The sequence below is a fragment of the Mesorhizobium sp. M0040 genome (assembly GCF_040323505.1).
Lineage (GTDB): Bacteria > Pseudomonadota > Alphaproteobacteria > Rhizobiales > Rhizobiaceae > Mesorhizobium.
Map to the genome: position 1 here is coordinate 1 of NZ_JAMYVA010000036.1, position 56,450 is coordinate 56,450.

The following is a 56,450-nucleotide window of genomic DNA, read 5'->3' on the forward strand; positions in this document are numbered from 1 at the left end:
CATCAGGCAAGCCATCCTCACCGCGCTCGCGCAGCCGCCCCCAATCCGTTGTCCCCACTGCCGCGGAACCCTCTCCGCTAAAAATCTGCCAAAGTAGTGCTAGACCCTCTACACATAACCTCACGCCTTACCTACGCCCGCTCACCCGTCACTGTCAGGATATGCTTGTCAGCGCCGTCCACGACGAGCGCGGTGAGGTTTCCCGACTGCCAGGCGAGGGTGTCGACATTGACGCGGTTGCCGGTGATCTCGGGCTTGGGCACCGGCGTATGACCGTGCACCACGATCTTCGGATGAAGACCGGTGTGGTCGTGGAAGACCTCGCGGATCCAGATCAGGTCCTGCCGGGTCTGGCTTTCCAGCGCAATGCCGGGCCGGATGCCGGCATGGCAGAAGAAGAAATCGCCGAACGTTACTGAAAAGGGCAGCGAGCGCAGGAACTCGACATGGTTCTGCGGCACGGCCTCGATCAGCGCGGCGTGTCCTTGCCGCAATGCCGCATCGGCGCGGCCAAACCAGGCGCTGCTCCCACCGAGCGACACGCCATAGGACAGCGCCGTCTGGATGCCGCCATAGCGCATGAACAGGCCGTCCGGGTCGGGGACATCGAGAAAATCGAGGAAGCCGAGATCATGATTTCCGGCCAGCATCAGGTGACGCGGATCGCGTCTTTGTGCGTCGATCAGGAAATCGATGACGCCCCTGGAGTCCGGGCCCCGGTCGACATAGTCGCCGAGATGGATCACGCGCCAATCGGCCGACGGTCTTTGACTGAGCTCCGCCTCGATCCGCCGGTGCATGGCGGTCAGCAAATCGAGCCGGCCGTGCACATCGCCGATCGCGTAAAGGCGCATGCCTTGCGGTCCGCGCGCCTCGTAGAAACTGATGCCGGGCTCCGTCAATGCCTGCGTCGCCTCCGTGGTCATGCCGTCACGGGACTTTAGCGCCGAAGCTGATCCTTGCCCATGTCGGTGACCAGACGCTTTCCGCACAGTGCCAGCGTTATGTCCATCTCCTTGCGGATGATTTCCAGCGCCTTGGTAACGCCTTCCTTGCCGAGCGCGCCGAGGCCGTACAGGAAAGGCCGGCCGATATAGGTGCCCTTGGCGCCAAGGCACAGTGCTTTGAGCACGTCCTGGCCGGAACGGATGCCGCCGTCCATATGCACCTCGATCGTGTCGCCGACGGCGTCGGCGATCTCTTCCAGCGCCATGATCGACGACGAGGCGCCGTCGAGCTGGCGGCCGCCATGGTTGGAAACGATGATCGCGTCGGCGCCCGTTCTGGCGGCCATCAGCGCATCTTCCTTGTCGAGTATGCCTTTCAGGATCAGCTTGCCGCCCCAGCGCTCCTTGATCCAGGCGACGTCCTTCCACGACAGATGTGGATCGAACTGCTCCTTCGTCCAGGACGACAGCGAGGCGAGGTCGCCGACGCCCTTGGCATGGCCGACGATGTTGCGGAAGCTCCGGCGCTTGGTGCCGGCCATGCCGACGCACCAGCGCGGCCTTGTCGCCATCTGCCAGAGGTGCTTCGGCGTCATTCGCGGCGGCGCCGAAAGCCCGTTGCGGATATCCTTGTGGCGCTGACCGAGGATCTGCAGGTCGAGCGTCAGCACCAGCGCCGAACATTTCGCCGCTTTTGCGCGATCGATCAAATCGAAGACGAAGTCCTTGTCGCGCAGCACATACAGCTGGAACCAGAACGGCTTCCTGGTCACCGACGCGACATCCTCGATCGAGCAGATGCTCATTGTCGACAGCGTGAACGGCACACCGAATTCTTCCGCAGCCTGCGCCGCCAGCATCTCGCCGTCCGGATGCTGCATGCCGGTCATGCCGGTCGGCGCCAGCGCCACCGGCATCATCACCTTCTCGCCGATCATGGTCGATTCCAGCGAGCGGTTGTCCATGTCGACAAGCACGCGCTGGCGGAACTTGATCTTCTGGAAATCTTCCTCGTTGGCCCGGTAGGTGCTTTCGGTCCAGGCGCCGGAATCGGCGTAGTCGAAGAACATCTTCGGCACGCGGCGGCGCGCTAGGTCCTTGAGGTCGGCGATGGTGAGAATGCTGCTCATGGATCTTTTTTTTCCGCTGGTTCTTCGCTGGTTCGTCGTTGAATTTTCTGGCCGGGGCCTACGGCTGTTTTCTTGCCGCCTCACCGTCACCGGGCTCGGAGCGTTGCCTGAGCCTCAGCCGCGACACGCGCTGCCAGTCGCCGCTGCGCTCGGCCTCGGCCATCGATCGTTCGACGTAGGAGATGTGGTCCATCGCCGCCTGCCGCGCCGCGGCTGCATCGCCGGCCTTGACCGCCGTGTAGATTGCCCGGTGCTGCGAAAGCAGCGTCTCGCGCGCGCCCGGCACGCTGAACACCAGCCGCCGGTTCTGGAACACGCCTTCCGACAGCAGCCGATAGCAGGAGCGCAGCGTGTGCAGCAGGATGATGTTGTGCGCGCATTCGCAGATCGCGTGGTGGAACTCGACGTCGATTTCCGCCTCGTCGTCGAAATTGCCGGTCCGGTGCGCCTCGTCCATACGTGCCATGATGCGGTCGAGCAGCGCCAGATCGTCCGATGTGGCACGCCGCGCCGCATATTCCGCCGCCACCGCCTCGATCTCGCGGCGGTACTCCAGATAGTCGGTCACCGCCTTGCGATGCATCGAGATCAGGTCGGTCACCGGCTTGGTGAACAGCTGGCCGATGACATCGGCGACATGGGTGCCGCCGCCTGGCCGTGTCGTCAACAGCCCGCGCCCTTCCAAGGCTTTCAAGGCATCGCGCAGGATCGGCCGCGACACCTCGAACTGGCGCGCCAGTTCGCGCTCGCCCGGCAGCCGGTCGCCGGTGCGCAGGACGCCTTCGAGGATCAGGCTCTCGATCTGCTGCACCACCTCGTCGGCGGTGCGCGAATGCTCGATCCGGGAGAAAATGTCGCTCAAACGGAATGCCTGGGGTTGAACCGATGTCGCGCACGATAAAGCCAGCGTCGCCAACTGGTCAAATTATTTATCCAATTCGCCCCGGGCGCCGGGTCGGTTTCACAGCCGCGGCTTCATATCACCTTCAGCTAAACTGGCTGTTTGCGTCCTCTGGAGATTGTCTCTAGAGCAATTCCAGGAAAAGTGTGAAACGGTTTTCCGTCCGGAATTGCGCAGAATAAAAGAGATAGAGCGGTTCGGCGTTTCCATGAAACAATGAGCCGCTCTAGAGGGACATCATTGCCAAAGGGCTCAGAGAAGCCTGGGGGACCAGCCGTGCCAGACGCCGACCCGTCCAGCCTCGAATTCCAGCTGCGCGCCAAAGCCGTGGGCGGCACCGTCATGGGCTTTCCGGCGCATGAAGGTCGGCCGGGCGCGCTCGGCGAGGTCCACGCCCGGCCGCAGCCGCTGGTCGAAAAGCCGCGCGTGCTGGTGCAGCTTTCCTTCATGACCGAAGCTGGATCCGGGATCGATCAGGCCGTGCTTTCCGAATTGTCGCGACGCCTCGGCATTGCCGCGCCCGACCCTCACGCCCGCCATCACGCGATGAAATGGGGCAAGGGCTCGCTGCGTTGGGAACGCCACACGGAATTCTCGACCTATCTCTGGGAAGGCCCGCTCGCCGAAAACGGCAGGGGGCAAGAAGACACACCCTTCGGCAACGGGTTTTCGCCGCCGGGCACGGTGATTTCCGGCATCAGGCTGGAGATCCGCAATTGGACGCCGGCGAACGAAAAACTGATCGCCGGCTTCGACCCGACCAGCCTGTGCTATTCGCTGGTCGAGCGCGGCAACGCGGCCATCGTCACCGATTTCCGTCAGGATGGCGACGGCTTGACCCGCATGCTGGTGCTCGACCGCGGCCTGACCCCGGCGCGCACCGGGGCACTGTCGCAGCGGCTGATCGACATCGAGACCTACCGCACGCTGGCCATGCTTGGGCTGCCGCTGGCCCTGACGCTGTCCGGTCGCGCCCGCCGCATCGAAGACAGGCTGGCCCAGACCACGTTGGAAATGAAGGTCGCCGAGACCCGCGACAGCCAGACGCTACTTGCCGACTTGACCGAACTGGCCGCCGAGCTGGAGGCCGATGCCGCCTCCAGCCTCTACCGCTTCGGCGCCAGCCGCGCCTATGACGGCATCGTGCGCGAACGGCTGGAGGCGCTCGACGAAGAGGCGGTGCCCGGCTACGACACCTGGGGCGGTTTTCTGCAGCGCCGCGTGGCGCCGGCGATGCGTACCTGCCGTTCGGTCGAGGAGCGTCAGGCCAACCTGTCAACGAAGCTCACCCGTGCCACCACACTGCTGCGCACCTGGGTCGACGTCGAGGTCGAGAAGCAGAACCGCGATCTTTTGGCATCGATGAACAATCGCGCCCGCCTGCAATTGCGGCTGCAGCAGACGGTGGAGGGGCTCTCGGTCGCCGCGGTTTCCTACTATGTCGTCGGCCTCATCGGCTACGTCGCCAAGGGCGCCTCGATCTTCGGCCATGCCTTCGCGCCGGAAATGGTCACCGCCGCCTCGGTGCCGCTCGCCATCGTGCTCGTCTGGTGGGGCGTGCGCCGCGTCCGCCGCATGCACTCCGAACCAGGCAAGCAGCCGGGCGAGTAGTGTGGGGCGCAGCGGCAGATTGCCGCTGCGGAAGGCTGTCTCGGCCATAGGCCTCTCATCCCGGCCAAAGCGGCATTTGCAAGCGACCACCGTCGCTGGTAAAAGATTTTTACCAGTCGATCGAAGGAGGCTGTCGATGTCCGGCCTTGCCATGCCGAAACCAGACGACGCCACGATGCGCCGGCGCGACGAGATCGTCGCCGATATGCGCATCATGGTGCCGGGCGAGGGCGTCGTCGACGCCGCCAATGCCATGCGCGCCTTCGAGAGCGACGGGCTCACCGCCTACCGGCAATTGCCGCTCGTCGTTGTACTGCCGCAAACCGTGCCCCAGGTCTCGCGGGTGCTGAAATATTGCAGCGACCGCAACATCCGCGTCGTGCCGCGCGGCTCCGGCACCTCGCTCTCCGGCGGTGCGCTGCCGCTCGAAGACGCGGTGCTGCTGGTGATGAGTCGCTTCAACCGCATCCTCGAGATCGATTTTCAGAACCGCGTCGTCGTCGCCCAGCCCGGCGTCACCAATCTCGGCATCACCACCGCCGTCGAGCAGGAGGGCTTCTATTACGCCCCCGATCCATCCTCCCAGATCGCCTGCTCGATCGGCGGCAATGTCGCGGAAAATTCCGGCGGCGTGCACTGCCTGAAATACGGTCTCACCGCCAACAATGTGCTCGGCATCGAGATGGTGCTGATGAATGGCGAGGTGGTGCGCCTCGGCGGCAGCCATCTCGACGCGGAAGGCTACGACCTGCTCGGCGTCATGACCGGCTCCGAAGGACTGCTCGGCGTCGTAACCGAGGTCACCGTACGCATCCTGAAGAAGCCGGAGACGGCGCGTGCCCTGCTGATCGGTTTCCCGACCAGCGAGCAGGCCGGCCAATGCGTTGCCGACATCATCGGCGCCGGCATCATTCCGGGCGGCATGGAGATGATGGACCGTCCGGCCATCCACGCCGCCGAGGATTTCGTCCAGGCCGGCTATCCCTTGGATGTCGAGGCGCTGCTGATCGTCGAGCTGGACGGGCCGGGTGTCGAGGTCGACCACCTGATCGGCCTGGTCGAAGCCATTGCTTTTAGGAACGGCTCGACCACATGCCGCACGTCGCAGTCGGAACAGGAGCGGCTGAGCTTCTGGGCCGGCCGCAAGGCGGCGTTCCCGGCGGTCGGCCGCATCTCGCCCGACTACTACTGCATGGACGGCACCATCCCGCGCAAGGAACTGCCGCGCGTGCTCGCCGGCATGCGCGAGCTGTCGGAGAAATACGGGCTCGGCGTCGCCAATGTCTTCCACGCCGGCGACGGCAATCTGCACCCGCTCATCCTCTATGACGCCAACGTGCCGGGCGAACTCGACAAGGCGGAGAGTTTCGGCGCTGACATATTGCGGCTCTGCGTCAAGGTCGGTGGCGTGCTGACCGGCGAGCACGGGGTCGGCGTCGAGAAGCGCGACCTGATGCCGGAAATGTTCAACCAGATCGACCTCGACCAGCAGATGCGCGTCAAATGCGCCTTCGACCCCAACCATCTTTTGAATCCCGGCAAGGTCTTCCCGCAATTGAGGCGATGCGCCGAGCTCGGGCGGATGCACGTGCATCGCGGGCAAGTGGCGTTTCCGGACATTCCGAGGTTTTGAGTGGGTATGTTGGCGCTTGAACACCCCCCTCTGTCCTGCCGGACATCTCCCCCTCAAGGGGGGAGATTGGCAGCTTGCACGCCTCAGCCTTCTTTCAATATTGACGATTGGCGAAGCCAGACGCGACGTCCGATCTCCCCCCTTGAGGGGGAGATGTCCGGCAGGACAGAGGGGGGCGCGAAGGAACGCGACGTCTTTGCATTTGCCATTGGCGCATCCGCCTCATGACCACCTTCGTCCCCACCACCGCAGCCGAAGTCCTCTCCACCGTCGCCTGGGCCGCGGCGGAAGACGCACCGCTGGAAATCCTCGGCCACGGCTCCAAGCGCGGTATCGGCCGGCCGCAGCAGAGCGAGCATACGTTCGACCTTTCCAAACTCTCCGGCGTCATGCTTTACGAGCCGGCCGAACTGGTGCTGTCGGCAAAAGCCGGCACGCCGCTGGCCGAAATCGAAAGCCTGCTTGCCGAAAACGGCCAGCAACTTGCCTTCGAACCGATGGATTACGGCCCGCTGCTCGGCGGTGAGCCAGCGCGAGGCACGATCGGCGGCGCACTCGCCGCGAACCTTTCCGGCCCGCGCCGGCTGAAGGTGGGTGCTGCGCGTGACCATATCCTCGGCATAGCGGCCGTTTCCGGGCGCGGCGAGGCCTTCAAGTCGGGCGGCCGCGTCGTCAAGAACGTCACCGGCTATGACCTGTCCAAGCTGATGGCCAACAGCTGGGGCACGCTGGCGGTGCTCACCGACGTCACCTTCAAGGTGCTGCCTGCTGCCGAGACCGAAGTCACGCTCGCCATCCGCGGCCTGCTCGACGATCACGCCGCCGCCGCCATGGCGCTGGCGCTGGGTTCCAGCGCCGAAGTGTCGAGTGCTGCCCATCTTCCCGAACGGGTCGCAGCTAGGGTCGCTGGCGGCAGTCTCGGCAGCGATGCCGCGACGCTGCTGCGCATCGAGGGCTTCGGCCCGTCGGTCGCTTACCGCATTGCCGCGCTGAAAGACCTGCTGAAAAACGCTGGGCCGCTGCAGGAGATTTCCGGTTCGGTCTCGTACTCGGTCTGGCGCGATGTCCGCGACTGCGCGCCGTTCGCCGATGGCAGCGAAAGGCCGGTGTGGCGCGTCTCGATGGCGCCGTCGCGGGGCCACCAGATGGTGCTGGCGCTGCGCATGCAGGCCCCGGTCGATGCCTTCTACGATTGGCAGGGCGGGCTGATCTGGCTGCGCATGCAGCAGGACGATCCCGAGGCCGGCCTGTTGCGCGGCCTGATCAGAAGACATGGCGGCGGCCATGCGACGCTGGTGCGTGCCGCCCCTGCGCACCGCGCCGCCGTGCCGGTGTTCGAACCGCAAGCGCCGCAACTGGCAGCACTGTCGGCGCGGCTGAAGGCCGAATTCGACCCGAAGAATATCCTCAATCCCGGCCGTATGGCGCCGGGCGCAAGCTCTGCTACTCTCGCGCCGGCAACCGAGGGAGGAGCACAATGAGCGATCCAGGCCAAAACGGTACGTCACGCCAGACCGACCGCTGGCTGGAGCCCGGCCCGACCAACGCGCTGGTCATCTACATCCTCTATCTCGCCGGCCTAGCCATCGGCGTCAGCGGCATTGTCGGCGTCGTCCTGGCCTATATCAATCGCGGCAAGGCCGGCGGCTTCGTCGAGAGCCATTACACATTCCTGATCCGCACCTTCTGGATCGGCCTGCTCTATGCACTGATCTCGGCGCTGTTGATGGTCGTGGTCATCGGTGTCGTGCTGATGGTTGCCGTCGCCGTCTGGTTCATCGCACGCTGCATTCTCGGCCTGCAGGCGCTGCAGCGCGGCGAGGCGGTCAAGAACCCGGAAAGCTGGTTTCTGGGATTATGAGCATGATCCCCAAAAGTGGGTAGCGGTTTTGGGAAAAGATCATGCTCAAACGGTAAGGATTCGTTTACGTGCAGACCAATTTCTCAGCTGCCCAGCTCGCCGATCCGCATGTCGCGGAATCGGAGAAGATCCTGCGCAAATGTGTGCATTGCGGCTTCTGCACCGCCACCTGCCCGACCTATGTGACGCTCGGCAACGAACTGGATTCGCCGCGCGGCCGGATTTATCTGATCAAGGACATGCTGGAAAACGGACGGCCGGCCGACAAGCAAATCGTCACCCATATCGACCGCTGCCTGTCCTGTCTCGCCTGCATGACCACCTGCCCATCGGGCGTCAACTACATGCATCTGGTCGACCACGCCCGCGTCCATATCGAGGAGACCTACAAGCGTCCGCTGGCCGATCGCCTGACACGCGCCATGCTGGCCTTCGTGCTGCCCTATCCCTCGCGTTTCCGCGCGGCGCTCAAGCTGGCGAAGCTCGGCCAGCCATTCGCCGGCCTGTTTGAGAAAATCCAGGCCTTGAAGCCTTTGGGCGCGATGTTGAAGCTGGCCCCGGCGTCGGTCCCGGCAGTCTCGCCGATGGCCTCGCCGGGCGTCCATGCCGGGCAGGGCGCGAAGAAAAATGGCCGCGTCGCCATCCTCACCGGCTGCGCGCAATCCGTGCTCGATCCCGGCATCAACGACACGACGATTTCGCTGCTGACCCGGCTTGGCGTTGAGGTCGTGGTGCCCGAGGGCGAGGGCTGCTGCGGCGCGCTGGTACATCATATGGGGCGCGAGGACGCTGCCTTGGCGTCGGCCCGACGGAACGTCGACGCCTGGACGCGCGCCATCGAGCAGGGTGGACTCGACGCCATCGTCATCACCGCATCCGGGTGCGGCACCACCATCAAGGATTACGGCTTCATGCTGCGCCTCGATCCGGCCTATGCCGACAAGGCCGCGCGCGTGTCGGCGCTGGCCAGGGACATCACCGAATATCTGGCAAGCCTCGACCTGCCCGAGCCGGTCCGCAAGCCGGGCACCATCGTCGCCTATCACTCAGCCTGCTCGATGCAGCACGGCCAGAAGATCACCCGCCAGCCGAAGGAGCTTCTGGTCCGTGCCGGCTTCGTCGTGCGCGAGCCGCGCGAAGGGCATCTGTGCTGCGGTTCGGCCGGCACCTACAACATCCTGCAGCCCGGGATTTCGGCAACGCTACGCGACCGCAAGGTCAGGAATATCGAGGCGACCGGTGCCGAAATCGTCGCCACCGGCAATATCGGCTGCATCACCCAGATCGCTTCTGCCGCGAAGCTGCCGGTGGTGCACACGATAAAGCTGCTCGACTGGGCCTATGGTGGGCCGAGGCCCGAAGGCGTTCGCGAAGAGAGGGCGGTTGTCGCGGCCGAGTGATGCGCCAGTCGCCTACTCCGCCGCCAGCCTGTCCGCTATGCCGTAGGTGGCCTGGTAGCGGGCGCGCTGGCGGCTGAGCGCTACCATCGTGTTGCGCAGCAGGATCGCCACCGTGATCGGGCCGACGCCGCCCGGCACCGGCGTGATCCACGACGCGACATGCCTGACGCTCTCGGCATCGACGTCGCCGACGATGCGGCTCTCGCCGTCCGGCCCGATTTCCGAATTGATGCCGATATCGATGACGGCGGCACCCGGCTTGACCATGTCGGCCTTGATCAGCCGCGGTTTGCCGACCGCGACGAACAGCGCGTCGGCGCGGCGTGCGTGTGCCGCCACCGAACGCGTCATGTGGTGACAGACGGTCACCGTCGCGCCTTCGCTCATCAAAAGGAACGCGATCGGCTTGCCGACGATCTCGGAATGGCCGACGACCACCACCTCGAGCCCCTTGAGGTCGAGGCCGGTTTCCCTGAGCAGTTCGACCGAAGCGGCGGCGGTGCAGGGCGCCAGGTCGAGCTGGTTGTAGACGATGTTGCCGATCGAGGCCGGATGCATGCCCTCGACATCCTTGAGCGGATGCACCGCCGCCTGCAGCGTCTTGATCGGAATGTGCACCGGCACCGGCCGCTGGATGATGATGCCGGTGACGCGCGGGTCGGCGTTAAGCCCGTGGATTGCCGCTTCCAGCTCGCCGGCGGTGATGTCGGCGCGAAAGCGCCTTTCCTCGAAGCCGATGCCGGCCAACCCGGCCTTGGCGCGCTGGTTGCGGACATAGACGTCGACCGCGGCGGTATCGCCGACGGTGACCGACACCAGCTTGGGCGGAAAGCCTTCGGCGGTGGCGATCGCCGCGTCCTCGCGCACGCCGGCGATGATGCGTTGGGCGACCGGGCCGCCTCTGAGATAGCGGCTGTCATCGGAAAGGGACATCTGGATGGGGCCTTTATCTGGATTTTAGCCGCCACATAGCAAAGCAACCGCGAAAAGGCAGCGCGAAAAGCGAACCGCCATGCCGGTCGCGCGACGTGCCGGCGAAATCTTCCCGTCAATTCTTGCTGGCGTTGGCGGAAACAAAAAGGGCAGCACGGCTTGCCGCGCTGCCCTTTCGTGACTGGCCGCATCCCCACACGGCCCGTCCCCCGTTATTCAATGCGCCCGAGGCTTCTGAGCAGAATCATCGGTGAGGTCAACCGCAGATTACATCACTACAACCGTCGTGCCAACATTGACCCGCTCGTAAAGGTCGACCACGTCCTCGTTGCGCATGCGGATGCAGCCCGACGACACCGCGCCGCCGATCGTCCAGGGCTGATTGGTGCCGTGGATACGGTACTCGGTCGAGCCGAGATAGAGCGCGCGTGCGCCGAGCGGGTTTTCCATGCCGCCGGCGAGATAGGTCGGCAGATAACGGCCCTTGGCGGCCTCGCGGGCGATCATCACCGCCGGCGGCCGCCAGTCCGGCCAGACGCGCTTGTTGGTGATCTTGTGGGTGCCGGACCATCCGAAGCCCGGCTTGCCGGTGCCGACGCCATAACGCCGCGCCTTACCGTTCTTCCCGACCAGATAGAGGAAATTCTCTCGCGTATCGATGACGATCGTGCCCGGCTTCTGCGGGCCGTCATAGGCGACTTCCTGCGGCAGATAGATCGGGTCGATCTGCGGCCGCATCACCATGCGCCTGGCCGGCGCCTGCACCGCTGCGGTGCGCAGCTGATCGGGTTCGGCCAGCCGCCGGTAGCGCCGTTGCGGCTGCGCCTCTTGCCGGCTCTGCCGCACGATGCCCGGCGCATGGCCGAGCTGCAGCACCCAGGGCGCCGAAAGATCTGGGCTGACCACCACCGGCGGCCTCTCGGCATAGCGGTCGTTGGCATTGGCGGCGCCGGCCGCAAGCACGGCCGCGGCGCCGAACAGTGGGAACAAAAATGTCTTCATCGCAACGCACCTTGATCGTCGAACATGCCGGGGTGCAAAGCCTCCCCGATTTCGCCGACATTGGGCGCGAAGCGGCAACCGAAACATGAATCGGAATGCGTAAAATGCCGATCTGTCAGTAAAGCTTTTGGTGTGGTTACCGCCCGGTTCAGGAATCTGGTAAAGCCGCGGTAAAGGCCGCGTCAAAACGCGTTAACGCCAAGACACGAACGGAATTCCGCCATGGATGAAAAGACAGGTCTGCTTGCCGGTCCCGACGGCATCGCCCGCTGCTTCTGGCACGGCAACCTGCCGGATTATCTGCACTACCACGACCACGAATGGGGCCGGCCGGTCGCCGACGACCGCCGCCTGTTCGAGAAGATCTGCCTCGAAGGTTTTCAGTCGGGCCTGTCCTGGCTGACCATATTGCGCAAGCGCGACAATTTCCGCGAGGCGTTTGCCGGCTTCGATGTCGACAAGATCGCCGCCTTCACCGACGCCGATGTCGAGCGCCTGCTCGGCAATGCCGGCATCATCCGTCACCGCGGCAAGATCGTTTCGACCATCAACAACGCCAAGCGCGCCCGCGAACTCATCGACGAGGCCGGCTCGCTGGCCGCCTGGTTCTGGAAGTTCGAACCCGGCCCGCACGAGCGGCCCGAGATCGTCGACCTCGCGCATTTGCGCGCCAATCCGACGACGGCCGTCTCGGTCCGCATTTCGAAAGAGCTGAAGAAGCGCGGCTGGAGCTTTGTCGGCCCGACCACCGTCTACGCCTTCATGCAGGCGATGGGGCTGGTCAACGACCATCTCGAGGGCTGCGTCTGCCGCGAGCCGGTCGAGGCGGAACGGAAAGCGTTCAAGCGGCCGAAGTGAGCGCCCCTTGCCTTCTCCCCTTGTGGGAGAAGGTGGATCGGCGCGTAGCGCCGAGACGGTTGAGGGGTGTTGGAAGGAATGAGGCGTTGGCGTTCCCTGGAACACCCCTCATCCGACCGAGCTTCGCTCGGCCACCTTCTCCCACAGGGGGAGAAGGAAGAGGCGCTGTCAGACGCCGCCGCCGCCGGCGAGGAAAAACCCGGCAAGGATGGCCGCCAGCGCGGCGAACACCGGATAGATCACCAGCAGGCCGGTCATCAGCACGTCGCGCATCGTCGGTCCGCTGCGCTGTTGCGCCGCGATCTCGAACGGTCCGGCGATTTGCTTCGTCTTCGGCGCATAACCATCGGCCGGCCGCAGCCGGACCGAGGCGTCGCGTGCGCCGCTATCGATGATGTCGAACTTCTGTAGCGTGGCCATGGCCCCGAGCCCCTTGTTTCGGCGCGCTTATCGGCCCGGATTGTGTCGGCACGATGCCGCGCGCATGGCGCAATTGTTTCAGCTTCTTTTTCGCCTTTCCTTCTCCCCTTGTGGGAGAAGGTGGATCGGCGCGCAGCGCCGAGCCGGATGAGGGGTGTTGGACGGAGTGCCGTCATAGCCAATCTGGAACACCCCTCATCCGACCGAGCTTCGCTCGGCCACCTTCTCCCACAAGGGGAGAAGGAGAGGCGCAAACCCTTGCCGCTCCCGGCTGCATCGGTTAGGACACCCGCGCCGTGGAAATCGGTCATTTAACCGATCCCCGGAAGCGCCACGAAACACCGAGTACCCATCCCATGGCCGACAAATCCGAAAAGATGAAAGCGCGGCTGCCGCGCGGCTTTGTCGACCGCGGCGCCGACGATCTCCGCGCCGTCGAGAAGATGATGGCGACGATCCGCTCGGTCTTTGAGCTCTACGGTTTCGAGCCGGTCGACCAGCCGCTGATCGAATACACCGATGCGCTCGGCAAATTCCTGCCCGACCAGGACCGGCCGAACGAGGGCGTGTTCTCGTTCCAGGACGATGACGACCAGTGGCTGTCGCTGCGCTACGACCTGACCGCGCCGATGGCGCGCTTTGTCGCCGAGAATTTCGAGCGCCTGCCGAAACCCTATCGCAGCTATCGCTCCGGCTGGGTGTTCCGCAACGAGAAGCCGGGCCCCGGCCGCTTCCGCCAGTTCATGCAGTTCGACGCCGACACGGTCGGCACGCCGGGTGTCGCGGCCGATGCCGAGATGGCGATGATGATGGCCGATGTGATGGAGGCGCTCGGCATCAAGCGTGGCGACTACGTCGTCCGCGTCAACAACCGCAAAGTGCTCGACGGCGTGCTGGAGGCGATCGGCCTCGGCGGCGACGAGAACGCTGGCCGCCGGCTGCAGGTGCTGCGGGCGATCGACAAGCTGGACAAGCTGGGCGTCGAGGGCGTGCGCCTGCTTTTGGGCGCCGGGCGCAAGGACGAGAGCGGTGATTTTACCAAGGGCGCCGGGCTGGGTAACGCGCAAATCGATGTTGTGATCAGCTATTTCACGGTCATGGCGCAGCATGATCCCGAACAAATTGTCCAGACACTGGGATCTATCACCCCAGGGCTCAGCAATCTTGTCGAGGAAAGGAAACTCGAACATCTGGGCATAACGAATGCCTCGTTTGTTGAGGGCCTTGCAGAGCTGGAGCAGATAAGAACCATGGTCGCACAAAGCGGCTACGGTGAGGATCGCATTCGCATCGATCCCTCCGTCGTGCGTGGCCTCGAATATTACACCGGCCCGGTCTACGAGGCCGAGCTGCTGGCCGAGATCCCCAACGAGGACGGCCAGATCGTGCGCTTCGGCTCGGTTGGCGGCGGCGGACGTTATGACGGCCTCGTCTCGCGCTTTCGTGGCGAGCCGGTGCCGGCGACCGGTTTTTCCATCGGCGTCTCGCGGCTGATGACGGCGCTGAAGAACCTCGGCAAGCTCGATATTTCGGATGTGATCGCGCCGGTCGTCGTGCTGACCATGGACAAGGATACGGAAAGCCTCGGCCGCTACCAGAAGATGGTGGCCGAGCTGCGCGCCGCCGGCATCCGCTCGGAAATGTATCTCGGCGGCGCCGGCATGAAGGCGCAGCTGAAATATGCCGACCGCCGCGGCAGCCCGGTCGCCGTCATTCAGGGCGGTGACGAGCGCGCCAAGGGCGAGGTGCAGATCAAGGACCTGATCGAAGGCGCGAAAATGTCGGCCGAGATCGCCGACAACGCCGAATGGCGCGCCGCACGACCGGCGCAGGTGACCGTGGCGGAGAGTGAGCTGGTTGCCGAAGTGAAGAAGATACTGGCGGCGCAGGCCGAGGAGCGGGCGCGTGGCAAGTAGGGCGCCGCTTCCTTCTCCCCTTGTGGGAGAAGGTGGCCGAGCGAAGCTCGGTCGGATGAGGGGTGTTCCAGGGAACGCCGACGCCTCATTTCTTCCGGCACCCCTCATCCGTCTTGGCGCGTCGCGCCAATCCACCTTCTCCCACAGGGGGAGAAGGGGAGGTGGCGTTTTATGACCTCCCGCCCCGCCATCGCATCCGACATCGCCAGCCTCTTCGCCGCGCGCAACACCCATGCGGTCGAAGTCGCCGTGTTGCAGCCGGCCGATCCGTTCCTCGACATGGCCGGCGAGGATTTGCGGCGCCGCATCTTTCTCACCGAGAGCGACACCGGGCAGACGCTTTGCCTACGGCCGGAATTCACCATTCCGGTCTGCCTCGACCACATCGCCAGCCAGGCCGGCACGCCGCGCCGCTATTCCTATCTCGGCGAGGTGTTTCGCCAGCGCCGGGAGGGCGGCAACGAATTTTTCCAGGCCGGCATCGAGGATCTCGGCGACCGCGACACGGCCGCGGCCGACGCCCGCTCGCTGGCCGATGCGCATGCGCTGCTGTCGCTGGTGCTGCCCGGCCGGGAGCTGGCGGTGACGCTCGGCGACCAGACCATCTTCGAAGCGGTGCTGGCAGCGCTTGGCCTGCCGCGCGGCTGGCGCATGCGGCTGGCCCGCGCCTTCGGCTCGGCGCCGATGCTGGAAGCAGCCCTTGCCGACCTCGCCAATCCACCGCGCAACAGCCAGCTTGCCGGCGCGGCCGCCGCCCTTGTCCTCGACGGCGATCTCGACGGTCTTTCGGCGCATGTCGCCGGCCGCATGGAAGAGGCTGGGCTGTCGGCAACGGCCGGGCGTTCGCCGTCCGAGATTGCGCGGCGCCTGATCGAGAAAGCCGAACTGCGCAGCGTACGGCTGTCGAACGAGGCATTCGCGGCACTAAAGAGTTTCCTGGCGATCGACGTGCCGCTCGACAACGCCGCCGGAGCGCTCGAACGTTTTGCAGCCGATGCCGGGCTTTCACTGGGGGCTGCGCTGGAGAATTTCGCAGCCCGCGCCGCGGCCATCGCAAGCCTCGGCCTGCCGATGTCTGAAATCAGCTACGACGCCGCCTTCGGCCGGCCGCTCGATTACTACACCGGCCTCGTCTTCGAGATCGCGGCGCCGGATGGCGACCGGCCGCTCGCCGGTGGTGGCCGCTACGACCGGCTGCTGACGCTGCTCGGCGCCAAAACGCCGATCCCCGGCGTCGGTTTTTCCGTCTGGCTCGACCGCATCGAGGCGCTGCGGGAGACGGCGCCATGATCACGCTGGCGATCCCGTCGAAAGGCCGGCTCAAGGAGCAGGCGCTGGAGGTGCTGGCCAAGGCCGGGCTTGCCGTCAGCCTGCCCGGCGACGAGCGCAAATACCGCGCCCGTATCGATGGCATGGACGGCGTCGAAATAGCGTTCCTGTCCGCCTCAGAGATATCAGGCGAAATCGGCCAGGGGTCCGTCGATCTCGGCATCACCGGCGAGGACCTTTTGCGCGAAAACCTCGCCGATTGCGAGGCGCGCGCCGAAATCATCGCCCGCCTCGGTTTCGGCAATGCCGATGTCGTCGTCGCCGTGCCCGACATCTGGCTCGATGTCGACACCATGGCCGACCTCGACGACGTCGCCGCCGATTTCCGCCAGCGCCACGGCCGCCGGCTCAGGATCGCCACCAAATACTGGCGCCTGACCCAGCAGTTCTTTTCGCAAAAGCACGGCATCCAGGTCTACCGCATCGTCGAAAGCCTGGGCGCCACCGAAGGCGCGCCGGCAGCCGGATTGGCCGATATCGTCGTCGACATCACCACGTCAGGCTCGACCTTGCGCGCCAACCATCTCAAGGTGCTGGCCGATGGGCTCATCCTGCGCTCGCAGGCCTGTCTCGTCGCGTCGAGGAAGCAGCGCGCTGTGGCCGACGAGGCGACTTTGCGCGATATTGCGGCCAGGATGGCATCGGTGAATTCAGGCTGACGTCGCCAATCTCCCCCCTTGAGGGGGAGATGTCGCCGAAGGCGACAGAGGGGGTCGGTACGTCTTGACGCGACTCTCCTAACGGACAGAACAGGCAGGTGCTCCACGCGAGACGACCCCCTCTGGCCTGCCGGCCATCTCCCCCTCAAGGAGGGAGATTGGCAGCTTGGCCGCTGGCACCGACCTGACGCGATTTTCTTGACGTACAGCAATTTTGTTCTTGCTTTGTGCCGGCAGCTATGCTACTAGTCTCGCTATGGTGCCAATTGGCCCCGAAGACCCGCCCGCCGTGGCGGGTTTTTTATTTTCGGCGCCATCCCTCACGTTCGAACCCCAACCGTACCATCGACGGGATTTCCACTACCCCGCCGGGCTGATAGGCTCGTTCTGTCTGCGGAGGACACGGCGATGCCGATCAATCTCGACGAGTTGAAGAATGCCAGCAATTTGCGCTCCAAGCGTGAGGGCGGTTCGTTCATTGCGCCGGTCGACGGCACGGCGCATGTCTCGGGCGACCGCAGCGTGCCGCTGCTCAACCTGACCATCCCGGCGCTGTTTGCCGATACGGTCGGCAAATACGGCACGCTCGATGCCGCCGTCTTCGTCGAGCAGGACAAGCGCTTTACCTGGGAGGAACTGTCGGAGACGGTCGATGCGCTGGCCGCCGGCTTCCTGGCGCTCGGCCTCGAGAAAGGCGATCGCGTCGGCATCTGGTCGCCGAACCGCTGGGAATGGCTGGTGACGCAATTCGCCACCGCCCGCATCGGCCTGATCCTGGTCAACATCAACCCGGCCTATCGGTTGGTCGAGCTGGAATATGCCTTGAACAAGGTCGGTTGCAAGGCGCTGGTCACCGCCGCCAAATTCAAGAGCTCCGACTATCTCGGCATGATCGAGACGCTGGCGCCGGAGATCGCCAACGCCACCCCTGGCAAGCTCGACGCCAACAAGCTGCCGGCGCTGAAGACCGTCATCCGCATGGACGAGGAGAATTCGCCGGGCATGTTCAATTTCGCCGATGTGCTGGCGATGGCCGGCCGCGACGAGCATGACAAGCTCGACCGGATTTCAGCGGGGCTAAAACCCGACGACGCCATCAACATCCAGTTCACAAGCGGCACAACCGGCGCGCCCAAGGGCGCGACGCTGACCCACAACAACATCGTCAACAACGGCAATTTCGTCACCGCGGCGATCCGGCTCACCGTCGACGACCTGCTGTGCATCCCGGTGCCGCTCTACCATTGCTTCGGCATGTCGATGGGCACGATGGGCTGCGTCACCAAGGGCGCGACCATGGTTTTCCCGAGCGAGGGGTTCGATGCGGGCGCCACCCTGAAGGCAGTGGCAACGGAACGCTGCACCGCGCTCTACGGCGTGCCGACCATGTTCGTCGGCCTGCTCGACCATCCGGAGTTCGCCTCCTTCGATCTCACCAGCCTGCGCACAGGCATCATGGCCGGCTCGCCATGCCCGATCGAGGTGATGAAGAAGGTAGTGTCGCTGATGCATATGGCAGAGGTGACCATCGCCTATGGCATGACCGAGACCAGCCCGGTGTCGTTCCAGAGCAGCGTCGACGATCCCCTGGAAAAGCGCGTCTCCACCGTCGGCCGCGTCCATCCGCATGTCGAGGTCAAGGCCATCGACGCCGAAGGTGCCACCGTCGCGGTCGGCGCGCCGGGCGAGCTCTGCACGCGCGGCTATTCCGTGATGAAGGGCTATTGGGACGATGAGCAGAAGACCCGCGAGGCGATCGACGTCGACGGCTGGATGCACACCGGCGACCTCGCCACCATCGATGCCGAGGGCTATTGCAACATCGTCGGCCGGGTCAAGGACATGGTCATCCGCGGCGGCGAGAACGTCTATCCGCGCGAGGTCGAGGAGTTTCTCTATCGCCACCCCAAGGTCAAGGAGGTGCAGGTGTTCGGCATTCCCGACCCGAAATATGGCGAGGAGCTGTGCGCCTGGATCGTGCTGAAGCCCGGCCAGATCACCACGGAGCAGGAGATCAAGGCCTTCTGCGCCGGCCAGATCGCCCATTTCAAGATCCCGCGCTATATCCGCTTCCGCACCGAATTGCCGATGACGGTGACCGGCAAGCCGCAGAAATTCCTGATGCGCCAGGCGATGGTCGACGAGCTGGGACTGGTGACGCAGAAGACGGCGTGAGGGCGCGCTTCGGGCTTTCGCAGGGTTCGCAGACGAGGCTTGCCCAGAAGAGGCTTGCAAAAGGGGCTTGCGGAAGGGGCTTGGAATGAGTGGTCTCGCAAGATCGGCGGTTTCCTACGGCATGCCGTTGGCCGCCCTGGCGATGGCTGTCGCGGTCAGGGCCAGCGGGGTGTCGGTGGACGAAGGGTCGCTGGGCACCAGGATATTTGTCGGCGCGCTGTCGAGCGCGATCATGTTCACCACCATTTTCGTGGTGCTCGACCACGCCGAGGCGGTGGCCAGGCGGGTAGGCGAGCCGTACGGCACGTTGGTGCTGACCATCGCCGTGACGGCAATCGAAGTGTCGATCATCGTTTCCATCATGCTGCATGGGGCCAACAACCCGACGCTTGCACGCGAATCCGTGTTCTCGACGGTGATGATCACCTCCACCGGTGTTGTCGGCATGTGCCTGACGTTTGGTGGCTGGCGCCATCGCAAGCAGGCGATCGTCCGGCAAGGGACCAGCGCCTATCTGGCGGTTCTGGTCGCGCTCAGCGTCATGACGCTTATTCTGCCGACCTACACGCGAACCACCGATCCCGGCACGTTTTCGGCGGCCCAACTTGGCTTCGTCAGCGTCCTTTCAGTGCTGCTCTATGCCGGTTTTCTGTTCGCGCAGACTGTCCGCCACCGCGACGATTTCATCGACGGGCAAGCGCATGGCGCCGCAGTGCGAACCGACGCCCACGAAAGCGTCGCCGCCGGCGCTGTTCTCCTGCTGATCGGGCTGATCGGCATCGTCATGCTGGCCGAACAGGTCGCCGCCAGCGTCGAGGATGCGCTCGTCGCCTACCAGGTGCCGCAGGCCGACGCCATTGTCGGCGCGATGATCGCGGGCTTGGTTCTGATGCCGGAGGCCATTTCGGCGGTTCGCGCCGCACTCAACAACGAGCTGCAGCGCGGCCTGAACGTCGCCATGGGTTCGGCCTGTGCCACAATCGGCCTGACAATACCGGGCATAGCCGCCGCCAGCCTGCTGACCGGAAGAGGCCTGACGCTGGGGCTGCCGGCGACCGACACGGTGCTTTTGGTCCTGGCGCTTTTCATCTGCAATGTGAGTTTCAGCACGGAAAGGACGACGTTCTTGACCGGCTTGGTCCATCTGGTGGTGTTTTTTACTTGGGTGTTTTTGATATTTGTGCCGTGAGGGGGGCATGGGGGCAGGCAGATACTGACGACTGTTCTCGACCGAGCAGCCACGCGTTTCCGCACTGAGTTGCGAAGTAGACAAGCCGCAGAAGTTCCCGATGAGGCGATGGTCGAGAGTTGGGGTGGTGACGGCAAAGACGGCTTGAGGGGCGGGCGCCAATTTGTCTCCTTTGCGCCATGGGCGGACGCTTAGTATCGAGGCCTTGAACGTCTCGATCGGGCCGGAAGCGGACTTGCGGCTTGGAGGCTTGGAATGTGAGAAGCGGACGTTCAGGCGCCCCCATGCATCGACGCGATCTGACCCATCGGAGACCTTCATTCTGCTCGTTGCGAATGGCAGCAATGCGCCCAAATCCCGGTCGTTCACCCATGATATTGTGATGCCTAATAGTAGACGCTCCGTCGGAAGGGCAAAACGTCTTACCGGACCGGCTGAGTCTGAGGTCTGCCCCGACAGGCAGCTCTTGAATCGCGACATGGTTGCTAGGCCAGCCATGCGACCTGCCCGTAGATCGAGTCATGGCCATCGGTCGCGACTGGCTTGATACCGATGAACTCTAGGAAAAGTATTTGGCCAGGTCGTCGGGCTAGGCCTCGCTAGCCGGATGCACAACCATGCGGGTTTCCACCACATCTCGTGGCTGTCGAAGCTGACCTCGCAGGGCGTAAGACTCCGCGTTGGTCGATGTAGATTATCAGGATGCCGCCATTGTCGCTATTGCGGAAGATTCCGACACTCGATGTTATCTCTTGCTGAGCCATATGCGAGCGCATGCTTAAGAAGGCGCCATCCCTCGAGAGGCTGCACGAACCGGGCTTTTCGCCGCCGAAGGTCTTAGCAGTTTAAGCACTAATGTGCTATGGACGGGTTGCGCGCCGCGCCGGCGCGCGTGGTGGAATAAATGGATCAGGTTAAGCTTGCTGGCTCGAGGCTGCGGCGCCTGCAGACGGCCCTTGCCCCACCAAATGGCCGCGAAGAGTTTCTCGCGCAGCCCCTTCTCGTGCGCCCGCTTGCAATTACGCGAGGACCGCTGGAGCTTCGCAAGGTCATCGACGAAAACGTGGTAGCCTTCCTGCCGCCCGTCATGCCTCTCCTTTCGCCAGGGCTCGCCTGCACCGAGGCGCTCGTCGAGTTTACCCGGTCAGGACACTGGAAACTCAATGTCCAGGTGGAGGCGCAAGTTGCAATTCCCGTGGCGCTGGTTGCGGGATTTGCGACCAATGAGCATTGCTACTTCGGCGGTTTGATTGCCGGCGTGAATATCAGCGGTCCAGCCTCCGAAGGCACCAGTCCAACCAGCAGCGGGGCCTTCTCCATCAAAGGCTATTCACGATGGATCGAGGATGATTTCATTGCCGCGCGGGACGAAGGGGTGACAATCCGGGTTCACAGCAGCATCGATCTCCAGGGGCCGATCCATGCTTTGGTTGGAGAATGGGGGCGGAAGTTCGACAAGGCCCTGTACCGTCCGCTTAGCCTGCTCGACACCGACTATAGCGACACTACGGCCTGGGAAGTGCCCAACATGATCGAGGGAGCCAATCTCGATCTGGCCGGTCCCGACGACGGCTTGTCCTTCGAGGTGTCGCTCCGCTTTGAATAGCGGGCTCGATCGGCGGGCCTCAAAACGGCTCAAAACGGAATGACGAACCCGCCAGTGGCCGCGCTCGCCAGTCCGGTAATCAATTCGATTGCTCCCGTCCCGGTGCCGAAATCGACCCGTGCCGAGGGCAGGCCTGCTTTGAGAGCCGTCCAGTTCTTCTCGACGAGCGTGTGCCTGACATTCATGTCCCAATCGTCATCGCGGGATTCGAATGAAAATGTGCCGCCGACATGACCTCGGCGAGGAAACAGGAACGGTCCGTCGGCTGAGCCCACGAGCGATATGCTGACGATCGCGGCATAAGATGCGGAAAGCGCCCCACTGTCATGGACCCTGCCGGCATATTGTACCGACCCGTCGCTCGCCAAGCGAAGACGGCATTCTCCCGAGCATGTGCCAGCATCGAGCGTGAAGGACAGGGTAACCGGTTCGAGAACATCCGCGATGGCGCGCAAGGCGACCGGGATCCCCAGTCCAAGGCTTTCCGACACGCTTCGCATGCTTACCTGAGCATCCGGCGCGCTCCGCGGTGCCAAGATCGCGCGCAAATCCATCGACATTCCTTCGGAACCTCAGGTTCGGCCTGACCGTGTTGCAGGCGGGGAGAACGCCATTCTTTACCCGTAGTCCTCATCGTCGTCGTCCGGGTCGATTTCGACGCCCGGCCGGGTATCGCCCGGATCCGGATTCTGCGGGGCGGCGCGGCGCATTCTGTAGCGGCTGCGCCCGCCGCCCGTCACGACATAGAAAAAAGCGCCGACCGCGAGATAGAGCGCGACGAATCCTTCCCATGCAAGCTGACCCCAGGCGGGCGCTGCATGCAAGCGCTGGGTCGGGCCTGAACTTTCGAACTTGTGCCAGTTGTCACGAACCCAGCGATCTGATCCTTCGAGGCTCAGCGAGGTGTGGCGACTTTCGATCACGTCGACGATGTGGCCTTCGAGCCGCGCACCGATGGAATGATCGTGATCGAGCAGCAATTCAAGATAGAAGAAATCGCCGGTCAGGGTACCGCCGTCGTGAAAATCGCCATGCGCCGACCAGAAGCCATTTTGCCATAGCTGCATTTCCCAAGAGCAATCGACATCGCCGCTGCTGATGTCCCCGGTGAACCGGCGGAAGCCATCGGTGGCGACCATGTCCAGGACGCTTATCGGCAGAGGCCGGTTCTCGAGCCGACCGAGCGCCCGCACGCTGATTGGCGATCCCGTGAAGGCGCGGCACGATTTCAGCGTTTTCACGCTTCGCGGCGTGCGGGGTTAGGCAGCCATCCGTACCCGTCCGCGCTCCAGTCTTGGTTCATTGGAGGGCCACGAGGATGGGAATGAGACCCCGCCCGGATTGCAATGGGCCGAGCGCCTTGCCGATGATCGTGCCGAACGCCCGATCCCGGTCGGATGCGGTCATCGCGTGCCCCGCCGTGGGCGAGGTCGTCAGGAGGTCGCCCACCTCGATCTGGCCGAAATGCGCGTCCGCCTTGCAATAGACCTTGCCCATCAGCGCGATCGGCTGCCTGTTGATCGACTGAGGCCGGGAGCCCAGCACGATCCCCGGCTTGAAATCGCCAGCGCCCGAAATCACGCCTGCGACCCTTTTGTCGTACGCGCAATTGCTTTCCTCAAGAGCTCCGTCCTGCCCCAGGATCATAACGGTTCCGGGCTCGACCTGCTGTGCGTCGCGAACGTCGAAGTCCTCGGCGCAATCCTCGTTGAGGAGGCGAATGTCGCTGCCCGGCCCGGTGACATCGATATTGCCCGTCACGACCACATTCCCGACAAAAAGCGCAGCGGTCAGGTTGCCCTCATGCTTCGCATAAAGCGCCGCGCCTGTGCTTTCTGGATTGAGCTGGAAAGCGGCCAGCGCCGCCATCCCCGGAGAATGCGTCTCGGCATGGACGCCCTCATTGTTTTGACTGGTGCCCCAGATGGCCGCGCCATCGCTGCTGGTCCCGTAAATTGCATTGCCGCCGGCCGAATTGACCCCGACAACACCGCCATGATTCAAATTCTTCGACCATCCCCGGACGCCCTCACCGAGGCTGCTCTCGAACCAGCCGCCATTGCCTCCAGAGCTTGCCTCGTGGTGGAGCGAAACCGGGCCTAGACGAAGGTCCGCCGAATTATTGATGCCCACGACGCCCGGATGGGAGCCGCGGCTGACTCCGCGCACGCCTTCGTTGCGCTTGCTTTCGCCCAAGACACCAACGCCGTCGGTGCTCGTTCCAACGACCCCCTCGCCGTCGACACTGACGCCCTCGATCGCATTTTCGCTGCCAGTGACTGCGTTCGTGAACTTGGGCATGCCCTTCTCCTTCGCTAAAGAATGGCAGACAGCCCGCGCGTGCCGAACAATTCTGAAGCTCCCGATGGGAGGAGAGCCCCCGCATCCCGATTGAATCAGTGTGCGCCCAACCGGCCCAGGATGCAATGGTACGAACTTTAACATTCAAGACAAACCACAGCGCCGGCGACATCGCGGGGCGAATGCGCTTCACGGCGCGTTGCGGTTTTTGCTACCGCGCACGGCATTCGTACTCGCCTACGCCGCGACGCTACTTCTGTCTGCAATGCACCTGCTGCTTGCCTCGCAAGCTGCCCACCCACCAAGCCCATCGGTGCGGTCACAACGGACCAAGCCGAACCGTCAAATCCCCATAGACTCAAAACCGAGATCTCCACCCCGCGGGTTCCTTCCCTGGAGGCTTCCGGACGCCGGCCTCGGAGCCACACCATCTCAGTAGACGGCCGGCATCCGAAACCCATCACAAAACGGGACGTCTGAGTAGTGGTTCGGCAATGACCGCTCCTGGCGCAACTACGCCCTCAAGCGCGGTCGCCGGTGTTGTCCGCTGTAAGGCGGTGGCACAACTAACTTTAACGGCCGACCTTGGGGCGCGTTGCAGACCGGCAGCCTCGGTGCCGATAGCGGAATGGCGGCTTTAACGTTTGAAGAAGGATTGCGGACGTTCAGCCCGACGGGACCAAGATCTGCTCCCGGGTCTAGCCGTCCCGTCTCAATGGCGTCCCGGACCGCCCGGTGGATCTGCGTTGCCAGTGGCGGGTGGCGGGGCAGCCACAGGGTGGACATTTCAGCCCACATGGAAAATGATCATGTTGCCATGCACAACACTGCAGTGCTCTGATCTCGACGAAAAGCCTGAGCGTAGAAGCGGATCAACCGACCTCCGGGTCCAGCGAGCGAGGACGCAAATGGACACCCCAGAGAATGGGCAATTGCATCGCGACGCGGGCGAGCGACCCTGTCGATCGGCCGGCTGGCTTCCCCGCGCCGCCGTGTCGGCGGCATTCCTGCTCGGCATGGCTTTCAGCAGCACTGCGTTTGCGCAGGACCAGCAGCTACCCGTGGTGACAGCGGCCAAGCCGGTGGTCCGTGAAATCGTCGAAGACGACGAGTTCGTCGGGCGCTTCGAAGCCGTCGACCAGGTCGCCATCCGTTCGCGCGTCAGCGGCTATCTGGACAAGGTCAGCTTCCAGGACGGCGCACTGGTCAACAAGGGCGACCTGCTCTTCACCATCGACGAGCGTCCGTACCAGGCGGCTTATGATGCCGCCAAGTCGCAAGTGGACGTCGCCAAGAGTCTGCTCGAATTCTCCAAGATGCAGCTGGATCGCGCCGACGAACTCGCCAAGACCGGCAATATCTCAACCGCGACGGTCGACGACCGCCGGCGGGAATACCTTTCGGCGCAGGCGCAGATGCAGGGCGCGACGGCTGCCCTGACGACGGCCAGCCTGAACATGGAATTCACCGAGATCAAGGCACCCTTGTCCGGCCGCATCGACCGCCGGCTGGTGTCGGTCGGCAACCTCGTGCAGCCGGATTCCACCTTGCTGACGACCATCGTTACGCGCGATCCGATCGACTTCTATTTCGACGTCGATGAGCGCCTGTATTTCAGCTATGCCCGCGACGCGAAGGAGCGCGGCGGCAGCATGCAGGAAGGCGCCGGCGGGCTCGAGGTGGTGGTGCGCGTCGCCGACCGCGCGGAGGCGGTATTCAAAGGCAAGCTCGATTTTGCCGAGAACCGGATCGACAACGCGACCGGCACCATGCGGGTACGTGCAAGGTTTCCCAACGCCGATGGCATTCTCCAGCCAGGCATGTTCGGGCGCATCAACGTGCCGGGGTCGCTGCCGCATAGCGGCGTGCTGGTGCCCGACGAGGCGATCGGCGCCGATCAGGATCGCCGCATCGTGTTCCTGGTGGATGAGGCCGGGATGGTGTCGGCGAAGCCCGTGCGCACCGGCCCGCTTCTCGACGGCTACCGGGTCATCCGCCAGGGCCTGACCGGCGACGAGACAATCATCGTCAAAGGGCTGATGCACGCCAGGCCGGGCACCAAGGTGAAGGTCGAGATGGTGACGTTGCCGCCCAAGGCCGAGACCGCCGAGTTGCAGCAATGAGGTTCGCACATTTCTTCGTCGACCGTCCGATCTTCGCATCGGTCGTTTCGATCGTCCTGCTGATCCTCGGCGGGATTGCTTATACCCAGCTGCCGGTCGCGCAATATCCCGAGATCGCGCCGCCGACCATCGTCGTTCGCGCGCAGTATCCGGGCGCCGACGCCGAGACGGTCGCAGCGACGGTGGCAACGCCGATCGAGCAGGAGATCAACGGCGTCGAGGGCATGCTCTACATGTCGTCCTATTCGTCGGGCGACGGGGCGATGGCGCTGACCATCACCTTCAAGCTGGGCACCGATCTCGACCAGGCTCAGGTGCTGGTGCAGAACCGCGTGTCGGTCGCCGAGCCGCGCCTGCCCGAAGAAGTCCGCCGCCTCGGCATCACCACCACCAAGAGCTCGCCCGACCTGATGATGGTCGTGCACATGCTGTCGCCCGACAATACCTACGACCAGCTCTACGTCTCGAACTACGCCCGCTCGCGGGTGCGCGACATACTGCTCAGACTAGACGGCGTCGGCGACCTCATCATCTTCGGCGAACGCGAATATTCGCTGCGCATCTGGCTCGATCCGGAAAAACTGTCCGCCCTGGGGATGACCTCGGGCGATGTGGTGCAGGCGCTGCGCGACCAGAACGTCCAGGTGTCGGGCGGCTCGATCGGCGCGCCGCCGACCAGCACCGGCACGGCGTTCCAGTACACGGTCACCACGCAAGGCCGCTTCAACGACGCACGCGACTTCCGATACGTGATCGTCAAATCGACCGACGACGGCCGCCTGATCTCGCTGCAGGACGTGGCGCGCATCGAGCTCGGCGCCAAGGATTACGTCACCAACTCCTATCTCAACGGCAAACCGGCGGTGGCGCTCGCCATCTTCCAGCGGCCGGGCACCAATGCGCTCGCCGCAGCCGCGGAGATCCAGGACAAGATGAAGGAGCTTTCCCGCGACTTCCCGAGGGGGTTGAGCTACGACATCGTCTACAATCCGACTGAGTTCGTCGCCGAGTCGATCCAGGAGGTCTACAAGACGATTCTCGAGGCGATGCTGCTGGTCATCATCGTCATCATCGTCTTCCTGCAATCGTGGCGCATGGCGATCGTGCCGATCGTGGCGATCCCCGTGTCGCTGATCGGCACGCTGGCGGTGCTTTACGCCGCCGGCTTCTCGCTCAACATGCTGACGCTGTTCGGCCTAGTTCTGGCGATCGGCATCGTCGTCGACGATGCGATCGTCGTGGTCGAAAACGTCGAGCGCAATATCGCCAGAGGGCTGGCGCCCAATCCGGCGTCGCACCTGACCATGGACGAAGTCGGAACGGCCGTCATCGCGATCTCGCTGGTGCTGATAGCCGTGTTCGTACCGACAGCCTTCATCCCCGGCATTTCTGGGCAGTTCTATCTGCAGTTTGCGATCACCATCGCGGTGTCGACGGCGATCTCGGCATTCAATTCGCTGACGCTTTCGCCGGCGCTGGCCGCACTGCTGTTCAAGCCGCATCACGCCGCGGCGGCGCCGCCGCGCTTTTTCCTGGCGCGGTTCGGACGGGCGCTCGCCGACGGCTTCAATCGCGGCTTCGACAGGGTCGCCCATTGGTATTCGAGCATCATCCGCGTGCTGGTCGGCTCGTGGATAACGATCGCCGCCATGCTGGCCGTTTTCGCGGCCCTCATCTACGCCACGGTCTACATGGTGCAGTCGGTGCCGCGCGGTTTCATTCCGTCGCTTGACCAGGGCTATGCGATCGTCGTCATCCAGTTGCCGGACGGCGCTTCGCTGTCGAGGACCGATGCGGTCATCCAGCAGGCGTCGCAGATCATCCAGAAAACGCCAGGCGTCGACTACGCAGTCGCCTTCGCCGGCTTCTCCGGCGCGACCTTCACCAACGCCAGCAACGCGGGCGTGATCTTCGCCAGGTTCAAGCCGTTTGACGAGCGACTGAAAGCCGGCCAGTCGGCGACCCAGGTCATCGGCAATCTGTTCGGCAGCCTGCAAAGCATCAAGGAAGCCTTCATTATCGCACTGCCGCCGCCGCCGATCCGCGGCGTCGGCAATGCCGGCGGCTTCAAGCTGCAGATCCAGGAGCGCAACAGCGCCGACATGCGGCAGATCCTGGCGCTTGCCAACGAAATCGCCGGCAAGGCCAACAAGACGCCGGGGCTGACGGGCGTGTTCACCACGTTCTCCGCGTCGAGCCCGCAATTCTTCCTGGCGATCGATCGCGACAAGGCGCGCATCCTGAACGTGCCGATCCCCAACATCTTCGAGGCGCTGTCGATCAATTTGGGCACTGCCTACGTCAACGACTTCAACGCTTTCGGGCGCGTCTACCAGGTGCGGGCGCAGGCCGACCAGGCGTTCCGTCTCGATCGCGCCGACATCTTGAAACTGAAGGTGCGCTCGGCGACCGGCGCGCTGGTTCCGCTCGGCACGTTGGTCGAGATCCGCGACGTCACCGGCCCGGCGCTGGTCCAGCGCTACAACATGTACGTCTCGGTGCCGCTGCAGGGCAACGCCGCGCCCGGCGTTTCCACGGGCGACGCGCTGGCATTGATGGAAGGGATCACGGCAAAGACGCTGCCGGCCGGTACCTCCTATGAATGGACCGAGCTCGCCTATCAGGAGCGCAACACCGGCAATGCCGCTGTCTATATCTTCGGACTGTCGGTGCTGTTCGTGTTCCTGGCGCTGGCGGCGCAATATGAAAGCTGGGTGCTGCCGTTCGCCATTGTGCTGGTGGTGCCGCTCGGCGTGCTCGCGGCGTTGCTCGGCGTGTCGCTCCGAGGGCTGGACAACAACATCCTCGTGCAGATCGGCCTCATCGTGCTAATCGGGCTTGCCGCCAAGAACGCGATCCTGATCGTCGAATTCGCGCGGCAGGCGCAGGAACGCGGCCTGTCGGCCGCCGAGGCTGCCGTCGAAGCCTGCCGGCTCAGGCTGCGGCCGATCCTGATGACCGCCTTCTCGTTCATCCTCGGCGTCGTGCCGCTGATGATTGCAACGGGCCCGGGCGCAGAAATGCGCCAGTCGCTCGGCACCGCGGTATTCTCCGGCATGCTCGGCGTCACCTTCGTCGGCCTGTTCCTGACGCCGGTGTTCTACGTCACGCTCAGGTCGCTGTTTTCACGGCGCAAGCCCCGTGCCGAGGCCGAGCCTTCGGGGCCGGCAGAGGCGCCATCGGAGACGGCCGCCGAGTAGGGTTACGAATTCGCCGCGTCGGGCGCGGCTTATCACTCCAGAAAATCGGCGCGGCGCGGCAACGGCCACGATCTGCGCGATCTCGGCGTCGAGGTGCGGCGGAGACCCTGCTCGGTCTGATCCAGCCTAACAGCCGCATCCAGTTCAGCGAGACGATGCCGGGCGGCGAGGCCAATGCGATCTTCTATCTGGTCGACCGGGCGGGGCTTGAGGGCGCAACCGCGACCTCCGGAGTCCTCGCTTGCGATGTCTGCTTTCAGGACGCGGAGAAGCTGATCTCTACGGCCGAGATCGGGCGCGAAGCGGTCATCCACGATCTTCAGGTTTTGACCCAGAACGGCCTTTCCCCGGTAGTGAGCGGGAAGGGCGCGGTCGTCGAGCGAGTTGTCAGCCGCCTATTTCCGCAGCCCATTAATGTGCAACTTGGGAAGCCGCTGACATCAATTCCTCCGGATTCGGCGCCTTGGGGGTATTGAGGCCAGCCTCCAGAACTTCAGTGAAGCTCCAGCGTACAATGCCCCCTCGGTCGATGAGAAACTGACCAACCAGCAGCTCCTTAGCGGAAGCCATCATCTGCTGATCGGCTTCCGTAATCTCATACCCCTCCTTCTTGTTGAGCAACTCGTTTATGGCGATGGGGTCCATAGGCTCGGGCAACTCACCCGGGAGATCGATACGGATCCCCATGACCTTGTCCATCCCGATCTCGCGCAAGCCGAAAGCACGGTGCGAGGCCCGCTCCGGGTCGGACGCGGCGAGAAGATCGGGTGTCGGATGGTAACGGAAATAGAGCCGTGCCCGCTCTACCGGCGTATTGACGACCGCCAGGCATTCGACGCCTTTCTCAGCCAGAGCCGGCTTGAGTTGCGCCATTGCCGCGACATTGCGCCGGCAGAACGCACAGTGCAGGCCTCGAAACAAGCCGATCAACAATGGGCTACGACCTCGAAAATCAGTGAGCGCGATTTTGCCTTCGCGGGAGATCGCATCGAGAATAATATTCGGTGCCCGGTCGCCCGGCTGCAGCGGACGTTCGACACTACTCGTGGACATGGACAACCTCCTCGCCCCGGATAAGCACGCCCAGCCATCCGGAGTTGAGTCCGTGCTGGGCGACGCCAGGGCAAAATTGCTTTCGACCTTTGTCATATTGCCGAGGTCGAGATTAGGCGCGTTGCAAATGCATCATAACACGAAAAAAGCCTCTGCGGGTCGCCCGTTTCGCGAGCTGTCGCGAGCGCTGTGGTAAACAGTGTATCGTCTCATCCGTGCCATGGGACGACACAGCGGCGGGACCGATTGGATCTTCACATGCTTGCGGTGTTCAAGCCTTGAAACTTGGGCGGCTTCGATGTGCCCGGACGTCAAATTCCGACCGCACAGATCGCAGATCTCTACCCTCAGCGGAACCGACGGCCGTGCAGCCGGTTAAGTCGGCATGAAGCCACCACCAATCCAAGGCCGCATCATGAGCATTCTGCAAACCACGAAGAAAGCCGTCGAGCAGGTCACCGGTGCCGCCAGACCGGGCCGGCGCGAGGTCCCCGATCTGGTCAGGCCGCGCAAAGCGAATGCGTTTCGGTTTGGGGATGATGGCCTTGTGCCCAACCATCCGTTCTGGCCGCTTGTCGTCTATCGCGGCGCCGTGACGCTGTCCGAGGAATTCGATCCTGCGGCTGTCATGGAGGCGCTTTTCGAGGCAAATGGCTGGGGCGATAGCTGGCGCAACGGCATCTACGACTACGTCCACTACCATTCGCGGATACACGAGGTGCTCGGCGTCGCGCGCGGGACGGCGAAAGTCCGCTTTGGCGGCAACAAGGGACGAACGCTCCCCCTGAAGGCCGGCGACGTCGCGGTGCTTCCGGCCGGCACCGGGCACCAGCGTCTTTCCGCGTCCGACGATTTTCTGGTTGTCGGCGCCTATCCTCCATCCGGCACCTATGACCTGTGTACGACCGCCGCCGACCATGCCAAGGCAGTCGTCACGATCCCCAGGGTTGGCCGTCCGCGCAAGGACCCTGTCTATGGAAGCAACGGCCCGTTGCTCGCAGCCTGGGAAAAGGATTGAAGCCGTTCCTTTCTTGCGAGTTGGCTTCGGGGCTAAAACCGGATCCTTGACCCGCCGCTCTACGCTGCCAGCACCGCCGCATCCAGCCCGCGGATGATCTTGGCCAGTTCGACGCATTCGTCGTGGCGAACCTTGTTGCGCCGCCAGGCGAGGCAGATCGTACGCTGCGGCATCGGTTCCTGGAACGGCACGATCTTCAAATCGGGGATAGTGCTGGCTGGCCCCGCCGCCATCTCGGGGATGAGCGTGACGCCGAGCCCATGTGCCACCATCTGTAAGAGCGTCGTCAGGCTGGTCGCGCCATAGCTTGCCATCGCCACCGGCCGCACGCTGCCGCAGACTGCGAGCGCCTGTTCGCGCAGGCAGTGGCCTTCCTCGAGCAGCATCAGCCGCTCCAGCGCCGGGCTCTCCGGCGGCACCGGCGGCGAGGCGAAGGCGGGATCGCCGGCCGGCACGGCCAGGAAGAACCGGTCGGAGAAAAGTTCCTCGGTAACCAGGCCGGGGTAATCGAGGGGCAGCGCCGCGACGAAGGCGTCGAGCTTTCCCGAACTGGTGTCCTCGACCAGCGAGGCGGTCACGGCTTCGCGCAGTTCCAGCTGCAAGGCCGGGAAATGCTGTTTCAGCTCCGGCAGCACATGCGGCAGGAGATAGGGCGCCACCGTCGGGATGATGCCGAGCCGGAAGCGGCCTTCCAGCGCCGGGCGGCCGCGCCGGGCCGTCGCCTCGACGTCGCGGACGTCGGCAAGAATGCGCTCGATGCGCGGCAGCAGGACCTGCGCCTCGTCGGTCATCCGCACCACCTTGCCGCCGCGCTCGAACAGACGGCAATTCAGCCGCAGCTCCATCTCGGCGATCTGCGAAGACAGCGCCGGCTGGCTGACGCCGGCGAGTTTTGCGGCACGGCCGAAATGCAGCGTCTGCGCCAGCGCCTCGAAATAATGCATCTGCCGGACGGTCAAACCGATCATAAGGAAAACCTATCAGAATAAACAGCAAAGGCAATTTGTCTTTATCGGCTGGGCGGGCTAGTCTGGAACCATTCCAGGATGGCGCGGCCGCTGGCCCTGCCCGGAAAATCAACAAAATCCCGGAAAATCAACAAATCGGAGGCAAAGATGGACGCGAAAACCGACGACAACAGCGCCGGCAAATGCCCGGTCCCACATGGATCGGCCAGGAGGAGCAACCGTGACTGGTGGCCGAACCTGCTTGACCTTGGCGTCCTCCATCAGCAGTCCAGCCTCTCGGACCCGATGGACGAGGACTTCGACTACGCCAAGGAATTCAAGAGCCTCGATCTCGATGCGGTGATCAGGGATCTGCACCAGGTGATGACCGATTCGCAGGATTGGTGGCCGGCCGATTTCGGCCATTACGGCCCGCTCTTCATCCGCATGGCCTGGCACAGCGCCGGCACCTATCGCATCGGCGACGGCCGTGGCGGCGCCGGCGCCGGCCAGCAGCGTTTCGCGCCGCTCAACAGCTGGCCGGACAATGCCAATCTCGACAAGGCGCGCCGGCTACTGTGGCCGGTCAAGCAGAAATACGGCAGGAAAATCTCCTGGGCCGACCTGTTGATCCTCACCGGCAACGTCGCGCTGGAATCGATGGGCTTCAAGACCTTCGGCTTCGCCGGCGGCCGCGCCGATGTCTGGGAGCCGGAGCAGGACGTCGACTGGGGATCGGAAACCAAGTGGCTCGCCGACGAGCGCTATTCCGGCGACCGTGAACTTCACGGCCATCTCGGCGCCGTGCAGATGGGGCTGATCTACGTCAACCCGGAAGGGCCGAACGGCACGCCCGATCCATTGGCCGCGGCGCGCGATATCCGCGAGACCTTCGCCCGCATGGCCATGAACGACGAGGAAACCGTGGCGCTCATCGCCGGCGGTCACACCTTCGGCAAGACCCACGGCGCCGGTGATGCATCGCTGGTCGGGGCGGAGCCGGAAGGCGCCGGCATCGAGGCGCAGGGCCTCGGCTGGTCGAGCAAGCATGCCACCGGCATTGCCGGCGACGCCATCACCTCGGGTCTCGAGGTGACCTGGACCACGACGCCGACCAAATGGAGCAACAATTTCTTCGACAATCTGTTCAACTACGAATGGGAGCTGACCAAGAGCCCGGCCGGCGCCCATCAGTGGACGCCGAAGGGCGGCGCCGGTGCAGGCACCGTACCGGACGCGCACGATCCGTCGAAGCGCCGCGCGCCGGCGATGCTGACCACCGACCTCGCGCTGCGCGTCGACCCGGCCTACGAGAAGATCTCGCGGCGCTTCCATCAGAATCCTGATCAGTTCGCCGATGCCTTCGCGCGCGCCTGGTTCAAGCTGACCCATCGCGACATGGGTCCGGCCGTCCGCTATCTCGGGCCGCTCGTGCCGAAGGAAGAGCTGATCTGGCAGGACCCGATACCGGCAATCGACCACGAGCTGGTCAGCGAACAGGACATCGCCTCGCTGAAGGCGAAGATCCTGGCCTCCGGCCTGTCCGTTTCCGAACTGGTCTCGACCGCCTGGGCCTCGGCCTCGACTTTCCGCGGCTCCGACAAGCGCGGCGGCGCCAACGGCGCCCGCATCCGCCTGGCGCCGCAGAAGGATTGGGAGGTCAACCAGCCGGCGCAGCTGGCCAAGGTGCTCGAGACACTCGAAGGCATCCAGAAGGGCTTCAATAACTCGCAGTCCGGCGGCAAGAAGATCTCGCTTGCCGACCTGATCGTTCTCGGCGGCGTCGCCGCGGTCGAGAAGGCGGCCAAGGACGGCGGCCATGACGTGGGGGTGCCGTTCACGCCGGGCCGCATGGACGCTTCACAGGAACAGACCGACGTCCAGTCCTTCGCCGCGCTCGAGCCGAAAGTCGATGGCTTCCGCAATTATGTCAGGGGTAAGCCGCCGATGTCGGTCGAAGCGATGCTGGTCGACCGGGCGCAGCTGCTGACCTTGACGGCGCCGGAGATGACGGTGCTCGTCGGCGGGTTGCGGGTGCTCGGCGCCAACAGCGGTCAGTCGAAGCACGGGGTGTTCACCGACAGGCCGGGCACGTTGACCAACGATTTCTTCGTCAATCTGCTCTCCATGAACACGGTCTGGGATCCGGCCGCCGGGTCCGATGAAGTCTACGAAGCACGCGACCGCAAGACCAGGGCGGTCAAGTGGACCGGCACCCGCGCCGACCTGATCTTCGGCTCGCACGCGCAATTGCGTGCGCTTGCCGAGGTCTACGGATCGGCCGACGCCGGGCAGAAGTTCGTCAGGGATTTCGCCGCCGCCTGGACCAAGGTGATGAACGCCGACCGTTTTGACCTCGCGGCCTGATCCGGGCATACGAATTTCTCGACGCAACAAAAAGGGCGCGGGCCTCGACCCGCGCCTTTTTCGTTGGGCTTCCGAAAAGTCAGTCTTTCTCGAAGATACCGGCCTTGGCGACCACGCCGGCAATGGCGCCGCCGATCAGCGGCGCGACGATGAACAGCCAGAGCTGGCCGATCGCCGCAGTTCCCGAAAACAGCGCCGGTCCGATCGAACGGGCCGGGTTGAGCGACGTGCCGGTCACCGGAATGATGGCGAAGTGTAGTCCGGCCAGCGTCAGGCCGATGACCAGGCCGGCGAAGGCCGTGGTGTGCTTGGCGTTGGTGACGCCGAGGATCACCGTGACGAATGTGAAGGTTCCGATCAGCTCCCACAGGAAGGCCGAGCTGACGCCCCATTTCGTCACGTCCCAGCCATTGGCGCCGAAGCCGCCGGTGTGGCCGCCGACCTGTCCGGAGACGATGATCCACAGCGCCAGCGACGCGATAATGGCGCCGATGACCTGCGCGATCCAGTAGGGAATGACGTCCCTGGCCGGCATCCGCCCGGCGAGGAACACACCGAGCGTCACCGCCGGATTGAGGTGCGCGCCCGAAATCGGGCCGATCGCGTAAGCGGCCGCTATCAGGCCGATGCCGAACGCCAGACCGATACCTTCCTGGCCGAGCGGCAGCGCGCCGCCGAAGCCACCCGTCACCACCGAAGCCGTGCCGATGAACACCAATAGAAACGTGCCTAGAACTTCCGCCAGATAAGTTTTCATTGCCCTCTCCTCGTATCGACCCGCGGCTCCGCTTTTTCTGCGACGCGAATCACCGCGCAAAGAGTATTCGCAACCGCAAAACTTGCAAAGCAGAGCAGTTGCGCAAGCCGCTATGCTTGTGAGCGCCGGACACGAACATTAGAGACTTGTAATACATTGATCGAATTGTTTGGTTCCGCATGCCGGCGCCCGCCTGGTGGCCACGGCTCGCGATGCACCAACCCACATTCGTCACCCCTCGGCATGGATCGTCTCGCCGTCGGCGAAACAGAACTGTTTCAATCAGGGCACGAAAAGCTCTAAGAGCAGGGCCGGAATTAATTTGCTGAGTAATGGAAGACGACAATGAGACTGGGCGGGCGGCTGGCGGCAGCCATCGAAGTGCTTGACGACATTGGCCGGCGTCACCGGCCGGTGGCCGATGCGCTGAAGGACTGGGGCCTGTCGCACCGCTTCGCCGGCGGCGGCGACCGCGCCGCGATCGGCAACATCGTCTACGACGCGCTGCGCCGCAAGCGTTCCGCCGGCTGGCTCTTGGGCGAAGACACGCCGCGCGCCATCGGCTTCGGCGCGCTGCTGCTCGAATGGGGTCAGACGGCGCAGTCGCTGAACGAGGCGCTCGAGGGCGACAAGTTCGCGCCGCCGCTGCTTACCGCCGACGAACTGACAACGCTTGCGGCTCGCCGGCTTGCCGATGCGCCGCCGGCCGTCAGGGCAGACATCCCCGACTGGTGCATGCCGCTGTTCGAACGGGCGTTCGGCACGGCCTGGGTGGAAGAGGGTGCCGCACTGGCGACACGCCCGCCGCTCGACCTCAGGGTCAATACGCTGAAGGCCGATCGCGGCAAGGTGCTGGCGGAACTGGCGGAGACCGGCGCCAAGCCTGCCCGGATCGCGCCGCACGGCATCCGCATCCCGCCGATCGAAGGAGACGGCAGGCACCCGAACGTGCAGGCCGAGCCGGCCTTCCAGAAAGGCTGGTTCGAGGTTCAGGACGAAGGCTCGCAGATTGCGGCCGAACTGGCCGGCGCCGAGCCTGGAATGCAGGTGCTCGACTTCTGCGCCGGCGCCGGCGGCAAGACGCTGGCGCTGTCCGCGGCGATGGACAATCGCGGCCAGATCTTCGCCCACGATGCGGAGAAGGCAAGGCTGGCGCCGATCTTCGACCGCATCCGCCGCTCGGAAAACCGCAATGTGCAGATCGTCACCAAGCCGGCCGAACTCGCGCTGCTCGGCAAGCATATGGACATCGTCCTGATCGATGCGCCCTGCACCGGCAGCGGCACCTGGCGGCGCCGGCCGGATGCCAAATGGCGGCTGACGCAAAGACAGCTCGACGCCCGCAAGGGCGAGCAGGAGACGATCCTCGATGCCGCCAGGGACTTCGTCAAACCCGGCGGCCTGCTGGTCTACATCACCTGTTCAGTGTTCGACGAGGAAAATGGCGACCAGGTTTCGGCCTTCCGGGATCGCCATCCCGGTTTTGTCCCGCTCGATCACCGCCAGCTTTGGGACAGCCGTTTTGCGGGCCACGAAGCGGCAATGCGGATAGGCGCCGCGGGCGGCATTTCGCTGTCGCCATTGCTGAGCGGCACCGACGGCTTTTACTTCTGCGCGCTGCGGCGGGCCGGCTGAATCGTTGCCATCGATACAGGGCTACGCCGAATGCTGCAGTGCAGCATTTGCGATTGCCTGCCGCCCACCCCTCTGCGATAAATGCCTTTGCAATAAGATTTGCCGAGAAACGAAGGGCGACGGCCATGGCAGCAAAGATCGTTCCTGCTCCCGATTATGAGGACCGCGTCAGGACGTCCTTCGCGCGCCAGAACGCGATGATGACGATTGGCGCCGAGCTGACGCTGGTGACGCCCGGCATCATCGAGATCGAAATGCCCTATTCTGTGGCACTGACGCAGCAGCACGGCTTTCTCCATGCCGGCGTCATTTCGACGGCTCTCGACTCGGCCTGCGGCTATGCGGCATTCTCGCTGATGCCGGAAAATTCCGGCGTGCTGACCATCGAGTTCAAGGTCAATCTGCTGGCGCCGGGCAGGGGCGAGCGTTTCCTGTTCCGCGGCTCGGTGACCAAGCCTGGCCGCACCATCATCGTCGCCGACGGACAAGCCTATGCGTTCGCCGTCGATGGCGAGGCCAAGCTGATCGCCACCATGACCGGAACGCTGATGACGGTGGTCGGTCGCGATGGCATCGAAGGCTGAGGAACGGGCAGGGGAGGATGGACGATCATGGCCGGCAAGGCACCTGGTGAGCTCACCCTGATCTCCGGCAGATCCGTTCTCTTCGTCATGGCGGCCGAAGCCGAATACGGTCCACACCTGCAGCGGCTGTTCACGCCGCTGCTGACCGGCGTCGGGCCGGTCGAGGCCGGTATCGGGCTCGGCGCCGAACTGTCCCGGCTGCACGCCGGGAAGGCGCTGCCCGATCTCGTCGTGTCGCTCGGGTCGGCGGGCAGCCGGACGCTGGAGCAGACGGAAATCTACCAGGCCGTTTCGGTTGGCTACCGCGACATGGACGCCTCCCCCCTAGGGTTCGAGAAGGGCGCCACGCCGTTTCTCGACCTGCCTGTCAGCGTGCCGCTGCCGTTCAGGATACCGGGCATCAGGCAGGCGACGCTGTCGACCGGGGCGGCAATAGTCACCGGCGCCGCCTACGACGCGATCGCCGCCGACATGGTCGATATGGAGACCTTCGCCTGCCTGCGCGCCTGCCAGCTGTTCGACGTGCCGCTTATCGGCCTGCGCGGCATTTCCGACGGGGCAGCCGATCTCAGACATGTCGGCGACTGGACCGAATATCTGCACGTCATCGACGAGAAGCTGGCCGCGGCGGTTCAGCTGCTGGAACAGGCGATCGCCTCCGGCACAATCGACTTCAAGCTTGTTGGGGCGGCAGGTTCTTAGCGTTGCCGAACAGCACGCCGATCATCCTGAAGCGAACGGCGTTGTCGCGATTGATGTAAGTGACTGACCCGGGCTCGTGATCGAGGGTCCAGCGTCCGGTCGCGCCGGTGTCCCAGTCGGCGACATAACCGTCATCGAGCATCCGCCAGCGCCCGCTTCGCGCCTCGCCATCGTCGAGCAGCATGTGCGCGGCACCCTCGCTTTCAAAATAGACGTAAGCCTCCTTGCCGTTTCGTTCCAACACATGGGTCATGCCCGGAATGAGCATTGCAAGGGTTTCCTTCTGAAGTGCTGCCATGATTTCCTCCTGAATTGAAGTCGCCGATTGCCTTGACCGGCATCGCCACTTAGAGTGAACTAGTAGTCAAGATGCTTGACTATGTATCGGGCGAGAAGAATTTGGTCAAGGACCTTGACGAAAAACCTGAAGCGCTGCCGGATCACATAGGTTGGCGGCTGTGGCAGGCGAGCCGCGCCTGGCAGACCGAGTTCGCCGCTGCGATGCGCGCTGCCGGCCATCACTGGTTCACCGAAGCGCGTGCCGGCCTGCTTGGACACATCCCGCGCGGCGGCATGCGTCAGTCGGCACTGATCGAGCGCTCGGCGATCTCAAAGCAGGCGATTCAGCAATTGCTCGATGGCCTGGAGACGGAAGGTGTGTTGCAGCGTCTGCCCGATCCGCAAGACGGTCGCGGCAAGCTTGTGCGCTACACCCGCAAGGGCCTGGACGCCCTGCGCGATGGCGACCGCATCAAGCTGCAGATCGAACGGAGCTATGTTGCCCGCCTTGGTCACGAGCGTTTCGCGGCGCTGATGGGCGCCTTGCGGTCACTCGATACAACGCAAACTGATGCATTGGACAAAGCCTCTGGCGTTCAGGACGACACACCGGAATCGAAGTGAAAGCGCGACCTCACAACCCATTGCGCCGACTCGTTTCTTTCTCTAAACGCTCGCCATGAAAACAGCCAATCATCCCGACACCGTCCTGATTGTCGATTTCGGCAGCCAGTTCACCCAGCTGATCGCCCGCCGCATCCGCGAGGCCGGCGTCTTTTCCGAGATCGTGCCCTTCCAGTCGGCCGAGGCGGCGTTCAAGCGCATCAATCCGAAGGCGGTGATCCTGTCCGGCGGCCCGGCCTCGACCGGCGACATCGGCAGCCCGCGCGCGCCGCAGATCGTCTTCGATGCCGGCGTGCCGGTGCTCGGCATCTGCTATGGCCAGATGGCGATGTGCGTGCAGATGGGCGGCGTCGCCGAAAGCTCCGATCATCGCGAATTCGGCCGCGCCTTCGTCGAGATCGCCAAGGACAGCCCGTTGTTCGAGGGTCTGTGGGCGCCCGGCCAGCGCCACCAGGTGTGGATGAGCCATGGCGATCGCGTCATCTCCCTGCCCAAGGGGTTCGAGGTGCTCGGAAAATCGGAGGGCTCGCCCTTCGCCATCTTCGGCAATGTCGAGCGCAAAATGTACGGCCTCATGTTCCACCCCGAAGTGGTGCATACGCCGGACGGCGCCAGGCTGCTCCGCAACTTCGTCCACAACATCGCCGGCATCGAAGGCGACTGGACGATGCGCGCCTACCGCGAGCACGCGGTCGAGACGATCCGCAAACAGGTCGGCAAGGGCAAGGTGATCTGCGCGCTGTCGGGCGGCGTCGATTCCTCGGTCGCGGCCTTGCTGATCCACGAGGCGGTCGGCGACCAGCTCACCTGCATCCTTGTCGACCACGGTCTGATGCGCAAGGACGAGGCATCAGGCGTGGTGGAGATGTTTCGCCAGCATTACAATCTGCCGCTGATCCTGGTCGACGCTTCGGACCGTTTCATCGGCGCGCTCGAGGGCGAGTCGGACCCCGAGAAGAAGCGCAAGACCATCGGGCGGCTGTTCATCGAAGTGTTCGAGGAGGAGGCCGAGAAGCTCGGCGGCGCCGATTTCCTGGCACAAGGCACCCTCTATCCCGACGTCATCGAAAGCGTCTCTTTCAGCGGCGGCCCATCGGTGACCATCAAGTCGCATCACAATGTCGGCGGCTTGCCCGAACGCATGAACATGCAGCTGGTCGAGCCGCTGCGCGAATTGTTCAAGGACGAGGTGAGGGCGCTCGGCAAGGAGCTCGGCCTGCCCGACAGCTTCATTGGCCGGCATCCGTTCCCCGGTCCCGGTCTCGCCATCCGCTGTCCGGGCGGCATCACCCGCGAAAAGCTGGAGATCCTGCGCGAGGCCGACGCCATCTATCTCGACGAGATCCGCAAGGCCGGCCTCTACGACGCCATCTGGCAGGCCTTCGCCGTGCTGCTGCCGGTGCAGACCGTCGGCGTGATGGGCGACGGCCGCACCTACGAATTCGTCTGCGCGCTGCGAGCCGTCACCTCGGTCGACGGCATGACGGCCGACTTCTACCATTACGACATGGCATTCCTGGGAGCAGCCGCCACCCGCATCATCAACGAGGTACGCGGCATCAACCGCGTCGTCTACGACGTGACAAGCAAACCGCCAGGCACCATCGAGTGGGAGTGAGGGAAACGGCGATGATAGGCGGCTCTAGCGTAGTATTTCGCAGAAAATACAATGATTTGCGGGCAGAGCAGACTGCTAGCCAGGGCACATTATCAATGGAATTGACAAATCTATCAAGTCATTGAAATCGTTAAGTTTATCGGAGCGCCTGGCGCGGCTCGCAGCTTGTAGCAGATCACTCTGACGGTACTTTTGACGGTGTTTTTCGTATCCGACAGAGCATTCTAAAAAGTACCGTCATTCGTTTTTAGGGTTTGACGGTACTTTTCTGTGTGTCAACGCTTTGAAATATATAACGAAAATGCCCCGTAGCATGACATTTCCGCGCTGACGGTACTTTAGTTATCGACATACATAGTTTCAGCTTTGGCTGCGGTACCGATCGATGTTCCGGACCCGATCGCATATCGTCGGATATGACGAAGCGCCTGGACCACGGTCCCGGCCAAGCTGCCCGGAGCAATCAAATGCTTATCCGCCCGCGTGGTCGTTGCCACCGTGCGCGGCGATGAACATGGCGACGGCCGACCGGCAATAGGATTCGATTTCGTTGTCGTCCTCTGCTCTCGCCTGATCGAAGCGTGCGATAATCAGGAGATCGGATCCTTTGAAAAGCGCGGCAAACAAGCGGGCAGACCGGAGAGGATCGGGCACGTTCAGAACCGCCTTCGCGTGCAACTGGCGCAACAGGGCCTCGATTTGGGCGATGACATGGGCGGGGCCAGCTTCGTAATGGAGCTTGCTTAACGACTTTGGATTCGTCTTGTCGGCCATGACCATGGCTTCGACACTGCGGACGTCCGGGCTCAACAGCGTGCGAAGCAGGGATGATCCCACCGTCATGAGCTGATCTTCGGCCGAACCGTCGACGCCTTCAAAAAGGGCCTGTGGTGCAAACTGATGGCAGCGGGCCGCGATGGCCGCGCTGAACAGCGCCTCCTTGTTCTCGAAGTGCCGATAGATGCTGAGCTTGGATATCTTCGCCCGCTGGGCGACCTTGTCCAATGTCGTCGCTTGAAAACCCAGTTCCACAAAGAGTTCGCACGCGGCGTCGACTATCGTTTGGCCAAGCGCCTCGTTGGCGGGCCGGCCGCGCCGGCCCTGGCTATTTTCGGTCACAATTCCAGTCCTTGACAGTATCCTAATTCTTGAATTACGATACCATGTAGTGTCCGAAATGTGCAAGCCAACGGGTGGATTTCAACCTGTCCTCCAAATCAAGTTTCCCCGGGCCGCCCGGCGATATCGAATGCGGCATTGTCCGGCCGGTCAACACAGTGATGGGCGACATACTCGTCGATGCCGAAGCCCTGCTCACTGACCGTCTCGAGCGCGTATCCGTGGACGATATTTCGCGCCAGGCCCAGCCCAACCCCCTCCATCCACAACACGGAGCTTATCACCATGGATGACGTCATCATCATCGGCGGCAGCTTTGCCGGTCTCGCCGGCGCCCTGCAGCTCGGCCGTGCCCGCCGCAAGGTCACCGTTCTCGATACCGGCCTGCCGCGCAACCGCTTCGCCGGCCACTCGCATGGTCTGCTCGGCCACGATCACAAGCCACCGCTGGACATCCTGGCCGAGGCGCGGCAGCAGCTGGCGCGTTATCCCACGATCAGGCTGGTCAATGCCCGGGCCGACAGCGTCTCCGGCGCCGTCGACGATTTCTCCGTCCTCACTGGCGATGGCGAAAGCCTTGGGGCGCGCCGCCTGATCCTGAGCTATGGCGTCGCCGACCAGATGCCTGATGTTCCGGGCTTTGCCGAAGGCTGGGGCACGTCCATCGTGCCCTGCCCCTATTGCGACGGCTTTGAAGTCGCCGGCCAGCATTGGGGCCTCGTCTGGTCCGGCCCGCAGTCGCACCAGTCTGTCAGGCTGTTCCACGATTGGACCGACAGGTTGACGCTCTTCGCCGATGGTCACGACATTCCGCCCGATATCCGGGCCGATCTCGCGCGTCGTAACATACCTGTCGTCGATGGCCGGATCACCGAGATCGCCCATCACGGGGACCATATCGCCACCGTCAATCTCGATACCGGCCCCAATGTCGCGGTCGACATCCTGTTCGCGCATCCGCGCAACAAGCCGTCGGCAAGCCTGCATGAATCACTGGGCCTCGCCACGGTCGATACGCCCCTCGGCATCGCCCTCAAGGTCGACGAGCGCCGCGAAACCAGCATGCCCGGCATCTACGCCGCCGGCGACCTCGCCAACCCCCTCATGCCCTCGGTCACCACGGCATCATCGCACGGCGCGATGGCGGGCATCTTCTCCCAGCAGTCGATGCTGGTTTGAGAGCACAGATTCCCTTCTCCGGTTGCCGCGGGCTATCATATTCTGAAGGTTGCGGGCCGGTGTCACGGAACGCGGGCCCCCTCTCCCCTGAGGGGAGAGCCTAGCAAAGAAAGAATCAGAACAAGGATATGGCATGGCAGAGAAAAATGTTTATCAGGTAGCCGACTGGAATGGCCAAAGCGGGGAGCGCTGGGTCGCTTACCAGGCCCGGCTCGATGCCATGATGGCGGTGTTCGGCCAGGCCGCGATCGAAGCCGCCGCGCCCGCCACGGGCGAACGCGTGCTGGACGTCGGCTGCGGCGCGGGGGCGTCTAGTCTGGATCTGGCCGCCCGCGTCGGCGCGGGGGGCCATGTGCTAGGCGTGGACATATCCGAACCGCTGATCGGCAGAGCGCGCGCGCTAGCGCCGCAGGATACGCCGGCCCTGTTCCAGGTGGCCGACGCCAGCAGCACCGAGTTGCCCGAGGGCGCGTTCGACATCCTGTTCTCGCGCTTCGGAGTGATGTTCTTTGACGATCCTACGGCGGCGTTCGCTCATATGCGCCGTGCGCTCAAGCCGGGCGCGCGGGTCGCTTTCGTCTGCTGGCGCGGCATGGCCGAGAACGATTGGGTGCGCTTGCCGATGGGCGCGATCAAGGGCATCGTCCCGCCGACGGCGCCGCCCGATCCCGAAGCGCCCGGCCCGTTCTCGTTTGGCGACCAGGGGCGGGTGGCGCGTATTTTAACGGCTGCTGGCTTCACCGATGTCGCTATCGCGCCATTCGATGCCTCCATCCCGTTCGGCGAGGGGGGGACGCGGGACGCGGCGATCGACGACGCGGTGGAGATGACACTCGAGGTCGGCCCGCTGTCGCGCGCTCTCGCTGATCAGCCCGACGACATCCGCGCCCGCGCCTCGGCCGCGGTTCGTGCCGCCTTCGCGGGCCTCCCCGGCGAGCGGTCGGTGATGATCGACGGCGCGGCGTGGATCGTCATGGCACGCAATCCGGCAAGCTGACAGGGATTAACAGGGGAGACGCCCCCGCTCGGTGGAGCGGGGCCTCTTTGGCCGGTCAGATTGATGTCCCTTCTGGCTTGGAAGCCGCCATTAGCGAGCTAGAGGCTTTGATGGCGGGGTACAGCGTTTGCACGACACTCGAAAACGTTGGTGCACGTGCTTACGGAGCACGTAGCGGGTACGACGTCCGCACGCGATGTATTCGAGGCTGCACAGAACGCCGCCAAGGCGTAAGTCCGGGACGGATCAAGGCCTGAGAGGAACTGCGTGTCGTTCAGGCTCTTGCGAGCCGTGACGGTCTTTTTGCCGACGGGATCGTGAAGGCACAGCTAAAGAATGTCGAAAATCGACCAATCGATGCCGATAGTCGCTGAAACCGAGCAGATTTTGAATCGCCGAAATTCTCCTTTGAATTCAAGAGCGCAAATTTCTGACGGATCGGGGAGACGGTTCTTCATAGCGTGCAGAAAGAATTTGTGCGTGGAATTCAATGCGTTACGATCACTTAAAACAATCGAGTGGGAGTGAGGGGGCGTACGGTAGAGTAGGTTGGAGTACTGTCGGATATATTCGGAAATTGTTGGTCAACGATAGGAGGCGATAGTTCGCGGGCGATTCTGCAAGAACAAGCAGCCGTTTTGCAGGTCGGCGATAGACCTTCGATTATGTGTAGAGATGCTCAAAGGGATCGATACACCGCGCCGTTCACAGCACATGCTTTGGATTGGGATTGGAGCGCCGATCCAATTCCTCGGACAATAGACATCATGTTCCGTGGATTCGAATCATGGTCTAAGCCCCGGGGCGGGACCAACGAGACGAGCGCACGGCCGCCGAGCACAGCGGGGACGGCGCCGTAGCTGAATACGTTCTCGTGCCTCGCATAGTTTCAGAGTGCTCCCGCAATGCGTGGATCGTGCGCATGCCGTGCGGCAGATCCCTGTAGACTTAAGCGTGCCATGCTTCAGCAGCTTGGCCGACAGCGGACCCGAGTTGGCGAACGGAACAATTTGGTCGTCCTGCTACGCGACGAAGCGGACCACGCCACCATCCACCCGCAAAGCCGCGCCGGTGGTCGCCGAAGCCTGCTCCGAGCATGTGTAGATGATCATGTTGGCCACCTCATCGGTGGTCGCGAAGCGGTGGATGAGGCTCGTCGGACGCATCGCCTGCAGGAATCCCTGCTCGGCTTCGTGCTGCGTGATTCCATTTGCGTCAGCCTGTTTCGCCATGAAGTTGCCCAGGATCTCAGAGCGGGTAGGTCCCGGCAGGACGGCGTTGACGGTGAGCCCGTGCCCGCGACCGCCTCGGCAAGCCCGCGTGAGACCGCGAGTTGAGCGGTCTTGGTCATGCCATAGTCGAGCATTTCCTTAGGGATGTTGACTGCGGATTCGCTACTTATGAACACGACGCGGCCCCAGCCTTTCGCCACCATCCGCGGCAGGTAATGACGGCTCGCGCGCACGCCACTCATTACGTTCAACTGGAAGAGGTCAAGCCAGTCCTCATCGGGGATATTTGCGATATCCTCGACGCCGTTGTAGCTCCGGATGTGTGCTGTACCGACGTTGTTCACAAGGATATCGGCGTCCGGCGCATGCGCGATCAAGGCCTTTGCCCCCTCCGCTGTCGCAAGATCAGCGGCGATACCCGAGATGTCGCTGCCGGGGAAGGCCTGCCGCAGCTGCCGCACCGCCTCATCGACCCGAGCGTTTCCACGGCCGTTGACGACGACCGATGCACCGGCCCGCGCCAACCCCTCCGCCGTCGCGCGGCCGATACCGGCGGTGGATCCGGTAACGATGGCCTTGCGGCCTTTGAGTTCGATATTCATCTCATTCATCTCCAAAATTAAATAGGAAGCGCAATCAATCCACTGTCGTCTTCGCTGTTTCCGCCTCCGCTGCGCGGGCGAGGCTTTCGACCCAGTCTTGGTGATACCGGTAGAGTGCGCCGGGATGTTTGCGCCCGAGCTCATCGAGGAAGAAGGGGCCCTGCTGCGTTTCCTCGGTCAGCACATGGCAGCCATGGTCCGTAGGCGTGATGACCCAGCCATGGTATGCGCTTGAGCCGGTCTCGTCGCCATCAACTGTCGTCGCCCATGCGAGCCTGCGAAGGGGCTCGCATTCCGTCACGACCAGACTCATCGGAAATCCAACCGTCACACGGCTGTATCGCGTTCCGAGCGCCAGTTCCGGCTCCCCCGTCAGAATCTTGACCTGATCCTCGGCGGGAAAGTAGCTCGACCAATTCTCGGCTTCGACGAGCAGCTTCCAGACCGCTTCAGGCGGCGCCTTCACGTCAATGTCGTTGAGTGCGTAGATGGCCGACGTTTTCGGATCATATCGCTCGGGCCAAGTCACATGGTCGTACATCGATTACTGCTCCTTCTTGAACAAATCCTGGAAGATGAGCTGGCCCCAAGTGCGGCCGCGTGCGTGCACCAGCGCGCCACCCTCGTTGAGCTTTCCCAGCTTGACGGGTGCGAACCCGAGTTGTTTGGCCAAGGCCGCCACGGGAGCGATCGCGTCCTCGTCGTCGCTCGACAGAAAGACGACCCGGTGCCCGCCCTCGACGATCGGATCGGCAGCCAGGGTGGCCGCAACCAGGTGATTGAAACCTTTGACGAATTTGGCGGCGGTGAACGCCTTCGCGACGAAGGCGGAGGACGGGAGACCGTCCAGCTCTTCAGGCACTGGAAACGCGTTCATCGCGTCGATGACTGTCTTGCCTTCCCAGCTCGGCAGAGCCTTCGCAACCTCGCGATGCTCCCCGAACGGGACCGCCAAGATGATTGTGTCGGCCTCGAGTGCATCCCGCAGCGACTTGGCGACGACCGTGGGTCCAATCGCCCGAGCCTGCGGCGCCAACGCCTCGGGCGGCCGGCGGCTCGCGACGGCCACGTCGATGTTTTTACGGGCGAAGGCGCGGGCGAGGGCCTGGCCTATCTTACCGAATCCTACAATTGCGTAGCTCATAATGCTTCTCCGATCCGTGCTGGTATTGATTTCCCCGGCCTTCAACGGCGCTGGGTTATTCGTTCCGCTGTGTGGCGACCTTTGCGTGGTCGTTCCACCATGGACACGCTAGTTCCCGCCGATCAGCCGCTTCCCGCGATCCGGCGCGATTTCAGATGGCCGAGAAGCCGCCATCGACGGACAACTCCACCCCATTCACGAAGCTCGAATCGTCGGAAGCAAGAAACAGCGCGGCCGTCGCAATTTCCTCAGGACGCCCCATCTTTCCCCGCGGGATCAGGGATTCGAACATCTGCTTCGCCTCCTCGGTGAGAACTTGGTCCTGCATCGGTGTGGCGATCGGCCCCGGGTGCAGCACGTTCACCCGGATATTCCTGCCCTTGAGTTCGTTGAGCCACCCGCGTGCGAATGCGTGCAGCGCCGCCTTGCTCGCCGCATACACGCTGTAACCAGGAAAACCTTTCACCGAAGCAACTGACCCGGTCATGAAGATCGATCCGCCATCGTTGAACAGCGGCAACGCCTTCTGAACCGTAAACAGCGTGCCGCGCGTATTCAGGCCGAAGGCCGCATCGAAGTGCTGCTCGGTAATCTCGCCCAGTGGAACGGCTTCGCCCGTGCCGGCGCTCGCGTACAGGACGTCGATCCTGCCCTTTTCCCGCTTGACTGTATCGAACAGGCGGTCGAGGTCGTCGAGATTGGCCGCGTCGCCGCGCACGCCGGTCACGTTCCGGCCGATCAGCTTGACGGCCTCGTCGAGCGCCTCCTGTCTCCGGCCCGTGATGAAAACATAGGCGCCTTCTTCAACGAACCGCTTGGCGCTCGCCAGCGCCATGCCGCTCGATCCACCCGTGATGACTGCAACCTTACCCTCAAGCTTTCCCATGACTTCTCCTTTCGTGGTGTCGGGACGGCATCTGCCTCCGAGAACCTCGAAATGGGTCCGCCGGCGTCAGTTGTTGAGTGCGGAAGCGCGCACATCGGTGGTGCGAAATCGATCCGGCTGGACGACTGACGCCAGCCGCGACGATCGGCGTCCGCCGTTCGGAATTGAGGCGCGCTCGTCGACATAGGCTATGATGACCGCCCGTACTGCTGTTCGATGTGTTAGATACGGGCTTTGGAAGGCGCACCGCGCGGTGCCGGATTGCACCATGATCGACTGGGATGACGTTCGCTACTTTCTTGCCGTCGCGCGCGGAGGCTCGGTGCGGGCCGCCGCCGAGCGCCTCGGTGTGAACCACTCGACCGTGCTGCGACGTGTCGCCCAGCTCGAGGAACGCCTCGGGGTGCAGATGTTCGAAAAGCTGCCTTCGGGCTACCGCCTGACGGCTGCGGGCGAGGAGGTCCTCGAGTTCGCGGACCAGATGGAAGTGTCGTCGCACCTGCTGGAGACGCGCGTCTTCGGGCGCGACCAGAGCGTGCGCGGGCTTCTGCGGGTGACGCTGGCACCACCCCTCGCGACACACCTGCTCATGCCGGACTTCGCTGATTTCGCGCGTCTGCATCCGGACATCGAGATGGAAATCTTGTCGTCCGGCGAGCTGGCAAATCTGACCAACCGAGAGGCCGACGTCGCGATCCGCGTCGTCTACGACCGCAAAACCCTGCCGCTCAATCTTCACGGCCTGAAGGGACCGGAACTGTTCGGCGGCATCTACATGTCCTGCGATCGACTAGCCGCGTGGCGTGCGGGCGCGCCTGATCCCATCCGGTGGATCGTCATAAGCATTCATGGAATTCCGGAATGGGCCAGCGAGGGTGAGGTTCGCACCACGGGGGTTCCCTTCAGGACCACGGACGCCGAGGCGCAGATCGTTGCTGTACGGCAAGGGCTCGGTATCACGACACTGCCCTGCTTCGTCGGCGATGCCGACCCCCTACTGGTGAGGGTGCCGGGCACCGAGCTGCACATGTACGGAACGCTCTGGCTTCTCACACAGGGGGAGACACGCAAGACGAAGCGCGTGCGGCTCTTCACGGAGTTCGTATCCCACAGGCTCGCCGCGTACGCGCCGCTTCTCGCGGGGCTGTCCATATCGCGCGACTGACGCCTGGCAGGTCACCGATGGCGCTGTCTCGAGCGTACCGCTGTAGAAGGGCCATTCTCGGCGTTGAAAAACAATTGCTCTTTGAAGACTGTGGCGCGTACAGCTATTTCGAAATCCATGATTGGTATGAGAAGCTTTGCCCGAGCACCGCGCCGCACGAATGATGACGCGCAGCGCAACCAAATTGGGGAGGATTCAAATATTAGTATGCGATGTTTGATTGTCACGGCTCATCCACTCAATCCAAGCCTTTGCCAAACGCTTTCGAACGCAGCTATCGACACCCTGATGGATGCGAAGCACCAGTGCCGACATGTTGATCTGTATCGATCTGGCTTCTTCCCGGCTCTTACACCGGCGGAGCGCGCGAGCTACTATTCCGGATTCGAGACTACAGAGGTAGCTAAAGAGATTGAGGATCTTCTCTGGGCCGAGACTATCGTCTTGATTTTTCCCACGTGGTGGTTCGGACCTCCAGCTATATTGAAGGGCTGGTTCGACAGGGTATGGGTGCCTGGTATTGCATACGATCACGCAGCCGATCTTGGTGCCATACAACCGCGACTTCGCCAGTTAAGGAAGGTGGTTGCAATAACAACTTTGGGCTCACCTTGGTGGGTCGATTGGCTGAGCCTCAGGCGGCCAGTGCGGCGTGTTCTCAAGACAGCTATTCTGAATACCTGTGCTCCTCAAGCCTCGCTTACGTTCCTTTCATTTTACAAGGTTGAAAGTCTGCCTAGGCAAGGTGTCGATGCTGCGATAAATCGCATTAGATCAATGCTTCAGCGTCTATAGCTAAGCCCCATCACAATGCTCCTTTTCCTTGAAGGGCGCAGGTAGAGCAATGCCCGTGGGGACAGCGCGGCTCGTGACCGCTGCCCTTATCGGTATGTACGCGCATACGCGCCGAAAGCGTCAGCATCGGTAGTTGTGATCAGGCGGGAACGTACGTCAACCTGATCGCGTCCTCGCCAACCCGGTCGCTGGCCACGAGACGCAGTGGTGGCCGGGGGCCGGCGAAGAATGGCTTGCCGCGACCAAGCACGATGGGACGGAAGTAGAGCCGGTACTCATCGATAAGGCCAAGCTCGGTCAGACTACCCGCAAGCTCCGGTCCGGCCACTTCGATCTCGCCCTCGTGTTCGGCTTTAAGCGCCCTAACGAACCCTTTGAGATCGTCGTCCACCAGCGTGGCGTTCGGCCCGACCGACTTCAGGGTGCGAGAGACGACCCATTTCGGCTGCGCCCGCCAGGCCGCCGCAAAGTCGCGCCCGACCTGGTCCTGTCCCGGCTGATCCTCGTCCCAATAGCGCATTACCTCGTACATGCGCCGGCCGTAGAGGCTGCCGGCGATCCCGCGCACATGGGCGTTGAAGTGGCGATGGAGCGCCTCGCCCGGCATCGGCAGCCCGGGCCCGCCCTCGGCGCCAGCGACATAGCCGTCGAGCGACTGCATCATTCCGAACACAAGCTTCGCCATGCACAGGCTCCTATCGATCGACGACGATCCGAAGGGATCGCATTCATTTATACCTCGCCCTTACTTCGTCGGTTCGATGGCTGCACACATTCTCTGACGTGTTCACATTGGCCGATAAATCTGCGCCACTGCGCCCCCCGGAAAGGCTTTCGAGCTCACCAGCTTGAGAGACATCGGCGCGGCGAGTTCGGAGAACAGCGGCAGGCCTTTGCCCAGCGCCACGGGGCCACCATCAGGGCGAGCTGGTCGACCAGTCCTTGGGCGACGAGACTGCGGGCGAAGCTCACTCCGCCGTGGGCGATGATCGGCTTGCCCTCTTGGGCTTTCAACTTCGCGACTTCCTCCGCCAAGTCACCGCTCGCCACATAGGCCTCCGCCCAACTTTCACCACCGGGCTGCAACTTCGCCGGCTGTCCGGTTCCCGCGTTGACGGCGCGAGCCTCATCGAGCGCCGCCGACTTGCTCACCTCCCTCAGGATCTCCGGTCCCCGTCGTGAGAAGACGGCCTTGGGGATCTGGTTCATCGGCGCCGCGAACTGCTCGCAGGAGGTCGGCCACCAGGCGGCCATGTCACGGAAGCTGCGGCTGCCCATGATGTGCAGGCTCGAGTTCCATATGAACTCTACGCCCCGGGCCTTCGCCTCTTGATCGGCGCCGAACATCCATGTGTTTCGGCCATCCAGGGCACTCACGAAGCCGTCGATCGATATGGACATCTTCAAGATCAGGTCTCTCATCGCTTCTTCCTTGCGCTGGTGAGACCGAAGGACGGGCCAGATCGGTCAGTTCCGACAATTCGTTGCGGGATAGTCCGACAACGCTTGCACGCCGCCGAAGAAGGGATACCGAGCTTGCTTGCCTAGTCGGCGAGGGTGTCGTTGATGCCGCGCCAAATTCTGGTTCAGCGCCGTTTGTCAAAGCAGCGCACCTGAAGGTTGCGGCTGAGGCAACTGCCGTCCGCCAGGTGGCGAGAGGCATGTGAGACGAAGCCGGTGCACGCCGACTGATTTGATTCCCAAAACCGGATACGGGGCTTTCCGTAACGGCGCCAATCAGCTTGTCGATTTTTCCCGGCCGGGTTCTCCTTCCGTGGCGCCGAGGCGGGTAAGCAGATTGAGCGTGATCCTGCCGACATCGTTCATGGCGCCTGCGGCTGGCAGCGCGCCGCACCAGGCAACCGAGCTTGCGGAAAAGATCAAGCCGCCTGCTGCGAGCTTTCGCAGGGTCATTTCGGCGCAGCGGCGGGCGATGCGTTGCGTATCCCCGCCCTCATACCAGCGCGTCGGATCCTGGAAGAAGCTGTCGGGAAATCCCGTCGCCCGCGCGATCACGACGGTGTCAGCGGAAGTGCCGAGGGCTGGATCCGTCGCATCCACTTCGTAGCCCGCGGCACCGCCCAGCACCATGCCGTCGGTGCCGAAGGTCGCATTTTCAACGCCTTCGAACAGCCATGCGCATCCTGCTTCATGGCTTTCCTCAGTGCGCGTGAAGGGGTGTGCGCCATCGAAACCCATCAATGAGATTGCACTGCCGATCAGCGAGAATTCGCCTCGGCCGCGGCAGCGGAGATAGCCGCCTGGTTCGTTGGTGATCGACAGCGCCTGTTCGGCGACCGGGCCGTCCCAGGTTCGGCCGGCCTCCAACGGCGAGCGCCGCAACTCCATCAGATCGTCCTTGAAAGCCACAGTGGCAGCAAAGCCGTTACCGCCGAGATAGGCGATGCTGCCGCCTTCGGCCACAAACTGCCGCAGCGCCTGCTCCATCTCGATCGACATATATTCGGGATGACTGCCGGTGACGACGGCTTGATGTCGACGCAAACCGTCTATGCCGCATTCGTGCAAATCGTGATCGGTCATGACGTCAAACACGATTCCATTGTCGTGGCAGAATCGGAGGAAATGCAGATCGACCGGCAGGTTGTGTGGGCAGCCGCAGAGCGGATAATCGTAATCGTCCCTGAGCGTCACTTTCGGCTTTTTGTAGGAGCAGATGGAAACACCGCTAAGGTCGGAATGGTAGTCGTAAAGGGATTTCAGATTGTTGGCGATCGCGAAGCGATGTCCCCGGTCGTCGCCTTTCCATTCATAAAGATGATCCGGGAGATATTCGTCCGCATAAGCGAGATAGGTGGCCGTCGGCACGAGATACAACAGCGGCGACGAAACCTGTGAAGAGGTGACGAAGAACACCACGCGTTCGTAGCCACCCTCCCATTCGACCTGGAACGCGTAGACGCCTGGGTGTGCGTTTTCGGGGATCGTCACGCGGTGCGATGCCGGCCATGCAAGCGGGCCGATGTCGTCGTCGTGGCAATGGATAGCGTCGTAGTGCGACGGCACGAAGCGAGGCTCGAAGCTCGATCCGTCCCAGCGTGCCGAAGTCACGCAGAAGGCTGGCTGATTGATCACGTCGAGGAGCAACGGATCTGGTCCGCCCGACGACAGGATCGGCTGGGTTGGTAACAGCGTCGGGAAATCCCAGGCAACGGTCCCCTGTGGGGTGTCGAGTCGGATCGCAGCAAATTTCGCGTTGAGGGTAGGTTCGTGGTTGGTGGCGCTTGCGCCGAAATGGATGTCGTGCGCCTGGAGGGTCCGCTCAGGGCTGGCAAAACCTTCGTGGAGTTCGTAAGGCGCGAGACGGTCATGGGATTTGATGCGCAGGCGTAACTGCTCCTGCCGCAGGTCCAACTCGACGGTGAGCCACACACCAGTTGGCGCCTTTTTCTCGACAAGGGTTTCGCCGCCGATTTCCACGACAAATGCGCCGTCGCGGAGGCGCAGCCCGAGGGCGCCTGCCTCCAGGATCGTGCGCGCACCTTCGTTGCGCGTGAGGAACAGCTCGAAACGAATGCCGTGGACGGCTTGTACTTTGGCCAGTTCGCCGGCTCGCACGAACAGGAACGACCCCTGGTCGAAATGCCGATGCCGTGCTTCACCTATCGTTTCGATGGGCCAGGCGAGAAATTCCGGAGCCGGCTTGTCGAGCCGGCAAATTCGTGTGGCCTTTATCGGCCGATCGCATGACAGGCTGAGCTTGATCCGCTGGCCTGCTTTGGCACTCCAGGGGGTGGTGTAGCCAACCACGCTCATCGCGTCGTGGTCTACTGCGCGCTTCATCTATCCCTCCCGATGAACTCCAGATGGGCTGGGGCGAACCGCGTAGACCGGTCCGATGTCGGCCAATGCGCTGCCGCTCTGACAAGCAAAGTTCCGCATGGCGCACTACAGCCATGATGTACATGCTTGTATAGATAAGCTGCATTCGGATAGTCTCGACGCGATCGGTCCAAGCGCGACATTACCAAGGAGGATGACATGCGCAACGCATCTCTCTTCGATCTGTCAGGCAGGAAGGCGCTTGTAACCGGCGCAAGCCGTGGCATCGGGCGCAGCATCGCCGAGGCGCTCAGCGCGGCCGGCGCCGACGTCGCGGTCACGGCGCGCAGCGTGGCCTCGCTCGAGAAGACGATGGCCGCCATCCGCACCGCCGGCGGGGTCGCGCATGCCATCGCCCTGGATGTCACCGATGTCGACCGCTGCCGGGCGGCGACAGCCGAGGCCGGCAGCCTGCTCGGAGGTCTCGATATTCTCGTCAACAATGCGGGGGTGGAAGAGGTCCGGCCTTCACTCGATGTCGACGAGGTCTTGTGGGACAGGATTGTCGATACGAATCTCAAAGGCGCCTTCTTCTGCGCCCAAGCCGCCGCGCGGCAGATGAGAGACGCCGGACGCCCCGGCGTCATTATCAATCTCTGCTCGCTGACCTCCGAGGTCGGGATTCCCACGGCGGTGCCGTACGGCTCGTCGAAATCAGGCCTCCTCGGCATGACGCGGGCGCTTGCGGCGGAGTGGGCCGATCTTGGGATCCGGGTCAACGCCATTGCGCCTGGCTATTTCAGGACAGCGATGACAGACGTGTTCTACAGCAACGAGGCATGGCAGCAATCGATGCTCGCCAAGATTCCGCAGCGCCGTTTTGGTGATCTCTCGGACCTGCACGGAATCGCGGTGTTCCTCGCTTCGGATGCGGCAGCCTACGTAACCGGCCAGTCCATTCCCGTGGATGGAGGCTTTCTCGCATCGATTTGAAGGCTTCGGGGGCCGGAGACGTGTCCCAGAAGTGATCGACAAGCGCTAATCGTAATTGCGTTCTAAGAAAAGGAGCCGCCATGTCTGACGTCAGCTTCCACCGCCTGTCATCCCTCAGTGTCGATCGGCGGGCCAGTTTACTGAAACGCGCCGAAGGAGATCTGTCTTCTTTCATCGAAAAGGTCCGTCCAATCATCCAGGCCGTCAAGGATGAAGGTGACGCGGCCTTGCTCCGGTTTGCACGCGAGCTCGACAAAGCCGATGTTGCCGACGGTGGACTGAAAGTTTCGGAAGCGGAGTTCGACGCGGCATTCGACAAGGTCGAGAAGGATGTCGTGGAGAGTATCCGGTTCGGCATTGAGAACATCCGGCATTTCCACGAGGAGCAGCGCCCGGAAACGATGTGGCTCAAGGAAGTTCGGCCGGGCGCCTATGCGGGAGACCGATACACACCGATTGCTTCGGTCGCGCTTTATGTTCCGCGCGGCAAAGGCGCCTTCCCCTCGGTGACGATGATGACCTCGGTTCCGGCGGTGATTGCCGGGGTTCCCCAGATCGCGATCGTGACGCCTGCGACTTCGGATGGTTCCGTCGACGCCGCGACGCTGGTTGCTGCCCGCCTCGCCGGCGTGGAGACCGTCTACAAGTGCGGCGGCGCCCATGCGGTCGCCGCCGTCGCCTATGGGACCGAGACCGTGAAGCCTGCCGTCAAGATCGTCGGGCCGGGGAGCCCGTGGGTGGTGGCGGCAAAGAGCGTGTTGTCCCCGATCATCAACACAGGCCTCCCTGCCGGTCCGTCCGAAGCGATCATTTTTGCCGATCACAGCGTCGACGGCGGCCTGGCTGCTCTTGACCTGTTGATCGAGGCCGAGCACGGGCCGGATTCCTCGGCCTACCTAGTGACGCACAGCCGCAAGGTCGCCGAAGCCGCGTTGATTGCGATACCGGAACACTGGTCCCGGATGAGCGAACAGCGTGTGGAGTTCTCACGCGCGGTGCTGACTGGGAAGCGCGGCGGCATCGTGCTGACCGAGTCGCTGGAGGACAGCTACCGCTTCATCAACGACTATGCGCCGGAGCACCTCGAGATTCTGTCAACGGAGCCATTTGCGCATCTCGGACGTATCACGGAAGCCGCCGAGATCCTCATGGGTCCGCATACGCCGGTGACCCTCGCCAACTTCGTCCTGGGACCCAATGCGGTGCTGCCGACCAGCCGGTGGGCGCGAACCTTTGGACCGCTTTCCGTGACGGATTTCGTCAAGAGATCGTCGGTCGGCTATGTGACCTCGGCGGGCTATCCGGAACTCGCCCTGCATGCCCGCAGGCTCGCCCGCTACGAAGGATTCAGCTCGCATGAGAACGCGGTTTCGGAGATCCGCGATCGCTATCTCGCCGGCTGAGCGGAAACGATGATGATGAGGGCGGCGCGACTCCATGGACCCGGCGACTTGCGCGTCGAGGATATCGCCGCGCCAGGCGCTCCCGAGCCAGGCTGGGTGAAGCTGAGGGTCGATGCCGCAGGCATTTGCGGTTCCGATCTCCACAACTTCCGCACGGGCCAATGGATAAGCCGATCGCCTTCGACGGCTGGCCATGAGCTGACAGGCACGGTGATCGCCATCGGCGACGGTGTGGACACTGTCGCTCTTGGCGAACGAGTGGTCGCCGATTCCCGTTTCTGGTGTGGAGAGTGCGCGCAATGCCATGCAGGCAAGCGGCATCTTTGCACGTCGCTGGGCTTCGTCGGCGAGATATGCGACGGCGGATTTGCCGA

The 56,450-nt window shown here is 63.4% G+C and carries 49 protein-coding genes and 2 pseudogenes (1 of these 51 running past the window's edge); 28 read left to right on the top strand and 23 right to left on the bottom strand.

Annotated features, from left to right (window positions below):
- Positions 1-131: 131 nt before the first annotated feature.
- From NKJ91_RS24260 to NKJ91_RS24270, 3 genes are read right to left on the bottom strand one after another with little or no spacing between them, the layout of a single operon-like run.
- The gene (locus tag NKJ91_RS24260; protein ID WP_352457601.1) at positions 132-902 is read right to left on the bottom strand and encodes a metallophosphoesterase family protein; all 771 of its coding nucleotides are present in this window, start codon (positions 900-902) and stop codon (positions 132-134) included.
- Between the two features lie 38 nt (positions 903-940).
- Positions 941-2,077: an alpha-hydroxy acid oxidase gene (locus NKJ91_RS24265; protein ID WP_352457559.1), complete on the bottom strand. Its 1,137-nt coding sequence runs from the start codon at positions 2,075-2,077 to the stop codon at positions 941-943.
- Positions 2,078-2,135: 58 nt separating this feature from the next.
- Complete coding sequence (locus NKJ91_RS24270; protein WP_352457560.1) at positions 2,136-2,939, bottom strand: FCD domain-containing protein; 804 nt, start codon at positions 2,937-2,939, stop codon at positions 2,136-2,138.
- A 315-nt stretch (positions 2,940-3,254) separates the two neighbouring features.
- Between NKJ91_RS24270 and NKJ91_RS24275 the strand changes: the two genes are divergently transcribed.
- The 5 genes from NKJ91_RS24275 to glcF all read left to right on the top strand — a co-directional run bounded on the left by NKJ91_RS24275 (position 3,255) and on the right by glcF (position 9,483).
- Complete coding sequence (locus NKJ91_RS24275) at positions 3,255-4,589, top strand: DUF3422 family protein (protein ID WP_352457561.1); 1,335 nt, start codon at positions 3,255-3,257, stop codon at positions 4,587-4,589.
- Between the two features lie 136 nt (positions 4,590-4,725).
- Entirely contained in the window at positions 4,726-6,222 is a 1,497-nt protein-coding gene (locus tag NKJ91_RS24280; RefSeq protein WP_352457562.1) for an FAD-linked oxidase C-terminal domain-containing protein, read from the top strand.
- Between the two features lie 224 nt (positions 6,223-6,446).
- Positions 6,447-7,703 carry an FAD-binding protein gene (locus NKJ91_RS24285; protein ID WP_352457563.1) on the top strand — a complete coding sequence of 419 codons (1,257 nt, stop codon included), beginning with the start codon at positions 6,447-6,449 and terminating at the stop codon, positions 7,701-7,703.
- Positions 7,700-8,083 (top strand): DUF4870 family protein, encoded by a 384-nt coding sequence (locus tag NKJ91_RS24290; protein WP_023680455.1) that lies wholly within the window; start codon positions 7,700-7,702, stop codon positions 8,081-8,083. The genes NKJ91_RS24285 and NKJ91_RS24290 overlap by 4 nt, the downstream gene beginning before the upstream one ends.
- 68 nt (positions 8,084-8,151) lie before the next feature.
- Positions 8,152-9,483: a glycolate oxidase subunit GlcF gene (glcF, locus tag NKJ91_RS24295; protein ID WP_023680454.1), complete on the top strand. Its 1,332-nt coding sequence runs from the start codon at positions 8,152-8,154 to the stop codon at positions 9,481-9,483.
- Between the two features lie 12 nt (positions 9,484-9,495).
- Here the strand turns inward: glcF and NKJ91_RS24300 are convergent, their stop codons facing one another.
- Both NKJ91_RS24300 and NKJ91_RS24305 read right to left on the bottom strand, forming a co-directional pair.
- The gene (locus tag NKJ91_RS24300; RefSeq protein WP_352457564.1) at positions 9,496-10,416 is read right to left on the bottom strand and encodes a bifunctional 5,10-methylenetetrahydrofolate dehydrogenase/5,10-methenyltetrahydrofolate cyclohydrolase; all 921 of its coding nucleotides are present in this window, start codon (positions 10,414-10,416) and stop codon (positions 9,496-9,498) included.
- Between the two features lie 267 nt (positions 10,417-10,683).
- The gene (locus tag NKJ91_RS24305; protein WP_352457565.1) at positions 10,684-11,418 is read right to left on the bottom strand and encodes a L,D-transpeptidase; all 735 of its coding nucleotides are present in this window, start codon (positions 11,416-11,418) and stop codon (positions 10,684-10,686) included.
- 222 nt (positions 11,419-11,640) lie between these two features.
- On the opposite strand from NKJ91_RS24305, the gene NKJ91_RS24310 reads away from it, so the two are divergent.
- A complete protein-coding gene (locus NKJ91_RS24310; RefSeq protein WP_352457566.1) occupies positions 11,641-12,276 on the top strand; it encodes a DNA-3-methyladenine glycosylase I in 636 nt (211 codons plus the stop codon).
- A 168-nt stretch (positions 12,277-12,444) separates the two neighbouring features.
- Here NKJ91_RS24310 and NKJ91_RS24315 read toward each other — a convergent pair whose 3' ends face one another.
- Positions 12,445-12,696 (bottom strand): hypothetical protein, encoded by a 252-nt coding sequence (locus tag NKJ91_RS24315; protein WP_352457567.1) that lies wholly within the window; start codon positions 12,694-12,696, stop codon positions 12,445-12,447.
- Positions 12,697-13,052: 356 nt separating this feature from the next.
- On the opposite strand from NKJ91_RS24315, the gene hisS reads away from it, so the two are divergent.
- The 6 genes from hisS to NKJ91_RS24345 all read left to right on the top strand — a co-directional run bounded on the left by hisS (position 13,053) and on the right by NKJ91_RS24345 (position 21,570).
- Positions 13,053-14,612, top strand: a complete 1,560-nt coding sequence (gene hisS, locus NKJ91_RS24320) for a histidine--tRNA ligase (protein WP_352457568.1) — start codon at positions 13,053-13,055, stop codon at positions 14,610-14,612.
- A gap of 171 nt (positions 14,613-14,783) precedes the next feature.
- Entirely contained in the window at positions 14,784-15,902 is a 1,119-nt protein-coding gene (locus NKJ91_RS24325) for an ATP phosphoribosyltransferase regulatory subunit (protein ID WP_352457569.1), read from the top strand.
- A complete protein-coding gene (hisG, locus tag NKJ91_RS24330) occupies positions 15,899-16,600 on the top strand; it encodes an ATP phosphoribosyltransferase (RefSeq protein ID WP_352457570.1) in 702 nt (233 codons plus the stop codon). The genes NKJ91_RS24325 and hisG overlap by 4 nt, the downstream gene beginning before the upstream one ends.
- Before the next feature lie 408 nt (positions 16,601-17,008).
- Entirely contained in the window at positions 17,009-18,775 is a 1,767-nt protein-coding gene (locus NKJ91_RS24335) for an AMP-binding protein (protein ID WP_352457571.1), read from the top strand.
- An 85-nt stretch (positions 18,776-18,860) separates the two neighbouring features.
- Complete coding sequence (locus NKJ91_RS24340) at positions 18,861-19,964, top strand: calcium:cation antiporter (protein ID WP_352457572.1); 1,104 nt, start codon at positions 18,861-18,863, stop codon at positions 19,962-19,964.
- Between the two features lie 904 nt (positions 19,965-20,868).
- Positions 20,869-21,570: a hypothetical protein gene (locus tag NKJ91_RS24345; RefSeq protein ID WP_352457573.1), complete on the top strand. Its 702-nt coding sequence runs from the start codon at positions 20,869-20,871 to the stop codon at positions 21,568-21,570.
- 29 nt (positions 21,571-21,599) lie between these two features.
- On the opposite strand, the gene NKJ91_RS24350 is transcribed toward NKJ91_RS24345, so the two are convergent.
- The 3 genes from NKJ91_RS24350 to NKJ91_RS24360 all read right to left on the bottom strand — a co-directional run bounded on the left by NKJ91_RS24350 (position 21,600) and on the right by NKJ91_RS24360 (position 23,871).
- Positions 21,600-22,070: a hypothetical protein gene (locus NKJ91_RS24350; protein ID WP_352457574.1), complete on the bottom strand. Its 471-nt coding sequence runs from the start codon at positions 22,068-22,070 to the stop codon at positions 21,600-21,602.
- 117 nt (positions 22,071-22,187) lie between these two features.
- Positions 22,188-22,811 carry a hypothetical protein gene (locus NKJ91_RS24355; protein WP_352457575.1) on the bottom strand — a complete coding sequence of 208 codons (624 nt, stop codon included), beginning with the start codon at positions 22,809-22,811 and terminating at the stop codon, positions 22,188-22,190.
- A gap of 58 nt (positions 22,812-22,869) precedes the next feature.
- Complete coding sequence (locus NKJ91_RS24360; protein WP_352457576.1) at positions 22,870-23,871, bottom strand: hypothetical protein; 1,002 nt, start codon at positions 23,869-23,871, stop codon at positions 22,870-22,872.
- Positions 23,872-24,887: 1,016 nt separating this feature from the next.
- Here NKJ91_RS24360 and NKJ91_RS24365 point away from each other — a divergent pair.
- Together NKJ91_RS24365 and NKJ91_RS24370 are read left to right on the top strand one after the other, a co-directional pair.
- Complete coding sequence (locus NKJ91_RS24365; RefSeq protein WP_051406143.1) at positions 24,888-25,994, top strand: efflux RND transporter periplasmic adaptor subunit; 1,107 nt, start codon at positions 24,888-24,890, stop codon at positions 25,992-25,994.
- Positions 25,991-29,194, top strand: coding sequence for an efflux RND transporter permease subunit (locus NKJ91_RS24370; RefSeq protein WP_023677132.1), 3,204 nt, complete (start codon positions 25,991-25,993; stop codon positions 29,192-29,194). Before NKJ91_RS24365 ends, NKJ91_RS24370 begins: the two co-directional genes overlap by 4 nt.
- A gap of 411 nt (positions 29,195-29,605) precedes the next feature.
- On the opposite strand, the gene NKJ91_RS24375 is transcribed toward NKJ91_RS24370, so the two are convergent.
- A complete protein-coding gene (locus NKJ91_RS24375; protein WP_023677134.1) occupies positions 29,606-30,247 on the bottom strand; it encodes a peroxiredoxin-like family protein in 642 nt (213 codons plus the stop codon).
- A gap of 415 nt (positions 30,248-30,662) precedes the next feature.
- Here NKJ91_RS24375 and NKJ91_RS24380 point away from each other — a divergent pair, with 415 nt between their 5' ends.
- Complete coding sequence (locus NKJ91_RS24380) at positions 30,663-31,265, top strand: cupin (RefSeq protein WP_352457577.1); 603 nt, start codon at positions 30,663-30,665, stop codon at positions 31,263-31,265.
- A 59-nt stretch (positions 31,266-31,324) separates the two neighbouring features.
- On the opposite strand, the gene NKJ91_RS24385 is transcribed toward NKJ91_RS24380, so the two are convergent.
- On the bottom strand, positions 31,325-32,233 hold the full coding sequence (locus NKJ91_RS24385; protein WP_352457578.1) for a hydrogen peroxide-inducible genes activator: 909 nt from the start codon (positions 32,231-32,233) through the stop codon (positions 31,325-31,327).
- A 147-nt stretch (positions 32,234-32,380) separates the two neighbouring features.
- On the opposite strand from NKJ91_RS24385, the gene katG reads away from it, so the two are divergent.
- Positions 32,381-34,579, top strand: a complete 2,199-nt coding sequence (katG, locus tag NKJ91_RS24390; protein WP_352457579.1) for a catalase/peroxidase HPI — start codon at positions 32,381-32,383, stop codon at positions 34,577-34,579.
- A gap of 79 nt (positions 34,580-34,658) precedes the next feature.
- On the opposite strand, the gene NKJ91_RS24395 is transcribed toward katG, so the two are convergent.
- On the bottom strand, positions 34,659-35,336 hold the full coding sequence (locus tag NKJ91_RS24395; RefSeq protein ID WP_023677138.1) for an MIP/aquaporin family protein: 678 nt from the start codon (positions 35,334-35,336) through the stop codon (positions 34,659-34,661).
- A 345-nt stretch (positions 35,337-35,681) separates the two neighbouring features.
- On the opposite strand from NKJ91_RS24395, the gene NKJ91_RS24400 reads away from it, so the two are divergent.
- The 3 genes from NKJ91_RS24400 (at position 35,682) to NKJ91_RS24410 (ending at position 38,257) form a co-directional block, all read left to right on the top strand.
- A complete protein-coding gene (locus tag NKJ91_RS24400; RefSeq protein ID WP_352457580.1) occupies positions 35,682-36,971 on the top strand; it encodes an RsmB/NOP family class I SAM-dependent RNA methyltransferase in 1,290 nt (429 codons plus the stop codon).
- Positions 36,972-37,096: 125 nt separating this feature from the next.
- A complete protein-coding gene (locus tag NKJ91_RS24405) occupies positions 37,097-37,555 on the top strand; it encodes a PaaI family thioesterase (RefSeq protein WP_352457581.1) in 459 nt (152 codons plus the stop codon).
- A gap of 27 nt (positions 37,556-37,582) precedes the next feature.
- Complete coding sequence (locus tag NKJ91_RS24410; RefSeq protein ID WP_352457582.1) at positions 37,583-38,257, top strand: 5'-methylthioadenosine/S-adenosylhomocysteine nucleosidase; 675 nt, start codon at positions 37,583-37,585, stop codon at positions 38,255-38,257.
- Here the strand turns inward: NKJ91_RS24410 and NKJ91_RS24415 are convergent.
- Positions 38,229-38,555, bottom strand: coding sequence for a hypothetical protein (locus NKJ91_RS24415; protein WP_352457583.1), 327 nt, complete (start codon positions 38,553-38,555; stop codon positions 38,229-38,231). The genes NKJ91_RS24410 and NKJ91_RS24415 overlap by 29 nt on opposite strands.
- A 71-nt stretch (positions 38,556-38,626) precedes the next feature.
- Here NKJ91_RS24415 and NKJ91_RS24420 point away from each other — a divergent pair, with 71 nt between their 5' ends.
- Complete coding sequence (locus NKJ91_RS24420; RefSeq protein ID WP_352457584.1) at positions 38,627-39,160, top strand: MarR family winged helix-turn-helix transcriptional regulator; 534 nt, start codon at positions 38,627-38,629, stop codon at positions 39,158-39,160.
- A 55-nt stretch (positions 39,161-39,215) separates the two neighbouring features.
- A complete protein-coding gene (gene guaA / locus NKJ91_RS24425; protein WP_352457585.1) occupies positions 39,216-40,778 on the top strand; it encodes a glutamine-hydrolyzing GMP synthase in 1,563 nt (520 codons plus the stop codon).
- Between the two features lie 471 nt (positions 40,779-41,249).
- Here the strand turns inward: guaA and NKJ91_RS24430 are convergent, their stop codons facing one another.
- Positions 41,250-41,897: a TetR/AcrR family transcriptional regulator gene (locus NKJ91_RS24430; RefSeq protein WP_352457586.1), complete on the bottom strand. Its 648-nt coding sequence runs from the start codon at positions 41,895-41,897 to the stop codon at positions 41,250-41,252.
- 98 nt (positions 41,898-41,995) lie between these two features.
- Positions 41,996-42,184, bottom strand: coding sequence for a hypothetical protein (locus tag NKJ91_RS24435; protein WP_352457587.1), 189 nt, complete (start codon positions 42,182-42,184; stop codon positions 41,996-41,998).
- On the opposite strand from NKJ91_RS24435, the gene NKJ91_RS24440 reads away from it, so the two are divergent.
- Entirely contained in the window at positions 42,183-43,076 is an 894-nt protein-coding gene (locus NKJ91_RS24440) for an NAD(P)/FAD-dependent oxidoreductase (protein ID WP_352457588.1), read from the top strand. The two genes, NKJ91_RS24435 and NKJ91_RS24440, sit on opposite strands and share 2 nt — an antisense overlap.
- Before the next feature lie 133 nt (positions 43,077-43,209).
- Positions 43,210-44,073: a class I SAM-dependent methyltransferase gene (locus NKJ91_RS24445; RefSeq protein ID WP_352457589.1), complete on the top strand. Its 864-nt coding sequence runs from the start codon at positions 43,210-43,212 to the stop codon at positions 44,071-44,073.
- A gap of 906 nt (positions 44,074-44,979) precedes the next feature.
- On the opposite strand, the pseudogene NKJ91_RS24450 reads toward NKJ91_RS24445, so the two are convergent.
- The 5 genes and pseudogenes from NKJ91_RS24450 to NKJ91_RS24470 form a co-directional block, all read right to left on the bottom strand.
- Positions 44,980-45,092, bottom strand: a pseudogene (locus NKJ91_RS24450) (alpha/beta fold hydrolase); the annotation flags it as partial.
- A 3-nt stretch (positions 45,093-45,095) separates the two neighbouring features.
- A pseudogene (locus NKJ91_RS24455) lies at positions 45,096-45,907 on the bottom strand (SDR family NAD(P)-dependent oxidoreductase).
- Positions 45,908-45,941: 34 nt separating this feature from the next.
- The gene (locus NKJ91_RS24460; RefSeq protein WP_352457590.1) at positions 45,942-46,448 is read right to left on the bottom strand and encodes an SRPBCC domain-containing protein; all 507 of its coding nucleotides are present in this window, start codon (positions 46,446-46,448) and stop codon (positions 45,942-45,944) included.
- Between the two features lie 3 nt (positions 46,449-46,451).
- Positions 46,452-47,051: an NADPH-dependent F420 reductase gene (locus NKJ91_RS24465; RefSeq protein ID WP_352457591.1), complete on the bottom strand. Its 600-nt coding sequence runs from the start codon at positions 47,049-47,051 to the stop codon at positions 46,452-46,454.
- A gap of 151 nt (positions 47,052-47,202) precedes the next feature.
- Positions 47,203-47,937 (bottom strand): SDR family NAD(P)-dependent oxidoreductase, encoded by a 735-nt coding sequence (locus NKJ91_RS24470; protein WP_023676197.1) that lies wholly within the window; start codon positions 47,935-47,937, stop codon positions 47,203-47,205.
- A gap of 268 nt (positions 47,938-48,205) precedes the next feature.
- On the opposite strand from NKJ91_RS24470, the gene NKJ91_RS24475 reads away from it, so the two are divergent.
- Both NKJ91_RS24475 and NKJ91_RS24480 read left to right on the top strand, forming a co-directional pair.
- Positions 48,206-49,102 (top strand): LysR family transcriptional regulator, encoded by an 897-nt coding sequence (locus NKJ91_RS24475; RefSeq protein WP_352457592.1) that lies wholly within the window; start codon positions 48,206-48,208, stop codon positions 49,100-49,102.
- A gap of 207 nt (positions 49,103-49,309) precedes the next feature.
- Positions 49,310-49,897, top strand: coding sequence for an NAD(P)H-dependent oxidoreductase (locus tag NKJ91_RS24480; RefSeq protein WP_352457602.1), 588 nt, complete (start codon positions 49,310-49,312; stop codon positions 49,895-49,897).
- A gap of 139 nt (positions 49,898-50,036) precedes the next feature.
- Here the strand turns inward: NKJ91_RS24480 and NKJ91_RS24485 are convergent, their stop codons facing one another.
- The 3 genes from NKJ91_RS24485 to NKJ91_RS24495 all read right to left on the bottom strand — a co-directional run bounded on the left by NKJ91_RS24485 (position 50,037) and on the right by NKJ91_RS24495 (position 53,701).
- Positions 50,037-50,582 carry a dihydrofolate reductase family protein gene (locus tag NKJ91_RS24485; protein WP_352457593.1) on the bottom strand — a complete coding sequence of 182 codons (546 nt, stop codon included), beginning with the start codon at positions 50,580-50,582 and terminating at the stop codon, positions 50,037-50,039.
- A gap of 155 nt (positions 50,583-50,737) precedes the next feature.
- On the bottom strand, positions 50,738-51,319 hold the full coding sequence (locus NKJ91_RS24490; RefSeq protein WP_352457594.1) for a dihydrofolate reductase family protein: 582 nt from the start codon (positions 51,317-51,319) through the stop codon (positions 50,738-50,740).
- Positions 51,320-51,634: 315 nt separating this feature from the next.
- Entirely contained in the window at positions 51,635-53,701 is a 2,067-nt protein-coding gene (locus NKJ91_RS24495; protein WP_352457595.1) for a N,N-dimethylformamidase beta subunit family domain-containing protein, read from the bottom strand.
- A 198-nt stretch (positions 53,702-53,899) separates the two neighbouring features.
- Between NKJ91_RS24495 and NKJ91_RS24500 the strand changes: the two genes are divergently transcribed.
- The 3 genes from NKJ91_RS24500 to NKJ91_RS24510 form a co-directional block, all read left to right on the top strand.
- Positions 53,900-54,673 (top strand): SDR family NAD(P)-dependent oxidoreductase, encoded by a 774-nt coding sequence (locus NKJ91_RS24500; protein WP_352457596.1) that lies wholly within the window; start codon positions 53,900-53,902, stop codon positions 54,671-54,673.
- A gap of 80 nt (positions 54,674-54,753) precedes the next feature.
- Positions 54,754-56,076 (top strand): histidinol dehydrogenase, encoded by a 1,323-nt coding sequence (gene hisD, locus NKJ91_RS24505; RefSeq protein ID WP_352457597.1) that lies wholly within the window; start codon positions 54,754-54,756, stop codon positions 56,074-56,076.
- A 15-nt stretch (positions 56,077-56,091) separates the two neighbouring features.
- A protein-coding gene (locus NKJ91_RS24510) for a zinc-dependent alcohol dehydrogenase (protein ID WP_352457598.1) crosses the window boundary here: on the top strand, positions 56,092-56,450 show its start. The gene runs 664 nt beyond the window's last position; 359 of the gene's 1,023 nt are visible here — the first part of the coding sequence; its start codon is at positions 56,092-56,094; the stop codon falls past the right edge of the window.

What these genes read in the sequence shown, in the direction of transcription:
- NKJ91_RS24265 (WP_352457559.1), bottom strand. Translation starts at nt 2,077, where the DNA reads ATGAGCAGCATTCTCACCATCGCCGACCTCAAGGACCTAGCGCGCCGC.
- NKJ91_RS24280 (WP_352457562.1), top strand. Translation starts at nt 4,726, where the DNA reads ATGTCCGGCCTTGCCATGCCGAAACCAGACGACGCCACGATGCGCCGG.
- NKJ91_RS24285 (WP_352457563.1), top strand. Translation starts at nt 6,447, where the DNA reads ATGACCACCTTCGTCCCCACCACCGCAGCCGAAGTCCTCTCCACCGTC.
- NKJ91_RS24290 (WP_023680455.1), top strand. Translation starts at nt 7,700, where the DNA reads ATGAGCGATCCAGGCCAAAACGGTACGTCACGCCAGACCGACCGCTGG.
- NKJ91_RS24300 (WP_352457564.1), bottom strand. Translation starts at nt 10,416, where the DNA reads ATGTCCCTTTCCGATGACAGCCGCTATCTCAGAGGCGGCCCGGTCGCC.
- NKJ91_RS24305 (WP_352457565.1), bottom strand. Translation starts at nt 11,418, where the DNA reads ATGAAGACATTTTTGTTCCCACTGTTCGGCGCCGCGGCCGTGCTTGCG.
- NKJ91_RS24310 (WP_352457566.1), top strand. Translation starts at nt 11,641, where the DNA reads ATGGATGAAAAGACAGGTCTGCTTGCCGGTCCCGACGGCATCGCCCGC.
- NKJ91_RS24315 (WP_352457567.1), bottom strand. Translation starts at nt 12,696, where the DNA reads ATGGCCACGCTACAGAAGTTCGACATCATCGATAGCGGCGCACGCGAC.
- hisS (WP_352457568.1), top strand. Translation starts at nt 13,053, where the DNA reads ATGGCCGACAAATCCGAAAAGATGAAAGCGCGGCTGCCGCGCGGCTTT.
- NKJ91_RS24325 (WP_352457569.1), top strand. Translation starts at nt 14,784, where the DNA reads ATGACCTCCCGCCCCGCCATCGCATCCGACATCGCCAGCCTCTTCGCC.
- hisG (WP_352457570.1), top strand. Translation starts at nt 15,899, where the DNA reads ATGATCACGCTGGCGATCCCGTCGAAAGGCCGGCTCAAGGAGCAGGCG.
- NKJ91_RS24335 (WP_352457571.1), top strand. Translation starts at nt 17,009, where the DNA reads ATGCCGATCAATCTCGACGAGTTGAAGAATGCCAGCAATTTGCGCTCC.
- NKJ91_RS24340 (WP_352457572.1), top strand. Translation starts at nt 18,861, where the DNA reads ATGAGTGGTCTCGCAAGATCGGCGGTTTCCTACGGCATGCCGTTGGCC.
- NKJ91_RS24345 (WP_352457573.1), top strand. Translation starts at nt 20,869, where the DNA reads ATGGATCAGGTTAAGCTTGCTGGCTCGAGGCTGCGGCGCCTGCAGACG.
- NKJ91_RS24350 (WP_352457574.1), bottom strand. Translation starts at nt 22,070, where the DNA reads ATGCGAAGCGTGTCGGAAAGCCTTGGACTGGGGATCCCGGTCGCCTTG.
- NKJ91_RS24360 (WP_352457576.1), bottom strand. Translation starts at nt 23,871, where the DNA reads ATGCCCAAGTTCACGAACGCAGTCACTGGCAGCGAAAATGCGATCGAG.
- NKJ91_RS24365 (WP_051406143.1), top strand. Translation starts at nt 24,888, where the DNA reads ATGGCTTTCAGCAGCACTGCGTTTGCGCAGGACCAGCAGCTACCCGTG.
- NKJ91_RS24370 (WP_023677132.1), top strand. Translation starts at nt 25,991, where the DNA reads ATGAGGTTCGCACATTTCTTCGTCGACCGTCCGATCTTCGCATCGGTC.
- NKJ91_RS24375 (WP_023677134.1), bottom strand. Translation starts at nt 30,247, where the DNA reads ATGTCCACGAGTAGTGTCGAACGTCCGCTGCAGCCGGGCGACCGGGCA.
- NKJ91_RS24380 (WP_352457577.1), top strand. Translation starts at nt 30,663, where the DNA reads ATGAGCATTCTGCAAACCACGAAGAAAGCCGTCGAGCAGGTCACCGGT.
- NKJ91_RS24385 (WP_352457578.1), bottom strand. Translation starts at nt 32,233, where the DNA reads ATGATCGGTTTGACCGTCCGGCAGATGCATTATTTCGAGGCGCTGGCG.
- katG (WP_352457579.1), top strand. Translation starts at nt 32,381, where the DNA reads ATGGACGCGAAAACCGACGACAACAGCGCCGGCAAATGCCCGGTCCCA.
- NKJ91_RS24395 (WP_023677138.1), bottom strand. Translation starts at nt 35,336, where the DNA reads ATGAAAACTTATCTGGCGGAAGTTCTAGGCACGTTTCTATTGGTGTTC.
- NKJ91_RS24400 (WP_352457580.1), top strand. Translation starts at nt 35,682, where the DNA reads ATGAGACTGGGCGGGCGGCTGGCGGCAGCCATCGAAGTGCTTGACGAC.
- NKJ91_RS24405 (WP_352457581.1), top strand. Translation starts at nt 37,097, where the DNA reads ATGGCAGCAAAGATCGTTCCTGCTCCCGATTATGAGGACCGCGTCAGG.
- NKJ91_RS24410 (WP_352457582.1), top strand. Translation starts at nt 37,583, where the DNA reads ATGGCCGGCAAGGCACCTGGTGAGCTCACCCTGATCTCCGGCAGATCC.
- NKJ91_RS24415 (WP_352457583.1), bottom strand. Translation starts at nt 38,555, where the DNA reads ATGGCAGCACTTCAGAAGGAAACCCTTGCAATGCTCATTCCGGGCATG.
- NKJ91_RS24420 (WP_352457584.1), top strand. Translation starts at nt 38,627, where the DNA reads ATGCTTGACTATGTATCGGGCGAGAAGAATTTGGTCAAGGACCTTGAC.
- guaA (WP_352457585.1), top strand. Translation starts at nt 39,216, where the DNA reads ATGAAAACAGCCAATCATCCCGACACCGTCCTGATTGTCGATTTCGGC.
- NKJ91_RS24440 (WP_352457588.1), top strand. Translation starts at nt 42,183, where the DNA reads ATGGATGACGTCATCATCATCGGCGGCAGCTTTGCCGGTCTCGCCGGC.
- NKJ91_RS24435 (WP_352457587.1), bottom strand. Translation starts at nt 42,184, where the DNA reads ATGGTGATAAGCTCCGTGTTGTGGATGGAGGGGGTTGGGCTGGGCCTG.
- NKJ91_RS24445 (WP_352457589.1), top strand. Translation starts at nt 43,210, where the DNA reads ATGGCAGAGAAAAATGTTTATCAGGTAGCCGACTGGAATGGCCAAAGC.
- NKJ91_RS24460 (WP_352457590.1), bottom strand. Translation starts at nt 46,448, where the DNA reads ATGTACGACCATGTGACTTGGCCCGAGCGATATGATCCGAAAACGTCG.
- NKJ91_RS24465 (WP_352457591.1), bottom strand. Translation starts at nt 47,051, where the DNA reads ATGAGCTACGCAATTGTAGGATTCGGTAAGATAGGCCAGGCCCTCGCC.
- NKJ91_RS24470 (WP_023676197.1), bottom strand. Translation starts at nt 47,937, where the DNA reads ATGGGAAAGCTTGAGGGTAAGGTTGCAGTCATCACGGGTGGATCGAGC.
- NKJ91_RS24475 (WP_352457592.1), top strand. Translation starts at nt 48,206, where the DNA reads ATGATCGACTGGGATGACGTTCGCTACTTTCTTGCCGTCGCGCGCGGA.
- NKJ91_RS24480 (WP_352457602.1), top strand. Translation starts at nt 49,310, where the DNA reads ATGCGATGTTTGATTGTCACGGCTCATCCACTCAATCCAAGCCTTTGC.
- NKJ91_RS24485 (WP_352457593.1), bottom strand. Translation starts at nt 50,582, where the DNA reads ATGGCGAAGCTTGTGTTCGGAATGATGCAGTCGCTCGACGGCTATGTC.
- NKJ91_RS24490 (WP_352457594.1), bottom strand. Translation starts at nt 51,319, where the DNA reads ATGAGAGACCTGATCTTGAAGATGTCCATATCGATCGACGGCTTCGTG.
- NKJ91_RS24495 (WP_352457595.1), bottom strand. Translation starts at nt 53,701, where the DNA reads ATGAAGCGCGCAGTAGACCACGACGCGATGAGCGTGGTTGGCTACACC.
- NKJ91_RS24500 (WP_352457596.1), top strand. Translation starts at nt 53,900, where the DNA reads ATGCGCAACGCATCTCTCTTCGATCTGTCAGGCAGGAAGGCGCTTGTA.
- hisD (WP_352457597.1), top strand. Translation starts at nt 54,754, where the DNA reads ATGTCTGACGTCAGCTTCCACCGCCTGTCATCCCTCAGTGTCGATCGG.